The sequence below is a fragment of the Pseudomonas lactis genome, from assembly GCF_001439845.1.
GTDB classification, from domain to species: domain Bacteria; phylum Pseudomonadota; class Gammaproteobacteria; order Pseudomonadales; family Pseudomonadaceae; genus Aquipseudomonas; species Aquipseudomonas lactis.
The window spans coordinates 1-57515 of record NZ_JYLO01000017.1; the positions used below are offsets into that span (position 1 = coordinate 1).

54 protein-coding genes and 7 pseudogenes (1 of these 61 running past the window's edge) are annotated in these 57515 nt (G+C 54.1%); 35 read left to right on the forward strand and 26 right to left on the reverse strand.

Annotated elements, in window-relative coordinates; all coding sequences use genetic code 11:
• Positions 1 to 105: 105 nt before the first annotated feature.
• A complete protein-coding gene (locus tag TX24_RS25615; RefSeq protein WP_082628877.1) occupies positions 106 to 837 on the reverse strand; it encodes a DUF3987 domain-containing protein in 732 nt (243 codons plus the stop codon).
• A 28-nt stretch (positions 838 to 865) separates the two neighbouring features.
• Positions 866 to 1135: a helix-turn-helix transcriptional regulator gene (locus tag TX24_RS31370; protein WP_338059763.1), complete on the reverse strand. Its 270-nt coding sequence runs from the start codon at positions 1133 to 1135 to the stop codon at positions 866 to 868.
• A gap of 372 nt (positions 1136 to 1507) precedes the next feature.
• On the opposite strand from TX24_RS31370, the gene TX24_RS25620 reads away from it, so the two are divergent.
• Together TX24_RS25620 and TX24_RS25625 are read left to right on the forward strand one after the other, a co-directional pair.
• Positions 1508 to 1837 (forward strand): hypothetical protein, encoded by a 330-nt coding sequence (locus TX24_RS25620; RefSeq protein ID WP_057711611.1) that lies wholly within the window; start codon positions 1508 to 1510, stop codon positions 1835 to 1837.
• A gap of 71 nt (positions 1838 to 1908) precedes the next feature.
• Positions 1909 to 2876: pseudogene (locus TX24_RS25625) on the forward strand (DUF932 domain-containing protein).
• A gap of 29 nt (positions 2877 to 2905) precedes the next feature.
• On the opposite strand, the gene TX24_RS25630 reads toward TX24_RS25625, so the two are convergent.
• Positions 2906 to 3172, reverse strand: a complete 267-nt coding sequence (locus tag TX24_RS25630; RefSeq protein WP_032902013.1) for a helix-turn-helix domain-containing protein — start codon at positions 3170 to 3172, stop codon at positions 2906 to 2908.
• Between the two features lie 303 nt (positions 3173 to 3475).
• Here TX24_RS25630 and TX24_RS31980 point away from each other — a divergent pair, with 303 nt between their 5' ends.
• Positions 3476 to 4135 (forward strand): hypothetical protein, encoded by a 660-nt coding sequence (locus tag TX24_RS31980; protein ID WP_127882195.1) that lies wholly within the window; start codon positions 3476 to 3478, stop codon positions 4133 to 4135.
• 187 nt (positions 4136 to 4322) lie between these two features.
• Here the strand turns inward: TX24_RS31980 and TX24_RS31375 are convergent.
• Positions 4323 to 4505, reverse strand: a pseudogene (locus TX24_RS31375) (transposase); the annotation flags it as partial.
• A 94-nt stretch (positions 4506 to 4599) separates the two neighbouring features.
• Between TX24_RS31375 and TX24_RS25635 the strand changes: the two are divergent.
• The 11 genes from TX24_RS25635 to TX24_RS25685 all read left to right on the forward strand — a co-directional run bounded on the left by TX24_RS25635 (position 4600) and on the right by TX24_RS25685 (position 15576).
• Positions 4600 to 4896 carry an ArsR/SmtB family transcription factor gene (locus TX24_RS25635; protein ID WP_038443618.1) on the forward strand — a complete coding sequence of 99 codons (297 nt, stop codon included), beginning with the start codon at positions 4600 to 4602 and terminating at the stop codon, positions 4894 to 4896.
• Between the two features lie 55 nt (positions 4897 to 4951).
• Entirely contained in the window at positions 4952 to 5962 is a 1011-nt protein-coding gene (locus TX24_RS25640) for a zinc-dependent alcohol dehydrogenase family protein (RefSeq protein WP_032902015.1), read from the forward strand.
• Positions 5963 to 6756: 794 nt separating this feature from the next.
• Positions 6757 to 7362, forward strand: a complete 606-nt coding sequence (locus TX24_RS25645; RefSeq protein WP_032902016.1) for a TetR/AcrR family transcriptional regulator — start codon at positions 6757 to 6759, stop codon at positions 7360 to 7362.
• A 65-nt stretch (positions 7363 to 7427) separates the two neighbouring features.
• Positions 7428 to 8585, forward strand: a complete 1158-nt coding sequence (locus TX24_RS25650) for an iron-containing alcohol dehydrogenase (RefSeq protein ID WP_045061818.1) — start codon at positions 7428 to 7430, stop codon at positions 8583 to 8585.
• 81 nt (positions 8586 to 8666) lie between these two features.
• Positions 8667 to 9344, forward strand: a complete 678-nt coding sequence (locus TX24_RS25655; RefSeq protein WP_038443625.1) for a type 1 glutamine amidotransferase domain-containing protein — start codon at positions 8667 to 8669, stop codon at positions 9342 to 9344.
• Between the two features lie 10 nt (positions 9345 to 9354).
• Complete coding sequence (locus TX24_RS25660; RefSeq protein WP_010562395.1) at positions 9355 to 9648, forward strand: DUF1330 domain-containing protein; 294 nt, start codon at positions 9355 to 9357, stop codon at positions 9646 to 9648.
• A 93-nt stretch (positions 9649 to 9741) separates the two neighbouring features.
• Positions 9742 to 11133, forward strand: coding sequence for an NAD-dependent succinate-semialdehyde dehydrogenase (locus tag TX24_RS25665; protein WP_057711613.1), 1392 nt, complete (start codon positions 9742 to 9744; stop codon positions 11131 to 11133).
• A gap of 261 nt (positions 11134 to 11394) precedes the next feature.
• On the forward strand, positions 11395 to 12894 hold the full coding sequence (locus tag TX24_RS25670) for an aldehyde dehydrogenase family protein (protein WP_010562393.1): 1500 nt from the start codon (positions 11395 to 11397) through the stop codon (positions 12892 to 12894).
• A 63-nt stretch (positions 12895 to 12957) separates the two neighbouring features.
• The gene (locus TX24_RS25675; RefSeq protein WP_010562392.1) at positions 12958 to 14082 is read left to right on the forward strand and encodes an alkene reductase; all 1125 of its coding nucleotides are present in this window, start codon (positions 12958 to 12960) and stop codon (positions 14080 to 14082) included.
• 66 nt (positions 14083 to 14148) lie between these two features.
• Positions 14149 to 15132 carry an LLM class oxidoreductase gene (locus TX24_RS25680; protein ID WP_010562391.1) on the forward strand — a complete coding sequence of 328 codons (984 nt, stop codon included), beginning with the start codon at positions 14149 to 14151 and terminating at the stop codon, positions 15130 to 15132.
• 138 nt (positions 15133 to 15270) lie between these two features.
• Positions 15271 to 15576 (forward strand): ArsR/SmtB family transcription factor, encoded by a 306-nt coding sequence (locus tag TX24_RS25685; protein WP_010562390.1) that lies wholly within the window; start codon positions 15271 to 15273, stop codon positions 15574 to 15576.
• 168 nt (positions 15577 to 15744) lie between these two features.
• Here TX24_RS25685 and TX24_RS32640 read toward each other — a convergent pair whose 3' ends face one another.
• On the reverse strand, positions 15745 to 15870 hold the full coding sequence (locus TX24_RS32640; RefSeq protein WP_010562389.1) for a hypothetical protein: 126 nt from the start codon (positions 15868 to 15870) through the stop codon (positions 15745 to 15747).
• 118 nt (positions 15871 to 15988) lie between these two features.
• Between TX24_RS32640 and TX24_RS25690 the strand changes: the two genes are divergently transcribed.
• Entirely contained in the window at positions 15989 to 16588 is a 600-nt protein-coding gene (locus tag TX24_RS25690) for a nucleotidyltransferase family protein (protein ID WP_010562388.1), read from the forward strand.
• Here TX24_RS25690 and TX24_RS25695 read toward each other — a convergent pair.
• The 8 genes from TX24_RS25695 to TX24_RS25730 form a co-directional block, all read right to left on the reverse strand.
• A complete protein-coding gene (locus TX24_RS25695) occupies positions 16566 to 17534 on the reverse strand; it encodes a GTP 3',8-cyclase MoaA (protein ID WP_045057437.1) in 969 nt (322 codons plus the stop codon). The genes TX24_RS25690 and TX24_RS25695 overlap by 23 nt on opposite strands.
• Complete coding sequence (locus TX24_RS25700) at positions 17531 to 17869, reverse strand: putative quinol monooxygenase (RefSeq protein WP_038443633.1); 339 nt, start codon at positions 17867 to 17869, stop codon at positions 17531 to 17533. Before TX24_RS25700 ends, TX24_RS25695 begins: the two co-directional genes overlap by 4 nt.
• Positions 17870 to 17897: 28 nt before the next feature.
• Entirely contained in the window at positions 17898 to 19103 is a 1206-nt protein-coding gene (locus TX24_RS25705; RefSeq protein WP_038443635.1) for an XdhC family protein, read from the reverse strand.
• A 13-nt stretch (positions 19104 to 19116) separates the two neighbouring features.
• Positions 19117 to 20337 carry a cytochrome c gene (locus TX24_RS25710; protein ID WP_038443637.1) on the reverse strand — a complete coding sequence of 407 codons (1221 nt, stop codon included), beginning with the start codon at positions 20335 to 20337 and terminating at the stop codon, positions 19117 to 19119.
• A gap of 10 nt (positions 20338 to 20347) precedes the next feature.
• Positions 20348 to 22540, reverse strand: a complete 2193-nt coding sequence (locus tag TX24_RS25715) for a xanthine dehydrogenase family protein molybdopterin-binding subunit (protein WP_010562383.1) — start codon at positions 22538 to 22540, stop codon at positions 20348 to 20350.
• Position 22541: 1 nt separating this feature from the next.
• Positions 22542 to 23003, reverse strand: coding sequence for a (2Fe-2S)-binding protein (locus TX24_RS25720; RefSeq protein WP_010562382.1), 462 nt, complete (start codon positions 23001 to 23003; stop codon positions 22542 to 22544).
• A 462-nt stretch (positions 23004 to 23465) separates the two neighbouring features.
• A complete protein-coding gene (locus TX24_RS25725; RefSeq protein ID WP_010562380.1) occupies positions 23466 to 24500 on the reverse strand; it encodes an NADP-dependent oxidoreductase in 1035 nt (344 codons plus the stop codon).
• A gap of 119 nt (positions 24501 to 24619) precedes the next feature.
• Positions 24620 to 25213 (reverse strand): TetR/AcrR family transcriptional regulator, encoded by a 594-nt coding sequence (locus TX24_RS25730; protein WP_010562379.1) that lies wholly within the window; start codon positions 25211 to 25213, stop codon positions 24620 to 24622.
• Positions 25214 to 25616: 403 nt separating this feature from the next.
• Between TX24_RS25730 and TX24_RS25735 the strand changes: the two genes are divergently transcribed.
• Together TX24_RS25735 and TX24_RS32645 are read left to right on the forward strand one after the other, a co-directional pair.
• Positions 25617 to 26240 carry a glutathione S-transferase family protein gene (locus tag TX24_RS25735; RefSeq protein ID WP_169878815.1) on the forward strand — a complete coding sequence of 208 codons (624 nt, stop codon included), beginning with the start codon at positions 25617 to 25619 and terminating at the stop codon, positions 26238 to 26240.
• 439 nt (positions 26241 to 26679) lie between these two features.
• A pseudogene (locus TX24_RS32645) lies at positions 26680 to 26835 on the forward strand (IS5/IS1182 family transposase); the annotation flags it as partial.
• A gap of 222 nt (positions 26836 to 27057) precedes the next feature.
• On the opposite strand, the gene TX24_RS25740 reads toward TX24_RS32645, so the two are convergent.
• Positions 27058 to 27465: a carboxymuconolactone decarboxylase family protein gene (locus TX24_RS25740; protein ID WP_010562376.1), complete on the reverse strand. Its 408-nt coding sequence runs from the start codon at positions 27463 to 27465 to the stop codon at positions 27058 to 27060.
• Positions 27466 to 27515: 50 nt separating this feature from the next.
• On the opposite strand from TX24_RS25740, the gene TX24_RS25745 reads away from it, so the two are divergent.
• The gene (locus TX24_RS25745) at positions 27516 to 28379 is read left to right on the forward strand and encodes a TetR/AcrR family transcriptional regulator (protein WP_233098363.1); all 864 of its coding nucleotides are present in this window, start codon (positions 27516 to 27518) and stop codon (positions 28377 to 28379) included.
• A gap of 415 nt (positions 28380 to 28794) precedes the next feature.
• On the opposite strand, the gene TX24_RS25755 is transcribed toward TX24_RS25745, so the two are convergent.
• The gene (locus TX24_RS25755; RefSeq protein ID WP_127882194.1) at positions 28795 to 30435 is read right to left on the reverse strand and encodes an MFS transporter; all 1641 of its coding nucleotides are present in this window, start codon (positions 30433 to 30435) and stop codon (positions 28795 to 28797) included.
• Positions 30432 to 31484, reverse strand: coding sequence for an HlyD family secretion protein (locus TX24_RS25760; RefSeq protein ID WP_052673020.1), 1053 nt, complete (start codon positions 31482 to 31484; stop codon positions 30432 to 30434). The genes TX24_RS25755 and TX24_RS25760 overlap by 4 nt, the downstream gene beginning before the upstream one ends.
• 355 nt (positions 31485 to 31839) lie before the next feature.
• Between TX24_RS25760 and TX24_RS25765 the strand changes: the two genes are divergently transcribed.
• The 5 genes from TX24_RS25765 (at position 31840) to radC (ending at position 35902) form a co-directional block, all read left to right on the forward strand.
• Positions 31840 to 32169: a hypothetical protein gene (locus TX24_RS25765; protein ID WP_057711617.1), complete on the forward strand. Its 330-nt coding sequence runs from the start codon at positions 31840 to 31842 to the stop codon at positions 32167 to 32169.
• 72 nt (positions 32170 to 32241) lie between these two features.
• Positions 32242 to 33210, forward strand: coding sequence for a DUF932 domain-containing protein (locus tag TX24_RS25770; RefSeq protein WP_057711619.1), 969 nt, complete (start codon positions 32242 to 32244; stop codon positions 33208 to 33210).
• Positions 33211 to 33319: 109 nt separating this feature from the next.
• Positions 33320 to 34324 (forward strand): YqaJ viral recombinase family nuclease, encoded by a 1005-nt coding sequence (locus TX24_RS25775; protein ID WP_057711621.1) that lies wholly within the window; start codon positions 33320 to 33322, stop codon positions 34322 to 34324.
• Between the two features lie 106 nt (positions 34325 to 34430).
• Positions 34431 to 35357, forward strand: coding sequence for a recombination directionality factor (locus tag TX24_RS25780; RefSeq protein ID WP_057711623.1), 927 nt, complete (start codon positions 34431 to 34433; stop codon positions 35355 to 35357).
• Positions 35358 to 35404: 47 nt separating this feature from the next.
• Complete coding sequence (gene radC / locus TX24_RS25785) at positions 35405 to 35902, forward strand: RadC family protein (protein ID WP_057711626.1); 498 nt, start codon at positions 35405 to 35407, stop codon at positions 35900 to 35902.
• A gap of 74 nt (positions 35903 to 35976) precedes the next feature.
• On the opposite strand, the pseudogene TX24_RS31385 reads toward radC, so the two are convergent.
• Positions 35977 to 36177: pseudogene (locus TX24_RS31385) on the reverse strand (YagK/YfjJ domain-containing protein); the annotation flags it as partial.
• Positions 36178 to 36552: 375 nt separating this feature from the next.
• On the opposite strand from TX24_RS31385, the gene TX24_RS25795 reads away from it, so the two are divergent.
• From TX24_RS25795 to TX24_RS25825, 8 genes and pseudogenes are all read left to right on the forward strand, one after another.
• On the forward strand, positions 36553 to 38472 hold the full coding sequence (locus TX24_RS25795) for a DNA recombination protein RmuC (protein WP_057711631.1): 1920 nt from the start codon (positions 36553 to 36555) through the stop codon (positions 38470 to 38472).
• Between the two features lie 57 nt (positions 38473 to 38529).
• Positions 38530 to 38628, forward strand: a pseudogene (locus TX24_RS31985) (IS5/IS1182 family transposase); the annotation flags it as partial.
• A 421-nt stretch (positions 38629 to 39049) separates the two neighbouring features.
• Positions 39050 to 40060 (forward strand): dynamin family protein, encoded by a 1011-nt coding sequence (locus tag TX24_RS25800; protein WP_082628878.1) that lies wholly within the window; start codon positions 39050 to 39052, stop codon positions 40058 to 40060.
• A complete protein-coding gene (locus TX24_RS25805; protein WP_057711633.1) occupies positions 40057 to 42315 on the forward strand; it encodes a dynamin family protein in 2259 nt (752 codons plus the stop codon). Before TX24_RS25800 ends, TX24_RS25805 begins: the two co-directional genes overlap by 4 nt.
• Positions 42316 to 42327: 12 nt before the next feature.
• The gene (locus TX24_RS25810) at positions 42328 to 43224 is read left to right on the forward strand and encodes a hypothetical protein (protein ID WP_057711635.1); all 897 of its coding nucleotides are present in this window, start codon (positions 42328 to 42330) and stop codon (positions 43222 to 43224) included.
• A gap of 4 nt (positions 43225 to 43228) precedes the next feature.
• Positions 43229 to 46429 carry an ATP-binding protein gene (locus tag TX24_RS25815; protein WP_057711637.1) on the forward strand — a complete coding sequence of 1067 codons (3201 nt, stop codon included), beginning with the start codon at positions 43229 to 43231 and terminating at the stop codon, positions 46427 to 46429.
• The gene (locus tag TX24_RS25820) at positions 46426 to 47013 is read left to right on the forward strand and encodes an HNH/ENDO VII family nuclease (protein ID WP_057711639.1); all 588 of its coding nucleotides are present in this window, start codon (positions 46426 to 46428) and stop codon (positions 47011 to 47013) included. Before TX24_RS25815 ends, TX24_RS25820 begins: the two co-directional genes overlap by 4 nt.
• Before the next feature lie 15 nt (positions 47014 to 47028).
• The gene (locus TX24_RS25825; protein ID WP_057711641.1) at positions 47029 to 47436 is read left to right on the forward strand and encodes an SMI1/KNR4 family protein; all 408 of its coding nucleotides are present in this window, start codon (positions 47029 to 47031) and stop codon (positions 47434 to 47436) included.
• A gap of 686 nt (positions 47437 to 48122) precedes the next feature.
• Here TX24_RS25825 and TX24_RS25830 read toward each other — a convergent pair.
• Together TX24_RS25830 and TX24_RS25835 are read right to left on the reverse strand one after the other, a co-directional pair.
• A complete protein-coding gene (locus TX24_RS25830) occupies positions 48123 to 49175 on the reverse strand; it encodes an ADP-ribosylglycohydrolase family protein (protein WP_057711643.1) in 1053 nt (350 codons plus the stop codon).
• Between the two features lie 10 nt (positions 49176 to 49185).
• On the reverse strand, positions 49186 to 49443 hold the full coding sequence (locus tag TX24_RS25835) for a hypothetical protein (RefSeq protein WP_057711645.1): 258 nt from the start codon (positions 49441 to 49443) through the stop codon (positions 49186 to 49188).
• Positions 49444 to 49562: 119 nt separating this feature from the next.
• On the opposite strand from TX24_RS25835, the gene TX24_RS25840 reads away from it, so the two are divergent.
• Positions 49563 to 50438: a helix-turn-helix transcriptional regulator gene (locus TX24_RS25840; protein ID WP_057711647.1), complete on the forward strand. Its 876-nt coding sequence runs from the start codon at positions 49563 to 49565 to the stop codon at positions 50436 to 50438.
• 83 nt (positions 50439 to 50521) lie between these two features.
• Here TX24_RS25840 and TX24_RS25845 read toward each other — a convergent pair whose 3' ends face one another.
• Both TX24_RS25845 and TX24_RS25850 read right to left on the reverse strand, forming a co-directional pair.
• A complete protein-coding gene (locus TX24_RS25845; protein ID WP_057711649.1) occupies positions 50522 to 51199 on the reverse strand; it encodes a hypothetical protein in 678 nt (225 codons plus the stop codon).
• A 206-nt stretch (positions 51200 to 51405) separates the two neighbouring features.
• A pseudogene (locus TX24_RS25850) lies at positions 51406 to 51642 on the reverse strand (transporter substrate-binding domain-containing protein); the annotation flags it as partial.
• 125 nt (positions 51643 to 51767) lie between these two features.
• Between TX24_RS25850 and TX24_RS32355 the strand changes: the two are divergent.
• Positions 51768 to 53108 (forward strand): hypothetical protein, encoded by a 1341-nt coding sequence (locus TX24_RS32355; protein WP_186354437.1) that lies wholly within the window; start codon positions 51768 to 51770, stop codon positions 53106 to 53108.
• 498 nt (positions 53109 to 53606) lie between these two features.
• On the opposite strand, the gene TX24_RS25860 is transcribed toward TX24_RS32355, so the two are convergent.
• From TX24_RS25860 to TX24_RS32660, 4 genes and pseudogenes are all read right to left on the reverse strand, one after another.
• Positions 53607 to 54203, reverse strand: coding sequence for a hypothetical protein (locus tag TX24_RS25860; protein ID WP_057711653.1), 597 nt, complete (start codon positions 54201 to 54203; stop codon positions 53607 to 53609).
• Positions 54204 to 54229: 26 nt separating this feature from the next.
• Complete coding sequence (locus TX24_RS32650) at positions 54230 to 54412, reverse strand: hypothetical protein (protein WP_233445888.1); 183 nt, start codon at positions 54410 to 54412, stop codon at positions 54230 to 54232.
• 270 nt (positions 54413 to 54682) lie between these two features.
• Positions 54683 to 54796: pseudogene (locus TX24_RS33010) on the reverse strand (tetratricopeptide repeat protein); the annotation flags it as partial.
• 18 nt (positions 54797 to 54814) lie between these two features.
• A complete protein-coding gene (locus tag TX24_RS32660; RefSeq protein WP_233445887.1) occupies positions 54815 to 55117 on the reverse strand; it encodes a hypothetical protein in 303 nt (100 codons plus the stop codon).
• 105 nt (positions 55118 to 55222) lie between these two features.
• Between TX24_RS32660 and TX24_RS25870 the strand changes: the two genes are divergently transcribed.
• Both TX24_RS25870 and TX24_RS32220 read left to right on the forward strand, forming a co-directional pair.
• Positions 55223 to 56218 carry a helix-turn-helix transcriptional regulator gene (locus TX24_RS25870; RefSeq protein ID WP_057711655.1) on the forward strand — a complete coding sequence of 332 codons (996 nt, stop codon included), beginning with the start codon at positions 55223 to 55225 and terminating at the stop codon, positions 56216 to 56218.
• 71 nt (positions 56219 to 56289) lie between these two features.
• Complete coding sequence (locus TX24_RS32220; RefSeq protein ID WP_167348432.1) at positions 56290 to 56454, forward strand: hypothetical protein; 165 nt, start codon at positions 56290 to 56292, stop codon at positions 56452 to 56454.
• Between the two features lie 36 nt (positions 56455 to 56490).
• Here the strand turns inward: TX24_RS32220 and TX24_RS25875 are convergent, their stop codons facing one another.
• On the reverse strand, positions 56491 to 57515 hold the end of the coding sequence (locus tag TX24_RS25875) for a sacsin N-terminal ATP-binding-like domain-containing protein (protein ID WP_057711656.1). Its footprint extends 3232 nt past the window's final position; 1025 of the gene's 4257 nt are visible here — the last part of the coding sequence; the start codon falls outside the window, past its right edge — the gene reads right to left on this strand; it ends in the stop codon at positions 56491 to 56493.

Here is a 57515-nt window from a genome sequence, read left to right on the forward strand (position 1 = left end):
GGTGTGCGCCCAGTCAGAAACTGCGAGCCCGCTGGGCCAGTGACACTGAACCCTGAGAAAGAAACGACTATGAAACAAGCAGCTTAAAACGAAGAACAGTGACAACTACCTTGAAAAACACCGCAGCCGTGCGTCAACAAGTTTAAAGCTTTCCGCCGTCTTACGATCAATTGTGATTGAGTCACCACTCCAAATCGCATTTTGCTTTGAAAGGTCATTAAAGGCGCGCCCTTCTAAAACACCTCCACCTTCACTTGAAATCAAACCAGCCGCAGGTAAATTTTCGTACATCCCATGAAACAAAGCCTCAGAGGTTGAGTCCTCATACAAGATCTTAAATTCTTTTGGCTTAGCTGGGGCTTCTTTCTCTAAAGCCAATAGAACCTTCTCCTCTTCGTCAGCAGAAAGCCCTTTTGATGCTTTTTTCATAATCGCTTTTAATACTCCGTTACGTCGAACCATCCAGGTATCGTACTTAACTTTCCACACCGACTGACTCTCCTTCACCTCCTCGCCCTGTTTAGCCTGAAAGGCCCTAATCGGCTTCAAAAAAACATTCTCAACCGTTGACTTCCTTTCACCCGAGTCAGCAATAGCCAGAAGCATCAGCGAGGTCGGAGCGACCTGGCCATTGGGTTTACGAATATCTACAAGGCCCTGCAAGACAACAGAGATTGCAGTTAGGGCCGCATTTTGAATCAATCCCCGCGGAGCCTGAATATTAGCTTGAGCCTCATTTATTGCTGCATCCAGCAAGGGAAATTGCGACAAACTCGGATATGAATCATCTCCGAAATTAGACTTATGTGCGCTATTTCTGAAATAGTTAAAATACATAGCTCACCCAAAAATACAACAAACAACATTAAGAAACTGCAGCAGACATAACGCCCGCCATTGACCATTGATTCTGCCTAGACAGCCTCACACACTCTTCCACCCACGAATTTATTTCACTCTCAATCCAACGCACAGATGTTTTCCCGACACGTATCTGCTTTGGGAATTTCGCATCATAATGACGCGAGGCCACATTTAGCTTGTTATAAATAGTTGACCTTGAAAGACCCGTTCGCATTAAAACATCTCTCAAGCGAAGCATAACCAACGCTTCTGATTTTTCATTAAACATCATTACACCCGTTAGGACTGGACGAGGCAATCCTATAAGCAGCAACTCAAATCTCAAAGAACGTGAGCGTAACGCTTGCTAACGTTACGCCTTAGAACATGCCACTTTGAAAGCAATTCTGTCTCGCACCTCAAAATAGAATGTATCTCCCCTTAGCCAGTACTATTCCAGCTATTAATAGCAAAAATAGCTGCCCTTAACGCCAAACCTCACATTCAGATTCCGCCCACAACGTCCCTCCCTGGGATGTTGTTTTGGCAAGCCTCATTCAAAAAAATCTCAGACCTATATCACCTAGATGAACGCTCAGCGATGAGCGCGTCATTCAGCATTTCTGCGTGATACGTGGACTCAGCAAACAGAGAGGAATCATTTATGTACACCCCGTGCCCGAGCTGCAATTCAGGACGAGTGGTTACTAAAAATGTTGGTAAGCAAGCAGGTGGTTTGATTGGTGCAGCGGGCGGTGCGGCCAGTGGGGTCGCTGGAGCACTAACGGGAGCGGAGGCTGGCGCGGTGCTGGGAGTAGTCGGCGGGCCGGTGGGAATCGCTATCGGCAGCATCGCCGGGGCGATTTTGGGTGGTCTGTTCGGTGGGGTCGCAGGTGGCATTGCCGGGGCCACGCTGGGCGAGCAGATCGATGAAAAAATCCTTCTCAACTATCAGTGCCTGGCGTGTGGCTACAGCTTCAGCGTCAACCGTTAAGTCGTTGTGAACAGGCGTCGTTGGTTAATGAAACGACGCGCTTTTCCCTTCATTCGCAAGGAATCATTTCCATGGCTCATCTCGTTGAACAAATGGCTTACGTTGGTGCCACGCCCTGGCATGGTCTGGGCAGTCGCCTCTCCCCCAAACAACCGCTCGAAGTCTGGCAGCGTGAAGCGGGTATGGACTGGCAGATTCAGGAAAGCCCGGTCCATTTTAAGTCTGACGCCATCGGGCACCTGGGCTCAATTCATACCTTCCCTGAGCAGAAGGTGCTGTATCGCTCCGACACCAAGGCCCCTCTGTCGGTGGTTTCTCAGCGCTACCAGGTGGTGCAGCCACGTGAAGTGCTGGAGTTCTACCGGGATCTGACTGAAGTCTCGGGCTACGAACTGGAAACCGCTGGAGTGCTCAAAGGCGGTCGCAAGTTCTGGGCGCTGGCCCGTACTGGGCAAGGCACGACGCTCCGTGGTAACGACCAGGTAAACGGCTACCTGCTGCTTGCCACCTCCTGTGACGGCACCCTGGCCACCACAGCGACCCCGACCATGGTACAGGTGGTCTGCAATAACATGCTGACCATCGCCCTGGACGGCACCACCCGCGCGATCAAGGTGCCCCACAACACCCGCTTCGATCCGCAAGCAGTGAAAAAGCAGTTGGGTATTGCTGTCTCTCAATGGGACGAGTTCATGTACCAAATGAAAAATTTATCCGAGCGAAAGGTTCAGTGGCGTGAAGCAATGGGCTTCTTCACGAACGTACTGCGTGACACCAGCACTGATAGTCCGCTACCGCCAGTCCTTCCCAATGAACGGGCGCTACGCAAGGTGCAGAGCCTACATGAAGGTCAGGACGAGGATCGACATTAGAATCAGCTCAAGGTACCGCCTGGGGATTACTCAATGCTGTAACCAAGTATACGGATCACGAGCGACGGTCCAAGAGCAGTGAGTATCGGGTCGACTCCGCTTGGTTCGGCCAAGGAGCAGCGCTCAAGCAGAAAGCCCTCAAATCCGCACTTCTATTGGTGGCATAAAGCGGCGGGCAACCGGCTGCACGCTTATCCTAACCTTCCAATTCCTGGGATATTTGTGACAGGAGCATTTCCTTGGACATTTCCGGATCCTGGAGCAACTGGCTTTTGATAAGCACAGTTGCGGGATGAACTCCAAGATGGGCAGAAAGTTCAATTAATTTTTCTACGGAAGGGCTTTTCAAGCCTCGTTCAACATCGCTGACGTAGCTCTGGCTCGGAGCAAGCTGCTCTTGGGCAATACCATGTCTGCTCCTCAGGATTTTCACTGCCATCCCGAAGGCTTGCTTTGAGTTCATTTCTGTTGCTCGCAAAAGCAACGATGAAGCCTTCGGAAGCGCAAAAGCACTATACTCGATTGAGCATATACAGCTAAAATTCGAAAAAACCCTTACACAATTTTTTGATTGGATCGAATGCAAGCAACTAACCACGTGATTGCCATCTCGCAGAGCTAGCTCGTCCCTCTCGTCACCAAGTGGCTCAACGAGTACACACCCTACGGATCGTCAACGGTGGTTACGGCTTTCCAGAAAAAGCAGGGATACATGCATCTTGCTTTTGTTTTTTCTATGCGCTTTTAAATCTGAAAAGGGAATCACATGAAAATCGTGTACAAAATATTTGCGCTTACTTTGATGACGTCCTCTGCATACGCTGTTGATCTATATAGCCAATATTCAACTCCCGACTCTATAAGTTGCACTGGCCCGAACAACAACGTATGCACCGACACTACCCGACCTGACGACATTGTCGTCCAATATAAAGATGCCTATGGCAAAGTCACCATGCAACAAGAGCCCTCTTTTGAAATCATTACTTGTATACGCATTTTAGACAAGTGCATTGATAACGATCGAAACTATCGAGGAAAATCGATAACGGGTCGCGATGTCAAATATGTGGCGTTCAAAGATTTTTATATTTATCCGGGCGGTGACGGCAAAGATTGGGCATACAAAAATGGTACGGGACCTCTATTCGGAGGCGCTCCAGCAGGCAACGTCGTAGGAGCACCTGCGACCTCCACAGTTAAAGCAACGGCTACAGCTACCGGCACCTATGACATATGGTGCGATCCGCAAGGCAATAGCTGCGATCTAACCATAGACGGTGGTAGTGACATGGTCAACCGTGATCGACTACCGGTTTACGTACCGATGGCTTCTGATACCAGTAACTGCTCCATGGAGTTTTGCTATAACTCAAAGCAGGACGTAATTGGTTTGAACCCAGGGTACGCACTCTGGAAAAAGTAACGCCTATTCCCGCTGGCTCGCCAAGAGCCTGAGTATCAAATGTACTCACTCTGGTTGGGCCATGGCGCTGTCATCAAACAACGCGCCCTGCAGCGCTGTGCTGGAACTCGCGGCCTAGCAACACTCATTTACTCAACTATTAAAGCGCCTGGCCAGCTTCTGTTGGCCGGGCTTTTTTTTTGGTTCTTTACGGATTACCGGGAAAGACGCTCTTGATCTTCATGAAAAAGAACTCGCTGTACCGGTAGCCATACGCCATGCGCTTGATGACTTTAATTCGATTGTTTATCCCTTCCAGTTGCCCTGTATGCATCGGCCACCTAACTCGGCTCACAATCCTTCGCCAATAGCGTTTCAGTCGTTTTGCAAACTGAACTGGATGCGTTTTTTTTGACTTCAAACCCTTGCGCCGGGCAATAGATTACTTATTGAACATTTTGTAAAAATCCGTAACATTGCCCGCCATGATACTCGAACAGCTCAAAGCCCTGGGGAATGACACTCGCATGCAAATGATGGAGTGGCTCAAAGACCCACTCAGTAATTTCCCACCTCAGGATCATGGCGATCCTGCCATAGGGGTGTGCGTAACCCATTTGCAGCACAAGGCAGGGCTTTCACCTTCTACCGCGTCTGCACACTTAGCTATCTTGCAACGTGCAGGCTTCGTGCTAACCACCCGCATCGGAAAATGGACTTACTATCGACGCAACGAGGTGGCGATTGATGACTTTGCGGCTAGGCTGACCATCGATTTGTAATTTTTAACCTTTCATTTCGTTATTTCGCGTAATTAGAAAACACAAGGAAACCCCGATGAGCAACAAAACAATCTTCGTCCAACCCGGTGGCGGCTATGAAAAGGTTGTGGTTGGCAGCAGCGAAGCCCGAGCCGCAGCCCACGGCGAAATCACCGTGCGCCTGCACGCCAACTCGCTTAACTACCACGACTTCGCGGTGGTCAGCGGTATGTGGGGCCCTAGCGAAAAACGCATCCCCATGGCCGATGGTGCAGGTGAAGTCATTGCTGTCGGCCCAGATGTCACTGAATTCAAGGTGGGTGACTCGGTCGTCAGTACCTTCTTCCCGGAGTGGATCAGCGGCGCGCCACTAGTTGAAGGCTTTGTTAGCGTGCCAGGTGATGGAATTGACGGCTACGCTCGTGAGCAAGTGACTGCCCAAGCCACATCGTTCACCCTCGCGCCGACCGGATACAGCCACGCTGAAGCGTCGACGCTCACCACTGCCGGCCTTACTGCATGGCGCGCTCTGATGGCCGATGACTCACTCAAGCCGGGCGATACCGTGCTCGTTCAAGGCACTGGTGGCGTTTCAATTTTTGCCCTGCAGTTCGCTAAAATGGCCGGCGCTACCGTCATTGCTACCTCTTCAAGCGACGAAAAACTTGAACGTCTGAAAGCACTAGGCGCTGATCATGTGATCAATTATCGCAAAGATCTTAACTGGGGCGAAACTGCACGCGCTCTAACGGGGGGCCGCGGTGTTGATCACATCATAGAAGTCGGCGGCCCTGCGACGCTTGAGCAATCGATGATTGCAATTCGGGTTGCTGGTCACATCTCCGTCATCGGGATACTGAGTGGCGTAAGCGGTGCAATGAATTTTGTACCGGCATTGATCAAGCAAGTGCGCCTGCAGGGTGTGTTGGTAGGCAGCCGCAGCCAGCAGCAAGATATGGTCCGAGCCATCAACGTTAATGGTATGCGCCCGATTATTGATCGTCATTTCCCTATGAGCGAGATTGTCGAAGCGTTCAAGTATCAGGAAACCAACCAGCATTTCGGCAAAATTTGCCTGGATATCTAAGCGCGCATGAATGGCCATGATCCGTATGCCCACCTCAAAGTCGTGCCGAGGTGGCTGCCGACGCAGCGCGAGACGGATTTGCCCATTGCTGTCTGTCGCAACCGGCAGCAGTGGGTCGACTCACCCATGCTGTGCTCCGAGGCAATCAGCTAAGAAGCAGTCATTCTAAGTGCCATGAAACGATTCGATTTAGCCCCTCTAGTCAAAGCAGAATCATTAGGGCTACAACGATTTTGTCATGCAGTTATTGGGTTGAAGAATAGACAATCGTAGGCATTCTCACAGAGCCATGGTCGCTCTCTGCCGGTCATGGTCACGCAACGTGATGGTGAAATCCGATGCAAATGCTTGGTCAGGTCGAATGCAAATGGCTGGGCAAGCCCGTGCAATTACCCACCGTTCTAGCCCACAGATCCGGATAATCCGCCCAGCAGCCGTTCCGGCTCAAGCCATAGTACGGGCAGCGCGATGTTTTTCGTCAAATTTGACGCGTACAGCTCGTTGTCCAAAACTCTGGCGGGCCGCTTGGTTTACGATGGATGTCAAAACTCGTTCCCAGCCTAAGCAATGCTGTAGCAAAATCAGCTCGACTCGAGAAGAGCTGCAATTTGCTCCCCTCCGGCGAGTATCGTAGATCTTTCTTCCTAACGCGGCGGCGATCATCGGACCGACATAATGCTGCGCATCAAATGAAGTGATGGCTGGCTCACGAACTGCGATTATCAAGATTTCGTCGGAGGGCTTGCTCAAAACCCAAAGTAGACGACTGGTCTAATTGTTGGTATGGTGCGTCCATGAATACGATGACCACCACCGATGTACGGCAACACATCCTCGACACGGCTCAAAACATCATTGCCGGGCGAGGATTCACAGCTGTTGGTTTGAGCGAAATCCTTAAATCTGCGAATGTGCCAAAAGGTTCGTTCTATCATTACTTCAATTCCAAGGAAGCATTTGGCGAGGCGCTCTTGGAGAGCTATTTCAGTGACTACATGGTGCAATTGGAAACGCTATTGAACCGTCCAAGTGTATCAGCAGCACAACGCTTGCTGGCCTACTGGGCTACCTGGATTGAAACCCAATCAGCCTGTTATCCCGCCGAGGGGAAATGCTTGGCAGTGAAGCTTGCAGCGGAAGTCAGTGATCTATCGGAGCCAATGCGTATGGTGCTCCAGGATGGCATGGAAGGAGTAATTACTCGTCTCGCCAATGTGGTGAGTGACGCTGTAAACGATGGTTCTCTGCCGGGCGATACTGACACCCGCGGCTTGGCGACCATGCTGTACCAACTTTGGCTCGGAGCCAGTCTAAGGACCAAGGTCACGCGTGATCAGATGCCTTTGCAGGCGGCCTTCGAGACTACTTCTCTGTTACTCAGTCAGGTATCCGACCGATGAAATTTTCAATGTAAAAAATTTACTCAAAAAATATACGACTGGTCTATTTAATCGGAGTTAAAGCAATGTTTAATTTTGACTTCTACAACCCTACGCGAATCGTCTTCGGCAACGAAACCATCAGCCGCCTGGATGAACTGGTTCCGGCTGCGGCCCGCATCCTGCTGCTCTATGGTGGCCAGAGCGCTCGTGCAAACGGTACGCTCCGCGAAGTCCGTGACGCATTAGGCTCTCGGGAAGTGCAAGAATTCGGGGGTATAGAGCCAAACCCCAGCTATGAAACGCTAATCAAGGCTGTTGATCAGGTTCGCACCCATCGCTTGGATTTTCTCCTGGCTGTCGGTGGAGGTTCGGTCATCGATGGCACCAAGTTCGTTGCCGCTGCTGTTGGCTACGAGGGTGATGCTTGGGACATTCTGGAAACGCGGGGTGCAAGTATTCGACGAGCGCTGCCATTTGGCACCGTTCTGACCCTACCGGCAACTGGCTCGGAAATGAACAATGGAGGCGTGGTTACTCGCCGGGCGACACAAGACAAGCTGCCGTTTCGAAGCGCTTACATGTTTCCACAATTCTCGATTCTCGATCCCACCAAAACCCAAACCCTCCCCACCCGTCAACTCGCAAACGGCGTTGTCGATGCGTTCGTGCATGTCATTGAGCAGTACCTGACCTACCCAATCGATGCGCGCGTCCAAGATCGTTTTGCCGAAGGTCTTTTACAAACGCTGATCGAAATTGGCCCCCTTGTACTGAAAGAGTCCGCGGACTACAGCACGCGTGCCAACCTCATGTGGACGGCCACTTTGGCGCTCAATGGCCTGATCGGAGCGGGCGTACCACAGGACTGGTCCACCCACATGATCGGCCATGAGCTCACCGCGCTGTACGGCATCGATCACGCACGGACCCTGGCCATCGTACTTCCTGCGAACCTAGAGATTCGTCGTGAAGCCAAGCGCGCGAAGCTGCTGCAGTACGCCGAGCGGGTTTGGCAGATCAGCCAAGGGGACAAAGAACAACGGATTGACATGGCCATACAACAGACCCGGATGTTCTTCGAGAGCCTGGGCTTACCGACGCACTTATCCGCCTACAAGCTCGGCACTGACGCTATAGATGCGCTAATAAACCAGCTCGACACACACCACCTCACCGCACTCGGCGAACACAACAACGTCAGTTTAGACGTCAGCCGCCGTGTGCTTGAAGCGAGCCTATAAGCCAACCTCCAGCACTGCTTATCCACACAGGCAGCGCATTACAAAACATCCACAAGCATGCACAACTGCAAGGTATACGACATGAAGATTCTCCTCGTTCTGACTTCCCACGACCAGCTTGGTGACACTGGCGAGAAGACCGGTTTCTGGCTCGAAGAGCTGGCCGCGCCTTACTACGCCTTCATCGACGCTGGCGTGCAAGTGACCCTAGCATCGCCGAAAGGCGGTCAACCACCCATCGACCCAAAGAGCAATGAGCCCGACTTCCAGACAGACGCCACCCGTCGCTTTCAGACCGATTCAGTCGCCACTCACGCGCTGGCCAACACCGAGAAACTGAGCGACGTGATCAGTTCCGAGTTTGATGCGGTGTTCTACCCTGGCGGCCATGGCCCACTGTGGGATCTTGCGGAGAACACCTTTTCTATCTCTCTGATCGAGCAATCAATCCAATCCGGCAAACCTGTCGGAGCGGTTTGTCACGCACCAGCGGTTTTGCGCCATGTCAAGTGTGTAGATGGCAAACCTCTGGTTGCAGGCAAGACAGTAACCGGTTTCAGCAATAGCGAGGAGGCTGCGGTGGGTCTAACTCAAATCGTGCCTTTCCTGGTAGAGGATATGCTCAAGGCAAATGGTGGGCGCTATACCAAGGGTGCTGACTGGAGCGTTCATGTCGAAGTCGATGGGTTGCTCGTAACTGGCCAGAACCCAGCTTCCTCTGAAGCTACGGCTCACTCGCTGCTCAAACTGTTGGCCTGAGACTACGTCAATGTCCGCCTACGTAGTCTTCACACGTGAACACACCACAGACGAGGCTGAGTTGAAACTCTATGCCCGTAAAGCACCGGCGGCACGCCAGGGTCGGAACCTCACACCATTGGCCTTCTACGGCCAACTGGAGGTGCTCGAAGGCGGACCGATTGAGGGCGCAGTCATTCTTCAATTTCCGGACATAGCAGCAGCTCGAGAGTGGTACTCCAGCCCCGCCTACCAAGAGGCACTGCAACATCGTCTTAAAGGTGCGGTTTACAGAGTATTCCTGATTGATGGCATCAATCATTAGTAAATGCACCAAAATATTCCCGCAGTTTAGGTCCTGTCTACTTACCAGCCTCATTAACAAATCAAATTTACTTAAAATTACTGGAGAAACAGCATGGCATACGCATCCGTTAATCCCTATACAGGTGAAGTTCTAAAAAGTTTTCCAGATGCAACAGATATTCAGATTGAACAGGCTCTTGAGGCGTCTCACAACGCATTTCTTGTCTGGAAGAATTGCTCAATCGCAGAGCGTGGGGCCGTCCTTCAGCGAGCTGCCGACCTGCTGCGCGCGCGAGCAAACGACTATGCCCGGTTGCTAACACTGGAAATGGGCAAGATCACTGCCGAAGCATTAGGTGAAGTAGAAATCTCAGCAAGTATCTTTGAGTATTACGTTAAACATGCAGAAGCTTTGTTAACTCCGCAGAAGCTGCCGGTAGCCGACCCAGCCGAGGGTGAAGCAATCTTGGTCCATGAGCCGTTGGGCACTATCCTGGCCATTGAACCATGGAACTTTCCTTACTATCAAATTGCTCGCATTCTCGCACCACAGTTGGCAGCGGGTAATACCGTGCTGCTCAAACATGCTTCAAACGTACCGCAATGTGCCGAAGCTTTCGAACAACTACTGCTTGATGCTGGTCTACCTGCTGGCGCATTCAGCAACATGTACGCAACTCGCCAGCAAATCGGGACAATCCTCAACGACTCTCGAGTACACGGGGTGGCACTGACCGGTTCCGAAGGCGCAGGTGCCATCATCGCCTCCCAGGCTGGCAAGGCACTGAAGAAATCTACATTGGAACTGGGGGGGGCAGATGCCTTCATAGTTCTGCGCGACGCTGAACTGAAAAAGACCGTGAAGTGGGCTGTTGTAGGCCGTCACTGGAATGCTGGACAGGTGTGCATATCATCCAAACGCATGATTGTAGTGGAAGAAGTCTACGATGAGTTCCTGCGCCTTTATGCCGAAGGTGTAGCACAACTGAAGGCCGGCGACCCGTTCGATCCGGAAACAAATCTAGCCCCCCTGTCATCTCAAACTGCCGCCGACGAAATCCGCGCGAAGATTCGTGAAGCAGTCAACTACGGTGCTACGGCCACCGAGGTTGGGCCCAAGGTACCAAGCAAGGGTGCATTTGTTCAACCGACCATTCTGACCAACCTGACGCCTGATAACCCTGCCTACTACTGGGAGTTCTTCGGTCCAGTCTCGATGATCTTACGAGCTAAAGACGAAGAAGACGCGATAGTTATCGCCAACGACTCTCCGTTCGGGCTCGGTGGTTCGGTATTCACCGCAGACGCCCAGCATGGTGTTGAGGTTGCTAAGCGCATCGAGACAGGCATGGTGTTCGTCAATCACCCAACGTCATCGAAAGCCGACCTACCTTTCGGCGGAATCAAAAGATCTGGTTACGGTCGCGAGCTGATTGGTTTGGGAATCAAGGAATTCGTCAACCACAAGCTGATTAACGTCATGGATATCGACGCGCCGTTCTGACTTACATCTTCACCTCAATGCAAACAGGCCTCAGTGCTTTTATGCAGCAGCCCCCCCCTCTTTGATGAAGAGATCGGGGGGGGGCTGGACTACGTTGCCAAGCCTGGCGCGCAGCACAGCGCGCTCCCCGCCGATCCAGAAGCAGGCTGAAAAAGTGCGGCGATAGGAATGCCTGCGCGAATACACAACTACATATTGACATATATCAATATCTCAAATAATCTCAACCAAACCCATCGCACTTACCTCAGGAGGTAACCCATGCAAAATTCCAGTGATACCCATCCGAGCTACCTTCCCGACAACAGCTACGGCCTGTTTATCGACAACCAGTGGGTGGCGGCCGAAAATGGTGAAACCCTCGACATTATCAACCCCGCCAACGGAAAAATTCTCACCAACATCCCAAACGCCACAGCTGCCGACGTCGACCGCGCGGTGCAGGCCGCAAAACGCGCCTTCGTGACCTGGCGTACCACCTCGCCAGCGGAACGCGCCAATGCGTTGTTGAAGATCGCCGACCTGCTGGAAGCCGATGCCGATCGGTTCGCCGTTCTGGAAACCCTTGATGTAGGCAAACCCATTCGTGAAAGTCGCTCCGTCGACATCCCACTGGCGATTGATCATTTCCGCTACTTCGCCGGCGCAATCCGCAGCCAATCGGATGAGGCGGTCATGCTGGATGAGCAAACACTCAGCATCGCTCTCAGTGAACCCCTCGGCGTCGTGGGCCAAGTGATTCCGTGGAACTTCCCGCTTCTTATGGCCGCCTGGAAGATCGCTCCAGCCATCGCGGCGGGTAACACCGTAGTCATCAAACCTTCTGAGCTAACCCCGGTAACCATCCTTGAACTGGCGAAGATCTTCGCCAAGGTACTTCCGGCCGGCGTGGTCAACATCGTCACAGGCTTAGGCACCTCAGTTGGCCAGGCCCTACTGGATCATCCAGACCTGCGCAAGCTTGCCTTCACTGGCTCGACGCGTGTCGGCGAACTCGTCGCCAATGCGGCAGCGAAGAAAATCATTCCTGCCACCCTTGAACTGGGCGGCAAGTCAGCCAACATCGTTTTCCCCGATGCGAACTGGGACAAGGCCGTGGAAGGCGCAGTCCTCGCCATCCTGTGGAACCAAGGCCAAGTCTGCGAATCCGGCGCACGGCTGTTCGTTCACGAGTCCATCTACGAGCAATTCCTGGCTGAGCTCAAGCATAAGTTCGAAGCTGTGCGTGTGGGTGACCCATTGAACCCAGACACCATGATGGGCGCACAGGTCAGCAAGACCCAGATGGAACGGATCCTCGGCTACGTTGATATCGCCAAACAGGAAGGTGCCGAGGTACTGATCGGCGGCGGTCGCCTTACAGGTGCCGATTACGATGCCGGCTTCTTCATCCAGCCAACGATTCTGGTCGGTGTTCGCAACGATATGCGCGTCGCCTACGAGGAAATTTTCGGCCCTGTTCTGTGCGTCATTCCTTTCAAGGATGAAGCGGAGGTCATCGCCATGGCCAACGACTCCGAGTACGGCCTAGCGGGCGCAGTCTGGACCCAAGACATCAACCGGGCGTTACGTGTGGCACGCGCGGTGGAAACCGGACGTATGTGGGTAAATACCTACCATGAGATCCCTGCCCACGCCCCCTTTGGTGGCTATAAGAAATCTGGCCTAGGACGGGAAACTCACAAGTCAATGCTGGAAGCCTACAGCCAGAAGAAGAACATCTACGTCAGCCTCAACGAAGCACCGCTCGGGCTCTTCTGACCTCGCTGATCCATGTTTTTTTGACCTATAACATCGAATATTTTAGATATGCAGGTAAACGAAATGACACAATCAGAACTTTTTAAAACCACTCAGCTGGGCCCATACACCCTCAAGAACCGTATCGTTCTGCCGCCACTGACGCGTTCGCGCAGCTCCCAACCCGGCAATATTGCGAACGACCTAATGGCCACATATTACCGTCAGCGCAGCGGTGCTGGCTTCATGGTGACCGAGGGCACACAGATCGAACCCCGAGGACAGGGTTATGCCTGGACACCCGGCATTCATAGCCCAGAACAGATACAAGGCTGGCGTAAGGTCACCGACGCTGTTCACGCCGAAGGGGGGGTGATCTTTGCTCAACTTTGGCATGTAGGCCGCGTGTCACACACATCGCTGCAACCCGGTGGTGAAGCGCCCGTCGCGCCATCAGCCATCCGCGCGGACAACGTCAAGGTGTTCATCGAAACTGGACCCGGCACGGGTGCACTGGCCGACCCATCGACCCCACGAGCCCTGTCCACCAAGGAGGTAAAGGAACTGGTTGAGCTCTACGCCCAAGCAGCCCGAAATGCTTTGGACGCAGGTTTTGACGGGGTGGAGCTTCATTGCGCGAACGGGTACCTGGTAAACCAGTTCATTTCGGCCCATACCAACCAGCGTGATGATGAATATGGCGGTTCGCTGCAGAACCGTCTTCGCTTCCTGCGCGAAATCACCCTGGCCGTTGCTGGTGTCGTCGGCAAGGAGCGCATGGGCGTTCGCTTCGCCCCGCTGTTCGCGACCACAGACGAAGACCGCGTATACCTTGGCCTGGTCGAAGAAGATCCTCACCAAACCTACATCGAGGCAGTGAAGATCCTCGAGGAAGTGGGCATTGCCTACCTGTCGCTCGCCGAAGCCGATTGGGAAAACGCACCCGAGCTGCCTGAGACGTTCCGGGAAGATGTTCGTAAGACCTTCAGCGGCAAGATTCTCTATGCCGGCAAGTACACCGCTGAACGAGGAAATCGCGTGATAAAAGCTGGCTGGGGCGACCTGATCGCTTTTGGTCGCCCCTTCATTGCGAACCCCGACCTGCCCGCTCGTATCGCCAACAACTGGCCGCTTAACCCAGTTGATCCAAGCAGCATGTACGGCGGTACCGATAAGGGCTACACCGACTACCCGACTTACAAATCCTAAACGCTCAATGCCACGCCCCATAACTCAGGGGCGTGGCTCAGCGTTTGCTGACCGAGGAAGTTAAGCATGTACCAACCGAGCACGATCCCCTACCAAGAGCATAGGGGATTCAAACGAACCTTCAGGCAGGGTCATCTAAGCCTTGGGCTGTTCTTTCCCCTAGAGGCTTTCGAAGGTGATACACCGAGCATGCTAGATCAGGTCGCGCTGGCCAAACGTGCAGAGGCACTTGGTTTTTCGGCGCTCTGGTTTCGCGACGTCCCACTCAGGGACCCAAGCTTCGGCGATGTCGGCCAGGTTTTCGACCCTTGGGTGTATCTGGGCTACATGGCAGCCCATACAACAGAAATCGCACTAGGTACCGCCTCCATCGCCCTTACTTTGCGTAATCCCTTGCACACGGCAAAGGCCGCAGCGAGCATTGATCAGTTGAGCGGAGGTCGCTTGCTCCTGGGAGTAGCCTCTGGCGATCGTCCCGTGGAGTTTCCCGCATTCAGCATTGATCCAGAAAAGCGTGGCGAGACCTTTCAAGAAAACTTCAATGTGATACGCCAAGCCCATCGAACACACTTCGAGCCCATTCGCTGGAGTGGCGGCGAGTTAGTGGGGGCCGACCTCGTTCCCAAACCTACGACTCGGGAAATACCGCTATTCGTAACCGGACACAGCCGCCAGCCGCTCGATTGGATCGCACGTGAAAGCCATGGATGGATCAACTATCCACGTCCGCCAAAAATACAGCGACTGATCGTGGAGGATTGGCGACAGGAAATAGTTAAACAGTGTGGCACTATCTACAAGCCGTTCTTGCAATCGCTTTATATCGACCTGGACGAACACCCGTCCACGCCGCCCTCGCATATCCATCTAGGATTTCGACTAGGACGTAACCACCTTCGGGCCTTGCTGGATACACTTCAGGAAATCGGTGTAGATCACGTCATCCTGAACCTCAAGTATGGTAAACGCCCCGCAGCAGAGGTTATCGAGGAACTTGGCAAGCATATCGTCCCGCAATTCGGCGTCCAGGCTTCTGATAGTGCTGCCTGACAGAGCAACAATACTTCAGCCAGGAGCGGCCAGTCCTTGCAACAGACGGCGGGCGCAGAGGTCACGTCAATACCTTCCATTTTTCTGCGCAAACCCGGAAGATATCTAAATATCGCAAAAAACAGGTATCAAAATTCCATGACCATTGACGTCAACGAAGCACTGAAAGCATTGGCAAACCCGATGCGCCTTGCCATCCTCAATTGGCTCAAGGATCCCAGGACAATCTTTCCAGAGCAGGAGGTCGACCCAGAAACGGTAGGCGTGTGCGTCAGTATCATCCAAGAGCGCACGGGCCTCTCGCAGTCCACCACATCGCTTTATCTCGCAGCTCTGCAGCGCGCGCAATTGGTGACATCGCAGCGGATCGGCCCCTGGACCTACTACAAACGCCACGACGAAAATATCGATGCCTTTTTCAAAGCGCTGCAAGAAAAAATCTAAGGCTGAAGAAACCTTGTATTTCTGGCTGATTTCAGTGCTTGCCGATTTCAAAAACAGCAATCTGACCAAGTAACGATCAACTAACCCGTTCATTTATGAGTTTTTAGCCGCAGCGAGCATTTGGTAGCGGGCATACTCTGCATTACGCCCCCATCTCGCCTGGGGTGATCAGCAAATACCGGCCAGCCAGGACATGTGCAGGTTCGACAGATCGAACAACTTGACCTGTGGCGCGGCGTTCTTCACTACCCAGTGGAAACGCACTTTGGTTTCGCCAAACTGCCACTTAATCACTCTGAAACCGGAGCGGTATACGCAAAATACTGCACATTCCAGAGAGAAGCGCGAAGCCTCCTAGTGGTTTTTTACGGCCGGCCCTCTTCTTCAGGGGGCAGCATAGGATTTTTTCAACATGACAGAACCGCACCGCAAGCCTGAATATGTCGGCCTAGTTCTCGCCGCCGGCTCCGGGCAACGCTTCGGCAGCGACAAACGCCTTGCCCAGCTGGCAGACGGCAGCAGCCTTTTGCGCGCGACGTTGTTGCGCGCGAAAGAAGCCTTCAGCGATGTTCGAGTCGTATTAAAGGCTGAGGATGATGCACAGGCCTTGGCTATTCCGCATGACATTCATCTGGTACGTGCGGCCCACGCCAAACAGGGCATGGGCTCAAGCCTGGCCGCCGGCATCCAGAGCCTGGCAAATACGCAGGCCACTGCGGTGGCGGTGCTGCTCGGGGATATGCCGTGGATTACTCTCGCAACGCTGTTGCAGTTGCGCGCGCATGCGCACGCTGAACATATTGTTGTCGCTTACTGCGATGGCCAGTGCGGACACCCCGTGTTGTTCGGCCGGCGCTTTTGGCCGGAGTTGATGCAACTGCAAGGGGAGAATGGGGCCAAGGCTTTAATCGCCACCCATGCGCAACAGGTGATAGAAGTGACGCTTGCTGACAGGGGCATCCTGCTGGACGTCGACAAGCCGGCCGACCTTAGCCACCCACCGATTTCATAATCAGGGCACTGCCGGTAAAAGTGGCGTCTTGTTTGTCCTGCAGCGCACGACTGAGCAACCCTTTCAGTTGCGGCTGCGCCTGCTCAGTCGGCAGATCCAACAGCGCGCCCATAAAATGTCCGCGATTGGATGATAGGCATCCGTATAACCAGCCCGTAGACGACAACCGCAGACGACTGCAGCTCCGGCAAAAGGGCGCGCTTTCGTTGGCAATAATACCGAACGCCCCGCGCTCGCCCACGCTATAACGCAGCGCAGTGGCATCTAGCGCTGCCTCGGTTTGTGTGAAGACATAACACTCGCCGATAAGCTCCAGCAGCTCGCGCTGGCCGACGAACTGGGTACGAAAAGCCTCTGCATGCTGGGCCAGATGGCCCATGCGCATCAGCTCGATAAAGCGCAATTCGTAGCCCTGCTCCAGGCAGAACGCCAACATGGGCATGACCTGGTCGAGGTTGCTGCCACGCATCGGCACCATATTGATTTTGATGCTCATACCAGATCGACGCGCCAGCTCAATGCCGTTAAGCACAGTCTGCAGATCGCCGCCCTTTGCGATCTTGCGGAAGGCGCGCGGGTCAAGTGTGTCGAGGGACACATTGACCCGCTGGATGCCCGCGCTGCGCAATAACGGCAACTTGCCGGCCAGCAATTGTCCATTAGTGGTCAGGCTGATGTCCTGCAACGCTAGCGCACCGATGCCCTGCAGAAAAGGCTCCAGCCGATCACTCAGCAGCGGCTCACCGCCGGTAATGCGCAGCGCGTCGATACCGGCGACATCCCTGAGCAGTTCGACGGCGCGCAGCATCGACGCGGCCGCCAGCTCATCACGCGCGGCCACCAAGCGGCGGCCATCGGCCACACAGTAGGTGCAGGCGTAATTGCAGGCAGCCGTGAGGCTCAGGCGAAGTTTGCGGAAACGCCGACCCTGTCGATCGACGATCACCCTGCCATGTCCGTGTCGAAGCCAGTGGCTGACTCGCCATCCTCAGCCAACGCCTCCAGCACATAAACCTGACGATCGCTCAGCAGCTCGCCAAGGGCATTGGCCATGGTCGTGTAATGGGGCATCTGCCGATGAAGCGCTATCGCCTCATGGCTTGCCCAGCGCTCGACGAAGACAAACCGTCCGACCTGTTCAATGCACCGACTCAGGACGTAAGACAGGCAACCGTCTTCGGCCCGCGAGGGCTGCACGCAAGCTCGCAGAATCTGCTCGACCTGCTGCTCTTTGCCGCCTTTGGCGGTCAGTATCGCTACAACGCGTATGGTTTGATTCACGCTGATAGGTTCCTCGGTTGATCAGTCGTCAAGGCTGCACGGCGAACCGCCGATAAGCCTCTGCAGCAAAAGCGATTTCGGTTTCGGTCTCGCTAGCGATCAGCACTGGGTCGCTATCATGGATACTCGCGGACCTGAAACGCAGGCTGCCACCATTGCGACCATTGAGCACCGCCTGAATTTCCGCCAGCATCGCCATAGCCACGCTTTCCGGAGTGTCGCCGCCCAGGTCCAGGCCAATCGGATAATGCAAACACGCCAGCCCTGGCAACTCGCCCTGCTGCTCGTGGATACCGGCCAGCAGGCGCTCGGTGCGCTCACGCGGGCCCAACTGCCCTACATAACAGGGCTCACTGTGCAACACTCCCTGCAGCCAGTGCGCGTCTTGCACCAAGCTGTGAGTCATCACCGCCACCGCTGCGCCGCGTACAAGTTCACGGTAGGCGAAAGGTTGCTCAACATCGCCAACCAGCACCTGGTCAGCGTCGGGAAAACGCTCTGCTCGGGCAAAGTGTGACCGCCCATCGATGATTGTCACATGCCAGCCCAAGAGCTTGGCCATGCGCACCAGCGGCTGGGCATCATGGCCCGCACCAAACACTACCAAACGCCGCACGGGCGGCAGGTACTCCATAAGCACTTCAATCTTGCCGGTGCCATTCGGGTAAAGATATCGGGATGACTTTCCACGCACCAAGGTCTGTTGGAGATCAATCCTGATCTGCTCAGCCAGCGCCGACTGCAGCAACTCGCCCTCGGCGCTTTGTCCTGACACTAATAACAGGCGATCACCTAACCGGTGTGAACCATCAGCCGAGCTGGCGATCACCGTGGCGATGGCCGCCGGTTGCTGGGTGTCGCGAACGCCAAGCAACGCAGTAATCAACGCGCAAGGACCACTGGCAGGCAGCCGCTCGAACAATACGTGAACCTTACCGTTGCAGCCCAGCCCGAAACTAAGCGCTTCCTCACTGCCCTCATCCGCCTCGGAGGTGCTGTAGCTACGCAGTGCAGGCCCAGCTTCAGTTAACCACCAGGCTTTTCTGGCGACTTCCGCTTCCAGGCAGCCACCACTGATGGTCCCCTCGGGCCTGCCGAAGCGCGAGACTAGCATCCGCGCTCCTGGTCGCCGATACGCAGAGCCGTCGACTTTTACCACGGTCGCAAGCACCGCTTCTCGGCCAGCATTGCGCTCCGCCAGGAGTACATCCAGCAGTGGAATCAGACAAGACATGAGGCACCTCGGCTCAATGAAGGGACTCGGTACGGCGCTTAGCCACAGCTTGCTCCGATACCTGCGCACCAGTCTCGCCAAAGCGCTTCAGTACGAAGCTGCTCAGCGCAGCCAATTCCTGGTCGGAGTAAATGGTCCCGAACGACGGCATGCGTCGATCTACCCGGGTGTCGGTCGAACCATGCCCATTTAGCAGGATGCCCAGCAAATTACTGGCGGCAGGATCGTTGACCGTCTTTAGACCCCGTAGCATGGCAGTCTGACTCTGGTTTCCGGTCCCGTCCCAGCGGTGACAACTAGAACAGGCTTCGGCGAACAGTTTATTGCCAAGGGCATTGTCGCCCCCCTGCGGTGCAAGCTTAGCCTGCTGCGGACGAGCCACACCTTCGCTGCGCGCCGGTGAGTCCTTGAGATAAACGGCGATCGCGTGACGATCGGCGTCGGTCAGATGGCTCAGACTGTGCTCCACCACCTCCGCCATCGGCCCGGTGGACAACCCGAATCCTGGCGCCGCGCCGTCCTTCAAGTAACGCGCCAGCACGTCCGTGGGCCAGGCACCGACGCCATGTATCGGGTCAGAGCTGATGTTGTAAGCGTTCCAACCCTGTATCAGGTTACCGGCAAGCGAACGGTCTTTGCTGACAGCTTGGAACAGGTTCCGAGGCGAATGGCACTCACCACAGTGGCCAGGACCTTCCACTAGGTATTTGCCTCGATTCCACTCGGTAGAGTGCTGGGCCTCGGTTTCAAATTGCTTGTCGTCCAGGAACAGCATATTCCAGAAAAACATCCCCCAACGCTGATTGAACGGGAAGTTCAGCTGGTTCTCTTGAGCCACCTGCTCGATTGGCTCCAGGCTATCGAGATAGCTTTTGATGGCCAGGATGTCGTCACGCGACATCTTGCTGTAGGACGTATAAGGGAATGCTGGATAGTAGTGTTTGCCATCGCGCCCCACGCCGGTTCGCAGCGCGCTAACGAACTCATCATCAGTCCAGGCTCCGATGCCAGTTTGCTTATCTGGAGTGATATTGGGCGAAAAAAGCGAGCCGAATGGCAGCTTAAATTCGACACCACCGGTGAAGGGTTTACCACCGGGCACGGTATGGCAAGCCACGCAATTTGCAGCGCGCGCAAGATACTCGCCCCTGGCAAGTAAGTCCTCCTGCGCATACGCAAACTGCGCCACCAGGAATCCGCTAGCGAGCAATAGCCAACTTGTTATCAAATTCATGAGTAACTCCTCAAACCGGATAGTAGCCAGCACGGCTAAGTGGTAACCGACGAATGCGCGTACCGGAAGCAGCGTAGAGAGCGTTAACCAAAGCTGGACCGATCAGCGCAGTACCGGCTTCCCCGACTCCGCCCGGTGCTTCCAGGCTAGGCAGCAGGTGCACCTCAACTGCTGGCGCCTCACTTATGCGCAGCTGCCGATAGTTGTGGAAGTTGGTCTGCTGAACCTGACCGTTCTCGATAAGAATTTCGTTGAACAACGAAGCAGACAGACCGAATAATGTCCCACCTTCAACCTGCGCCAAGACCGACGTCGGGTTAGTCGCGAAGCCGCAGTCCACAACACTGATCAAGCGTTTAATGCGCAAGCCAAATTCACCCTGCATCTCAAGCTCAACGAGAGTTGCTACATAGCTGCCAAACACCGAACTTACTGCCACACCCCGACCCTGCCCAGCAGGTAAAGACTGGTACCAGTCACTCTTCTCAGCAAGTAAGCGCAGCACCGCCTGGGCACGTGGCTGGTCCGCCAACAGCTCCAAACGGTAGACCACCGGGTCGGCCTTGGCATTGTGCGCCAGCTCATCAATAAAACACTCAAGGGCATAGGTCCCCCGCAGAGGGCCGACGCCTCGCCACCAGGACACGGGCACGACACTCGGCTCCTGGCGGATATAGCGAACCTGCAAATGCGGCAGGCGGTAGATGGGTTCCACCGCGACTTCAACGGCATCGGCATCCACGCCGCTGGGAGGCAAGCTGCCGGCATAGCGGGCGAGAATCGAGGCACCAGCGATACGGTGTTCCCAGCCCAGCGGACGCCCCTGCTTATCGAGGGCGGCTTGCATACGATCGGCATAGAGCGGCCGATAGAGGTCGTGGGTCATGTCCTCCTCACGGCTCCAGACCAGCTTGATCGGGTAATCGACCTGACGCGCGATGGCCACTGCTTGGGTGATGAAGTCGAACTCCAGACGCCGGCCAAATGCCCCACCGATCAATTGATTGTGCACCTGGATTTTTTCCAAGGGCAGCCCGGTGACTTGGGCGGCCGTCTGTTGGGCGAAGACCGGCACTTGGGTGCCCACCCATAGCTCGCACGCATCTTTACGCACATGGGCCACGCAGCTCATGGGCTCAAGCGGCGAATGCGACAACAGCGCTTGCTCGTAAACGGCCTCGAACTGGCTGGAAGATCCCTGTTTGGCTTGCTCAATATCGCCTGTGCGCTTAGCGACCACGCCATCACGGCTACTTGCGGCTAGCAGCTCCTGGTCCAGTTGCTTTGATCCGATAGTAGCGTTCGACCCAAGTTCCCACTCGATCTTTAACGCTTTGATGGCCTGCTGGCAGGCCCAAAAGTTACTTGCGGTAACGGCCACGGCATTGTCCAAACGCACGATGTCGCGCACCCCTAACACCCGTCGCGCCTCAGTTTCATCAACCGAACGCAGCCGTCCGCCATACACCGGACAGGTGATGCTGGAGGCCACCAGCATCCCAGGGATTTGCAGGTCAATGGTAAAGCGCGCCTTGCCGTTGACCTTCGCGGGCGTGTCCAGGCGTTGCGCGGGAGTGCCCAACAGCTTGAACTGCTCGGGGGTTTTCAGCGGCACCGCGTCGGGCAACGGCAGCGTCGCAGCGGCCTCGACCAAATCGCCGTAGTCAGCCTGCAGGCCTTTGGGGCCAAACACCTGGCCATTCTGCGCATGACACAGGCTCGGCGCGACGCGCCATTGAAGCGCTGCCGCCTGAATCAACAGAATGCGCGCTGTAGCGCCCGCCCGACGCAGCGGCTCCCAGGTGTAACGGGTAGAGGTCGAGCCACCAGTGGCCTGAAACTGAAGCAGGGTATCGGTATACAGTGCGGAGTTCGGTGGGGCCTCCTGGATTACTACCTTATCCAAATCGACCTCAAGCTCCTCCGCCACCATCATTGCAATACCAGTTTGCGCGCCCTGACCCATTTCAATCTTCGGCGAGATCACCGTGACCACGCCATCTGGGCCCACCCGCACAAAGGCCCCGAACCCCTCAGCGGAGCGATCACCCAGCCGGCCTAAGGCAGCAGCCTCGGAGGCAGCGCTTTTGGACACCAACGGCGGTAGCCAGGTACTCAACACCAAGCCGCCGACCGCGATACCGCTGCCTTGCAAGAGACGGCGACGGGACATATCAACATTCATTTCGATTGTCTTCTTCATCTCACGCCTCCTCTACACGGCCAACACTGTGGATGGCTGTGCGAATACGGGTGTAGGTGGCGCAGCGACAAAGATTGCCTGCCATTGCAGCATCAATCGCCTGATCGTCTGGCGCGGGCTGGCTCTGCAGCAGAGCAGTGGCCGCCATGATCTGCCCTGACTGACAGTAACCGCATTGCACCACCTCATGCGCCAGCCAAGCCTGTTGAACGGCTTGACCGACAGCAGTCTCACCGATGGCTTCAATGGTGGTGATTGAGCGGCCCGTCAAAGCAGCAACAGGGGTCACGCACGAACGTATCGGCTGACCATCAAGATGCACGGTGCAAACGCCACACTGAGCAATACCACAGCCGTATTTTGTCCCGGTGAGGCCAAGCACATCGCGTAAGACCCAAAGCAGAGGCATATCCTGCGGCACGTCGACTTGGTGCGACTGTCCATTGATGATTAGCGTTTGCATCTTCATTCCTCAGACTAGTATTTTTAATGCCGACAACCTTAGTTATCGCTTTAATCATGTGGGTGCGGTATGGGAAGCAGGCCAAAACAGCCTCATACGTTCACGAATTAATCCGCCTTAAACGGGCAACCAACCACCCGGCCAGCGGAAAGGAGACAAGCTGGGTGATTGGTACCAATACCAGCACCTCCACCAATACCATTACTGGGAAACTCAAATCACGGGTCAGCGGGGCTAATATACTCAGCACCAACAAAAGCGTTGGGTAAAGCCCCAAGCAGCCAACCAGTACACGCCAGAACGCGGCGTTTATTTGATGCGAGCGCTTACTGCGTGCGTGCATAATCCCCCCACAGGCATTACTTGTACTTAGTGGCCTGGATCTTTTTAAATAAAAAAGCCCTACCAGCAAGGAGCTTGAGCTGGCAGAGCAAAAAACACTGTCATTCCAACAACAGGCAATCAGTCTTCACTTACCCGAACCACTAGCTTGCCAAAATTACGCCCCTCTAGCAGGCCGATAAAGGCCTTAGGCGCCTCCTCTAGACCACTCACCAATTCTTCACGATACTTAATCCGGCCCTGCGCAAACCAGCTTGACATATCGTTAAAGAATTCGTCGTAGCGGTGCGCGTAATCATCAAAAATAATGAAGCCTTGGACTTTAATACGCTTACGCAGAATAGCCCCCATCAAGGCAGGCGAGCGATCTGGCCCGTCGGGTAAAGCGGTATCGTTGTAGTGCGCAATAATTCCGCAGACCGGCACTCGGGCCTTGGCATTGAGCAGCGGCAGCACAGCATCGAAGACTTTTCCACCGACATTCTCGAAGTAAATGTCGATACCCGACGGGCAGGCCTTGGCCAGTTGCTCGGCGAAGTCCGGCGCTCGATGATCGAGGCAGGCGTCGAAACCTAGCACCTCGACAGCATGCCGGCACTTTTCCGCCCCTCCGGCCACACCGACCACGTGACAGCCCTTGATCTTGCCGATTTGCCCGACAGTCGCACCGACCGGCCCGGTAGCAGCCGCCACCACCAGCGTTTCACCCGCCTGCGGCCGACCAATATCCAGTAAGCCCATGTATGCGGTGAAGCCTGGCATTCCAAATATGCCCAATGCATAAGACGGCTGCGCTGGCGAATCGCCCAAAGGGGTCAGGTCGCTGCCATCAGACAGCGCATAGTCCTGCCAACCACTAAAAGACAGCACCCAGTCATTCACTTTATAGGCATGATGCTTTGAGGCAACCACACGACATACAGTGCCCCCCACCATTACTCCGCCCACTTCGACAGGAGGGGCATAGGACGGCGCATCACTCATGCGACCACGCATGTAAGGGTCTAGCGATAGATAGATAGTACGCAGAAGTACCTGCCCCTCTGCGGGTTCAGGAATTGGACCTTGTTCAATAAGAAAATTCGCTTCGACAGGCGCACCATGTGGACGCGATGCCAGAACAACGCTTCGATTGATTTGCTTTGATTGAGACATCTTCACACTCCTTGGATGGCGGGGAAAAACAACCGCATCAACGGAAAAATTAGACCAGTCTGCTATTTTTCACATAAAAAAGCCACCCTACCGAGGCGGGAGGGTGGGCGATCTCGTAATCACGCCTCCTCAGGGACCAGCATCATCAGAGTAGTAGCCATGGCATTTTCTAGCGACCGACTGTTACGGTGCAGCTTGCTCAGCAGGCTTGCACCAAGCCAAAGCTGGTATAGCGCCAAGGCCGTTCGGTAAGCATCACCTTGCGGCAAAGAACCGTCTAGTTGACCCTGCTCAAGACAGCCAGAAATACGTTCAATTATCTGATCTGTTCCGTCACGGAGAGTGAGGCGCATAACCTCCGAAAGATCTGCAACCTCAGCGCTCAGTTTAACTACAAGACACTTTTGCTCATCGCAGGGCTTACAATAGCTTTCAAGCCATTTCTGCCAATATCCCATAAGCCGCTCACGGGCTGTATTGCCGGTAGCGGCAAATCGTTCATCCATGTTCGCCAGATAATTGCGAAAGTAATCCTCGAGCAAGCACTGCCCGTACTGCTCCTTGGATTTGAAGTAATGATAGAACGAACCTTTTGGCACACTTGCGGCTTGCAGAATCTCGTTAAGCCCAACACCCGTGAACCCCTTAACCACCATCATTCGGTGACCCGTATCGAGCAAATGTTGGCGCGTATCATCGTAACGTGGTTTCATCAGTGCAAGCTACCATAAAATAGACCAGTCGTCTATGTGAGATTTTTGCTCCAGAGATTGTAGCAATTGTTGATGGCCGCCGCAGGTCTAAACACCAACCCACGCTCGGCATCCTCATAGCGCCGCAGTACACGCAAAGAACCAATCCTAAGCCTCCCAAAGCTCCTTGGATTTCTGTGGGCGCACTCCTCTCTCGCTAGAAGACAAGCATCGAGATGCAGATCTCAAAGGACTCGGAGCGGACCGTAAGTGCTATCGGAGCATTCAGCCCACCAGAATAGTAGACTGGTCGCATATTGACAGATACAATTTCTTGCCTACTCGTTGCGAGTCCGCAAATTAACTATCGATAGCCTCAGACAATGCACATTTCCCTTACCGAGATCACTCAGAAGGCGTAAAAATGATGATAAAACTTCACCACCTCAATGACTCAAGGTCGTTTCGTATTCTGTGGCTGCTGGAAGAAATAGGCCAACCATATGAAATTATTCGGTATCAGCGTGATAAAAAAACACATCTAGCCCCCGAGACACTGAGGGGCATTCACCCCCTAGGCAAATCTCCAGTTATCGAGCTTGATGGAAAAATAATTGCGGAGTCAGGCGCGATCGCAGAAATCCTGATAAAAAAATTCGCACCTCATTTAGCACCAACAGAAAGCTCTGCAGAATACCTTGACTACTTACAATGGATCCATTTCTCAGAAAGCTCGGCAATGCTTCCGTTCTTACTGAAAATATTTAATGAGTTTGAAACACAATCTGGAACCGAACTAAAATTCCTTAACAACTACGCCGAAGCTGAATTCAATAAAGTTTTTTCCTATCTAAACAACCACTTGAATAACAAAAAGTTTTTAATCGAGGAGAGACTCACAGGAGCAGACTTCATGCTGGGATTTGTGGTGAAAGGCGCGCTCAACCTGCTCAAATCCAAGAGCGAATTTCCACATATTGAAACCTACATTAAAAACCTTGAAAACCAGAAAAGTTACAAGCTAGCGCTGGATATAGACGCGAAGTGAGTTTAGCTTTTTAACAAATAGCTGTGGCAGACTCTCAAACTGCCATGGCTCTCACCATCATGAAGCTAAGACCACCAAAGCTGACATCCTTCAAGTGACGGAACACTGGAGTGATGATCAACCTGCTTAAAAGCTTGTCAGTAACCAGGCTTAAAAATTTACTCAGCTAACGATGAATACGGCTGTTACGTCAGAGCCAGACCGGGCGTCGCTTCGCAGCTACACAATAGCAAGCACAGGCTTACATGTTGGAGCTTATTGAAAAATGACCCAAGAAAGATTTATGTTTTTGTGTCCCAGTGGCAGTGGATAAGCTTGGCAGTAGTATCCCGATTGAAGTCGCATCGACACCCACTGCAGGTAGGCATGCGATTCAGAGCGACGTATATAACGAGCCTACAGAAGCGAGCGGTAAAGTAATTTTGAATAAGTTCTAACACCCTTTCCAATGATCAATAGCCAGTTCAGTTTTGTGAAAACACGCTTCCCTAGCCTGGCAAAGGACACGGCACATCTGGCGACGCGATTTGCAATGTCGAATCTGTGGATGGCATTCCGACATTTAGCGAGCGATACAGGAGAGGTGTGCCTGTAATATAGGGAATAGCCACCGCGAGGTTCTCACGGCGGCTAATAAAGATAGGAATGAGTGAGTGATCTGAGCGTTTTGGATCAAATCGGCACTTTCAAAATTGAAGGCAGCCGAATTTTACAAAAAAATATGACTACCTCAGACCACCCCTAGCCGGGCCTTCCAAACATCGCAGAGCCTTGTTTTATTCTCGAGCTCCCTACTAAAAAAGCAACAGATAACACTTTAAGCATCGAGCACTGCAAATACTTCTCCAGCAGACTGAATCGCCGCTAGTGCAGCAGGAACTCCGGCAGCTATACCTATTTGGATAATTGTGTCAATAATTTCCTGACGCGAAACACCGGCACGCAAGGCTGAGCCAATTCGCAGTTTCAGAATGGGAGCAGCAGTTGCTCCTAGCGCAACACATCCAGCTACCATAATGAGTTCTCTGGTACGCAGATCTAACGAACTCTGCCCATAGACATCGGCAAATTCCCACTCCATAACAAATCGGCCTATAGCAGGAGCAAGGTCCTTTAGCCCGTCCAAGAATTCACTAGAACGCAGCCCAGTGATCTCCTCAAACGCCGCCTGGCCAGCAAGGAAACGCTGATCGTTGACTGATACAGTTTCGGGGGCTTTAGCCATTACAGAAATCCTCCTAATTGATTTGAAATGCGCTTCAGTTTGTCCGCAACGTGAATAATTACCGGATGGTAATTATAGGGCAAAAAATCAACCGATCAATAGTTATTTACCAATCAGTAATTAGCGAGCGTGGTGCGACATTTCACTGCAAAGCGTCCCACCTTGTTTACCAAGCGATTGTCTATCGTTATGCTGAAAGCATGATCAGATCACCACAATCGAAACGCAAATGTGCCCCCGCCGAGACGATCGACGACTCCTCGAGGCCAACGCCAAACAAACGCAAACGCATGCCCCCCCAAGAGCGTGAGAGGGAGATTATTGAAGAGGCGGTACGCTTTTTCGCCGAGGTCGGATTCGAAGGTACCCTACGCGAGTTAGCCGAACGCCTTGGAATCACACACCAGAACCTGTTTCGTTATTTCGCAACGAAAGAGGCGTTGATAGATAGAGTGTACCAAGAGGTCTACCTTAGCCGCTGGCAACCTGAATGGGAGGCAATGCTAAAGCAGCCTGGAAAGACCTTGGAAGCGCGATTAATCGACTTTTACAAGGCATATTTGCCTGCGATCTTTCGATATGACTGGGTTAGGATTTTTATTTTTGCAGGACTCAAGGGCGTCGGCATCAGTCAACGTTATCTTTCCCTAATCCAGACCAAAGTGATCGAACCAGTGGCGATGGAATTACGTGAGCTTTCCTGCGAAAAGCCACCCGGTGAGACCTTATCGTCGGCTGAGCTTGAAGTTGCATGGGGATTACACGGTGAATTATTTTATCTTGCCCAACGTCGCTGGGTATATGACATGACAGTTCCGGAAGATCTGGATCGTTTTATCGAAATATCTATCATTCGCTTCCTGCATGGAGCACCTGCTGCCATGCAGGCATTGACGCGCGACGGAGCTAACTAAAAGTTGCGACGCCAGCTCACACGATTAAATCGTCCCGCTCACGCGCACCGCCAATCACTCCGACGGCTCCTATAACAGTACCGTCGCGAAGCAACTGTATTCGCCAAGAATATATCGCAACTGCCCCCCCCTCCCCGTTCGAACTATTTATAGCGAAGAGTGGTCCGCCTGACTGAATATATCGAGCCATATCTAAAGGGCTAATACCGAACTCACCAATCCGGATATGCGCGATTAAATCCTCTCGAGCGTCCTCCACCGCAATCCTCATCGGCTGATTGATTCGCTCAGTCTTAAATTGCGCCGCCGCAATAGACTAAAGGGCATTATTCAGACTCAACATCAATGAAGTCCTTTGAGTATGGATACCATTAAATATCATACACTCTGGCGAGAGTGCTAATAAGCACGGTACTCAAGCGTGGCGGACATTAGAACTGGGATGTCCCGATCCGTAGGGCATCATAAATGCCGCCAACACTGCACCTATTAATGTAACCACAGCGATCGCTGCCAAGGTATCGGCATGCGCCAAAATCTGAGATTGAAGCCGCACATTACTAGCTAGTAGATGCAATGCCTGTTCCGTCGCCTGATCACTGCCGCTGGACCGCATACTGACTGCCGAGATAAGGGCATCCAGCCTCGCTGAAACAGCGGCCGAGGATGTGCTCACATGATCCATAAGTACATTAGATCGGGTTTGCTCACGTACTCGATCCAAAGTGCTAACCCAAGCCAAACCCGCCGTACCGCAGATACTGCGCATAACATTGAATGCCATAGCAGCATGCAATCCCTCGCGCGGCAAAAGATCACCAACATACAAATACAGTAGTGGCAACAAGATCAGGGGCAGCCCTAAGCCCTGCAATATCTGCCCAATGCGCAACTCATCGCCCTCCCATGAGCCGTCGATGTTCAAGCTGTCATGCAGAGCACCCGTGGCGACCAATACGCCCCCCAATACAAGTAAACGACGGGGACCTCCCAACCATTTCCTATCCAAGCACACTACCGCGCCCGCAAAACTAATCAATTGCGGCCAGCCTGCATCCCACAGCACCGCTCCCAATTCGCGCGGATGATAGCTGTGTATCTGTATAAGGAATTGGGGAATCACATAGCTGCAACCTGTCACAGCGACACTGAAAGGCAAAATTCCCAAAATGCCCAGTACTATATTGCGTCTCGACAGCAGTTCTACATTAAGCAGGCGATCATGCCTCACTCTGACCACGTGATATATAAATCCGCATATGGCAACCGTACCGGCGAATAGCAACACTCTAATTGGGGTTGCCTGTAACCAATCAAGCCGATTACCCTGATCGAAAGCACAGGCGAGCATGCCAAGCCCGCCAACGAACAGGAGCATTCCAAACCGATCCATATGAAGCAAAGGCCGCAAACGCAGTCTTTCGCGCGGCAGACCATAGAAACCCGCGATCAATGCGAATATGCCAGGCAGAAGGTTTGCGAGAAACAGTGCGCGCCATCCCCAGTGGTCGAGCAGCCAGCCTGTGATTGCAGCGGCCAACTGCGGGGCCAGAGTCGAGGCGGAGATATACAGTGCCAAAGCAAGAGCACGATGCCTAGCCGGTAGAGTTCGCAATAGCGCAACTATCGCCATCGGTAATAGGACCCCGCCGGCCATACCCTGTGCAAAGCGAACGATGATCTGAGCAGCATAAGGAGGGCTGAACGCCATTAATACCGAGGTAGCCATAAAGAGCAACGTTGCCCCTAACAACACCCGTCGAAGTGATAACGCAGTTGCCAACCAGCAGCCAATCACCACGCCGACTACATCTCCAGCGGCATAAGCTGAAGAAAGCAAAGTACCTTCGTCAACCCCCAGGCCTAAACCACCCCGTACATCGGCAAATCCCAGCACAACGTATCGGGCACCGAGCACGGTCATCCAGGCTGCAGCAATAGCGGCCACGCAGGCCGAAAAACGCCGACGATCCCATCGAATCAAAGATCCGGGAAAAAGTCGCGACTTCAGCCGACTATTCACTTCTGATACGGCAAGGCCTAAAGAGTCACTCACACCCGCCCTCGCAGCCAGCCGGTTAACCAATCAATAAAATTTCCTGAACTCAGTCCGGTTGATGTGTGAATGGTCGTAGTAACGGACATACCCGGGAGCAGAGAGGACTGCGAATCCTGACTCGGGTCAAGTGTGATCTTCACCGGAAAACGCTGAACTACCTTAGTGAAATTACCTGTCGCATTGTCGGCTGGAAGCAAAGCAAACTGCGCCCCGCTGGCAGGCTGAAGACTGTCAACCTTACCTTCGAATGCTCGGCCAGGCAGACTGTCAACCAAAATAGTAACGCGCTGTCCTGGGCGTATATGCGTTATCTCGCTTTCCCTAAAATTTGCGACCACCCAAACATGTGGCAGCGGAACTACATCGGCGATCAGCGTTCCGGTGCGCACATACATACCAGGACGCACATGACGCTCGCCAATGACGCCATCAACCGGAGACGTGATACGTGTCCAGCCAAGATCTATATTGCGCAGATTCAGACTCGACTGTGCAGCCTGAAGATTGGCTCTCGCCTTGTTTATACTCGCATTGCTCATTTTCTCCCGCTGTTGCGCCGCCATCCACTCGGCGCGCCTCTGGGCAAGATTAGCGCTCAAACGCTTAACGTCTGCATCAATACCATCAACCTGCTGGCGAGACACAGATCCACTTGGCAGTAAAGCATGATAGCGACTGTGATCAGCAACTGCGCGATCCAACTCAGCGTGTAAAGCCCGTAAGGATGCCGCAGCCGCTTCTACTTGAATCTGTTGATATTGCTTTTGGCTGAGAGATTCGACCAGCGCGGCAGCGGCTAAATCAGACTTAGCCTGAGCTTCGGCGACCTTTTCTCGATAATCAGCATCCTGCACTAATGCCAACAAATCGCCAGAACGCACTCTCTGATTGTCGCGGATCGGCACATCCACGAGATATCCTTCAACGTGTGATACTAGCGGGGTCAGATCGGCCCGGACGTAGGCATCATCAGTAGTCACACTGTCCCTGTACGGAATCGGGTACCAGACTGCCACCGCAGAAGCGAACAGCACGGACGATGCCATAGCGAAGCGCCTTGACATTCGCACTCTGGTTGTAACAAGCGGCCAACCCACTATTAACGCCCATCTACTTTTTATTCTGCGACGAGATCTGCACGTCGCATCCCCACTTTTTGCCGCAGATTGTCGGAGCATCTACAACCACCATTAATTACCATTTGGTAATTATAGGTCTTGAGATCGGCAAGTCAACCCGAGTTCAGTTACCGCAAGCACCAGCTGTTACCGATCGAAATCACATCCGAAAATATTTCAGATCTATATCACCTACGTGAACGCCCCACGGTATCGACTGCTGTCGGGGATTTGGCGTGCTCACTTTTGGCTCAGCACGCTCATCACTGGAGAGGATCTGCGTATGTATAACCCGTGCCCAAGCTGTAACTCTGGACGCGTCGTCACGAAAAATATCGGTAAACAAACGGGTGGATTAATTGGTGCGGCAGGCGGTGTGGCCAGCGGTGCCGCCGGCGCCCTTTCAGGCGCAGAAGCCGGCGCGGTGCTGGGAGTAGTCGGCGGGCCGGTGGGAATCGCTATCGGCAGCGTCGCCGGGGCGCTGCTGGGCGGTCTGTTTGGCGGAGTGGCTGGCGGGATCGCGGGGGCCACGCTGGGCGAGCAGATCGATGAGAAAGTCCTTCACAACTATCAATGCCTGGCGTGCGGTTACAGCTTCAGCGTCAACCGTTAAGTCGTTGTGAACAGGCGTCGCTTGTCACTGACAACGACGCTCTTCTGCATTCATTCGCAAGGAATCATTCCCATGGCTCATCTCGTTGAACAAATGGCTTACGTTGGCGCCACTCCTTGGCATGGTCTGGGCAGTCGCCTTTCCCCGAAACAACCGCTCGAAGTCTGGCAGCGTGAAGCGGGTATGGACTGGAAGATCCAAGACAGCCCCGTTCATTTCAAATCCGAGAGCATCGGTGCACTGGGTTCAATTCACACCTTCCCAGAACAGAAGGTGCTGTATCGCTCCGACACCAAGGCCCCGTTGTCGGTGGTCTCCAACCGCTACCAGGTTGTGCAACCCCGTGAAGTACTGGAGTTCTACAGGGATCTCACTGAAGTTTCCGGCTACGAGCTGGAAACCGCTGGAGTGCTCAAAGGCGGTCGCAAGTTCTGGGCTCTGGCCCGTACTGGGCAAGGCACGGCGCTGAAGGGCAACGACGAGGTGAATGGCTACCTGCTGCTTGCCACCTCCTGTGACGGCACCTTGGCCACCACCGCCACTCCGACCACCGTGCGGGTAGTCTGCAACAACACGTTGACCATTGCCCTGGCAGGTACGACAAAGGCGATCAAGGTGCCGCACAACACCCGCTTTGATCCCAATGCAGTGAAAAAGCAGCTGGGTATCGCCGTCTCACAGTGGGACGAGTTCATGTACCGAATGAAAAATCTGGCTGAACGCAAGGTGCAGTGGCATGAAGCGATGGGCTTTTTCATGAACGTGCTGTGTGACGCAACCCCCCATAGCAAACTGCCCGAAGTCCTGCCGAACGAGCGCGCGCTGCGCAAGGTTCAAAGCCTGTACGAAGGCGGCGGTCGCGGCGCCACGCTGGAATCGGCCCAAGGAACTGCGTGGGGCTTGCTCAATGCTGTGACCGAGTATGTCGATCACGAACGCAGGGCTCGTAGTAACGAATACCGCATGGACTCTGCCTGGTTCGGTCAAGGTGCACAGATCAAGCAACGGGCGCTGGAGGCTGCGCTACAACTTGCAGCTTAGCCCCTGTATTCGCTGTCTTCATCAACCTCACCCCCTTCTCATTCTTCTCACTCCTTAAAACGCCTGGTAAGCCTCGTGCTGGTCGGGCGTTATGCCTCAGGAAATGATCATGAGCACTCAATCGCTGCAAAAATTCAGTACTAAACCCCGTCCGGCGTTGCGCCTGGTGGGTACCCAACAACTGCCGCGTGAGGACTGGCTGGCCGTGCGCAAGCTAGGTATCGGCAGCTCGGATGCGGCCGCTGCCGTCGGGCTTAACCCGTACAAGTCCCAGCTGGAGCTGTGGATGGAGAAAACCGGGCGTGATGAATCACTGCCCAAGCTCGATCCGCAAGACGAGGAAAGCCCGGCTTACTGGGGCAACATTTTGGAGCCTATCGTGGCTGCGCATTACACCAAGCGTAGCGGTCACCGGGTGCGACGGATCAATGCCGTGCTGCAACACCCGGCTCCGCAGTTGAACTGGATGCTGGCCAATATCGACCGTGAGGTGATCGGCGCATCAGAAGTGCAGATTCTCGAATGCAAAACCGCCGGCATAAACGGCGCACGCCTCTGGAAGGAGGGTGTGCCCGAGTATGTGCAGTTGCAAGTCATGCACCAGCTCGCCGTCACCGGCAAGCAGGCCGCTGATGTGGCGGTACTGCTCGGTGGTCAGCACCTGGAAATCCATCGCATTGAACGCGATGAACCACTGATTGCTCGGCTGATCGACCTGGAGCGGTTGTTCTGGGATTACGTCGTCAGTGATACCCCGCCGCCGGCAGACGGATCTGCCTCGGCGGAGCAGGCGTTGCGCTGCCTTTATCCGCAGGACAGTGGGCAAAGCCTGGACTTCAGCCATGACACGCGGCTCTGTACGACCTTTACCGAACTACAGCGCGTGCGAGAATCGATTGCTCTGCAGGAGAAGCAGGAAGCTCAGCTCAAGCAAACGTTGCAACAGGCTATGGGCGATGCCAGTCGGGCGATCTTCGCAACTGGCTACATCACTTGGAAGAAAGCCAAAGACAGCGTGGCCCTGGATATCCCCCGTCTGCTGAAAGAAAAGCCCCATCTGCAAGTGCGCTACTCGACCACCAAAACCGGCAGTCGACGTTTTCTGCTGGCCTGAACGTTTGTTCGCTCCTCCCTTATTCCCATGCCCTTTCTCTCCAACGCCCCCCTGGCCGTTTGCGCGGTCTCGGTGGCGTTTTTATTTCAGATACAGGAGAACTCTCATGCTCAAAGGTTTAGCCATCACCCCCCCGATTTTGGGCCGCATTTCCATCGGCAAGGTCGTCGAAAAGAACGGCAAGCGTCTGCCGGAAAAGGACGATCAATTCACCCTCACCTCCCAAGTACAGAGCCGCGAGGGCTGGTTACTGCATCCACTCAACGAGGAGCTGCGCAATGGCCAGGACGGCAAGCTGCGCAGCATTCCGATCCGGCTGCTGTTCAACGAGCCCGACCTCAACTTTCGGGCTGACTACAGCCTGTTCGACCGCACTACAGGACGACTACTGTGCGTCGGTAATGGCGAGACCTGCAAGCGCTTGACCAAGGACGGCATCCAGTCGTTGCCCTGCCCTTCACCGGATAGCTGTTCACTGGCTCAAGGCAATGCCTGCAAGCCTTACGGCCGGCTGAACGTGGTGATTGGCGATGACGATCCGCTGGGCAGCTTTGTTTTCCGTACCACGGGCTACAACAGCATCCGTACCCTGGCGGCACGCCTACATTACCTACAAGCCATTTCCGGAGACCGTCTCTCCTGTCTGCCGCTGGAGTTGCGTCTTCGCGGCAAGTCCACCCGCCAAAGCCACGGCACGCCGATTTTCTACGTGGACATCACGGTGCGCAGTGGGCTGAGCCTAGAAGACGCCTTGCTGGAAGCCAAGCAACTGGAGGAAACCCGGCAAGCCGCAGGCTTTGATCAGACCGCCTTGGATCACGCGGCACGACAGGGCTTTAGCAACGGAGCCTTTGAAGACAGCGATGAGGACACCGGGGCCATCGTCGAGGAGTTCTTCCCCACAGCAGAAGATCAGACCAGCAAGGCAGAAGCCGCTCCCAAACCAGCGCCCACTGCCAAAACCTCACTGGTACAAAAGCTGGAATCCAAATCCCTCCAAAGCGGCAGTGACCACTCTGCTCGCGCCCACTGATCACACTTCCAACCTGACCCAATGTCTTCCAATTCAAGAGAACCCCCATGAAATATCACAAGCTCAAAGCAGGTGAGACGACCGGCACCTATGTCATGGAATCACCGGTCACCGAGGCCGACATCCTACAGATGGCTCAACAACTGGCAATGAGTCGTCTGTCTAAAGGCCGGGCACTGACTGAGCCCAAGCAGCTCTTCAGCCACCTGCAAACACTGCTGCAGTACCACGAGTACGAAGTCTTTGCTTTGCTACTGCTCGACACCAAGCACCGGGTAATAGGCTTCAGGGAGCTATTCCGAGGCACGTTGGATGGGGCGTGCGTGTACCCACGGGAAGTGGTCAAGATCGCTCTAGAGCACAACGCCGCGGCCGTAATTATGGTTCACAATCATCCCTCCGACGATCCGGAGCCAAGTCAAGCTGATCGCACGCTCACCGCCACCCTCAAGAACGCTTTGAACATGGTCGGTATCCGGATATTGGATCATGTCGTGGTGGGCCATGAAGGCTGCGTGTCGTTGGCTGAACGAGGTTACCTGTAGCCCTTATGGTCACACCGTCCGATAGACTGCTCTTGGCTGATGCCAGGGCGGTCATCGGCACGGTACCCAATCACTTATTTTTTGTCGTAATTCAGCGTTTGACTTCGGCTGCAGCCAAAGCCATGGCTGCCATCCACAAAGACCTTAGTAGCCGACTTGCAGAGATAACTTGTTCGGTGGAAGAGGACTGCCTGTCCAGCCAGGTCGTCACGACGCAGGTGATAGAACAGGTTGATGGGGATCTCGACCAAACCGCTGACGGCCTCTACAGATACCCATGGCCAAAGCGACGCGATAAGCGTTGTTGCCGTCCTTTCGTGAGCTTCATGCTCGCCCCAGGGAGGCATGGCAGTTGTCCCGGTAGAGTTGGTAAAGGCGGGTGATGTTGCTTGTATGGGCTGCAGCTGGGATAAACAGGAGCGATGCTCCACCAAGACATCCAGCTTAAGTTACAGGCTGCATGTCCGGTGCAGAAACACTGTATTCCTAAACAGGTAAAGAAACCGCCCGGATCATTAGGCTAACTGAAGTCCCGTGGGGAATTTCAGTAGCGTTTCGCATTAGATCAAGCTCGATTTGTTGACAGTTCTCAGCAGACGCGCAACGTGCCATCATTTTGCAATCCAATCCAGCGATAAAAGGATGTACCGATGGCACAGCAGTACCTCAACCCTGCCCTGATCGGGCTCCTCAGCTTACTGTTTCTGGGCATCGGCTTCTGGATCAATAGCCGTATCGCAGCAGGCAAGCTGGCCCAACAGTTTTCCGAGCTGCAAGCCAGTCATCAGGCTGAACACCAGCAATTGCTGAACGATGTCGCGCTTGCGCGGCAACGCGAGCAGCAAATGCTCCATGAGCAATCGGAACATCAACATGAGCTGAAATTGGCCGTTGAGGCATTGGCTAACCATCGAGAAATCGAAAAGCAGCTCAGCATTCAGCTCAGCGAGTTCAAGACTTCGCTGGAAGCTGAGAAGCAACGTACGCTCGATAAGGTGCAGCAACTCGCAGAGGCCGCCACCCTCACTGAAAAACACAGTACGGAAACGAACCAACTCCGGTTGCAGCTCGGCGAATTAAAACAGGAGCTTGGGCAAGGCCAGGAGCAGACACGGCAGTTGGATGAGCTGAAACAGGCGCTGACGCAGCTGCAAGCGCGTTTTGAAGCAGCTCAACTACAACTGCAAAAACAAGGTGAGCATCTAGGGCAAAGCGCGGAACAAGCGCATCAGCTCCTGGAGGTAAAAACCGCCAACAAGGACCTCCAAAGTCGCCTCGACAATACCCAGGAAGAATTTAAAAAGCAGCGCGAACAGTTGGGACAGGCAGCAGAACAAAAGGACCAACTGGACACGCTACGCAACACATTGGCCCAACGAGACAAAGAACTAGGCACTACGCGAGAGGAGCTCAGCCTTGCGAAGCAGAGTCTTGCCGAAATAAATATGCGCCACCAGCGCGACCAGCACTCAGCTGCAGAGAAACTGCAGTTATTGGAAGATAACAAGGTTCAACTCAAGCAGGAGTTTCAGAACCTTGCCAATCATATTTTCGACAGTAAACAGCAGAGCTTCTCTGAGCAAAGCCGCCAAGGGCTGGACACTCTACTAAAACCGTTCAAGGACCAGCTCGAGTCATTCCGTCAGCGGGTGGATCAGGTTCACTCCGATACCGTGCAGGGCCAAAGCTCGATGAAAAGCGAGCTGGTCAAGCTGATGGAATTAAACGTCCAGATCACAACCGAAGCGTCAAACCTTACCAAAGCGCTCAAGGGTGACAAAAAACTTCAAGGCACCTGGGGCGAGCAAAAGGTAGAGATGCTGCTTGAGCAGGCAGGGCTGCGCAAAGGGTTCGAGTACCACCGCGAGGCGAACTTCAAGGACGACGATGCAGGAAACAATCGACCAGACTTCGTGGTCAATTTGCCCGAAGGCAAACACATCATCATCGATAGCAAGATGTCGCTAGTGGCCTACACGGAGTACGTTTCCGCCGAAACCGACGAAGATCGCACCAAAGCCCTGTCCGCACACGTTCTGGCTTTGAAGAACCACATCAACGGATTGTCCGATAAGAAATATACAGACCTTAACGGCATCAACTCTCCTGACTTTGTGTTTTTATTCATGCCGGTTGAGCCCGCATATTTGGTCGCGGCCGAGCACAGTCCGGGGGTATTCCAGGCTGCATATGAAAAACGTATTGCGATAATCACCGCCACCACACTGCTGCCGGTTCTGAGGGTCGTATCGAATCTGTGGAGCATCCAGCGTCAAAACAGCAGCACGCTGCAACTCGCAACGATGGCAAGCAAGGTTTACGACAAGTTGCGCATCTTCGTGGATAAAATGGACAAGCTCGGTAATCAGATCGCTACGGTGCAGAAAAGCTACTCCGACAGCGTCAATACTCTGAAAGGGGATCACGGAAGCCTGGCCAAGACCGTGGACAAGTTCGTCGCTTTGGGCGTCACGGTCTCCAAGCGTCTACCAGCATCAGCTGTGGGAAACGATGAAGAGATGGAAAGCGACTTAGCAATACTTCCGGTGGAAAGCGCGGCCAATACCTAACGTAAACAGTGAGCGGCACCCTTGCCGCTCACTTTGCCTCAACTGACCTAGAGCACTCGTTCGGTGATCCTGAGAAAGCGCAACTCGATCAAGGGCAATGCCGATCTGGACACAGGTCTCTACCGTTACCGAGACTTGGTCCAGAACACCTTTAGCGGAGTGCTGGCTTAAATCCGCGGGTCGGCAACGCCCCATCGGGGCCATTCATTGATTGCGTTAAAGATTATTGGATTCAGGCCGATAGATGGCTTAACCGGCGCTCTCCCAAGACAGCCAAGCATTTGTACAAGGATGACTCGCTTGACCTCAGCCAAGACCCATAACGCCATTCATATGTGACATGGATCTCAGGCGTGGATCGATGTGATCAACAAGAAGCTGGAGAGAATGCGCGGGCTCTACAGAAGTTGCCCCTGCGACCTGTTCTGTCGCGCACCTGTGAGAACGTCACCATCCAAGCAAACAACGCGTGACATTTTAACCAGGGGCGATAGCGCTGCCGCCGCCCCTATAGCACTCATGGATTACGACTAGCCAGACGCGTTCCGACGCGACGGGCGATAGGGATAATAAGTTTATGAAGCAAACAGCGCCCAAAAAAGCGCAGGCAACCACAGCTAGGCCACGAAGGCCTTTGACCACGGACACCTTCGACGTATTGGTGCTGGCGACTATGAGCGCCGGCAAAACGTCCTTCATCAACGCCTTGATCGGGCAAGAGCTTCTACACACGGCCAATGAAGCCACCACTGCCTGCATGACCAGCGTCGAACATCGTCAGGGTACGAAGTATTTTAGCGGCGCATGTTATTCGTACTCCGATATTGAGTTAGCACGTCAGCCAAAAACTTCGGCGGAGCTTGTTCGTAACTGGAATGCCAATGCCGAGGTTAAGCGCATCACGCTGGCTGGCAGCTTTAAAATCGTGCCACGTCCGGCACCTGGGCTGGTGCTGCATGACACGCCCGGACCGAATAACAGTCAGGACGACGGGCATGCTCAATTGATGCTTGAGGCGGTACGTACGGTCTCCTTCAAAGCATTGTGCTATGTGCTCAATGCCAGCCAGCTGGGAACGCAGGATGACAGGGCCTTCCTGGAGCAACTTCGCGATGAACTAGCCAGCAAGCCTGGCCACCCGATTTACTTCATTCTCAATAAAGTCGATTTGCTCGACCCAGAAAGGGGCGAAGACATCACCACCTATGTCAGCAGCGTGTACAGCTATCTGACGGCCATAGGTTTCGAGCATCCGATGATCATACCGACCATGGCCAGTACCGCCCTCTATGCCCGCAAGGCATTGAAGGCAGAGACATTGACCCGCACGCAGCGCTCGAAACTTCGGCAAGCCCTAGATGATCTCGGCGATAACAAACGCGCCCTGCTTCACGCCACTGTAGTACCCGACTTTATCAAGAAGCGGGTCTTCAAAACGCTGGCCAGCCTCGAACGGCAGCATCAGGCCAAGCCATCTGACGAGCAGGCCTGCGAGAAAAATGAATTACAACAACTGGTTGCCATCAGCGGCCTTAAAACAGTTGAAATCCTTATAAAACATCAACGGCAATCGGTTGAAAACCCATGAACGCTATCGAAATCAAGCACAACCCATTCACCGTCGACACTGCTTTTCTGATCAACGGGCAAGCCCCCGCAGATGGTTGCAAGCTTTCGAGCTACAAGGAATCGCGACTGCAGGTCTGGGTCGAGAAGCTGTTCGACGAGTTGAACAACCTGTTCAATGGTGACAACAACTACCACATCACCTTCAAGGGCGTAGAGTCGGACTATCTGGATATCGTCGAGGCTGCGGAGGTGGCCATCGCTAAAGGCATGCAGGTCGAGCTGACCTGGATTGAAACGGTACCTACTGAAACTCGCCTGAAACAGATTCGCGAGCTGATGCAAGAGGCTCAGGAACATCCGAAATTTGAGCACTTCATTAACGAAAACGAAGAGGTGCGCAAGTCCTTCAACGAAGCGTTCAACCGCGATTTTGACGTCTATGTCGTGGCCACGATGTCTTCAGGAAAATCGACGCTGATCAACGCCATGCTCGGCCGCGACCTCTTGCCAGCGGCGAACGAGGCCACGACGGCGACCATTGCCCGGATTACTGACAACGATTCGATGACGGGGCGTTTTACAGCTAAGCGATTCAACCGTAGCGGTGACAAGGTAGGCCAGGATGATAATGTCACCCTGGAAACGCTCAAGGAATGGAACCTACTGACTGATACTCAGGTAATTGATATCGAAGGCAATATTGAAGCGATTCAGGAACGTGAAAGCGTGCGCCTGGTATTGACCGATACCCCCGGCCCCAACAACAGCCAGGATGAAGAACACCAGCGTACCACCATGGGCTTCATCTCGGACTCCAAGCGCAACCCGCTGATCCTCTATGTGCTCAACGCCAGCCAACTAGGCACAAATGACGACCGTAACCTTTTGAGCCTGGTCGCCGATACCATGCGCAAGGGGGGCAAACAGAGCAAGGACCGCTTCATCTTCGTGATCAACAAGATGGATGTGTTCGATCCTGAGAACGGCGAAGACCTGCCCTCGGTTTTGGCCCGCGTCAACCAGTACCTCACCAGCAATGATATCCATAACCCACAGATCTATCCGGTATCCGCTAACCTCACGCGCTTGATTCGCAAACCAAGCGACGAGCACACCCGCAAGGAGCGTGGTGAATACAAAGCGATGGCCGACATGTTCAGCGAAGAGCCGAGCATGAACCTGCTCCAGTACATGCCGATTAGCTCGAGGGTCAAACGTAACCTTCGAGAGAGAAAACACTCAGAGTTGCTGCTGAGTAGCGGCCTCCCGGCAGTTGAGGCGATGATCGATGAGTACATCGACAAGTACAACTTCCCGCATCGTTTGAAGCGCGCTTATGACGCCATGACCAAGGCAATCGAGGTGGGGCTCAACGAGGCCGAGTTGATCGAGCAGTTGGATCAGGATGAGCGCTTTCTCCGTCATATCAATGAAGAGATTCAGGCACTTCAGCAACGGCAGGAGCAAGGTTTCGACACGGCAGCTTACAAGGATAAAATCGCGCGGGAAGGTAAAGATCTGCCCGCGGCCACTGAGCGTGAGCTGTCTGAACTCGAGGGCGTGATCCAACCCGTTTTGAGAAAGCTAGCGGAGCGCTTCACTAGCAGTAGCGTGACGGTAAGTATTGCCGAAACACGCATCCAAGAGGCCGAAGAGCAGCTTCAGTTCCAACACAGGAAACTGATCAACGCTTATGAGGCTGTTTTCAGCTCCAGCCAGGAAATCATTCGCCAGGACCTGCACCAGGAGTACCAGCGCTACATCGCCGACCTGTTTAATGATACCCAACACCTGCAGTTGCCTATCCTGGAAGGCATCAAAAAAACGGTCGGGGATATTTCGTTCAACCTCAACGTGAAAAACAACGAAATCCAGGAGCGAGAGATCGTCATCAGCTCCCGCGAGGTCAGTGCCAGCAAGTGGTACAAACCCTTCTCCTGGGGCTCGACCAAGACCGTCCATGAGTATGGGACTGAAACCTTCGTAGATCTCGAGGCCTTGTGGAAAGAGCGAGTCACCCGCGTTGAAGCAGAGTTTGAACGCTTAGTGGACAGCGCCCGAAATGAAATTGAGGTCGGTAAAAATCGCCTGATCGACCAATTCCTGGCATTCATGAACAGGGAGTTCGATACAAAATTCAGTGAGCTGTTGATTTCACTGAGTGAAAAGACGAGCGACCGCAACGCCCGTGAACGGGCAATTGCAGAGGCAAAGGAACTGCATAGCTGGATCGAAGCCTTCAAGTCCAAACTCGACAATACTTTGGCCGTTTAACCTGGAGCTCATATGACAACCTCAACCGCAACGCTCTCCAAAGCCCGAAAAGGCTTTCTAGCGTCACTCGATGACACCCAACTCAGCACTGAACTTTTGCTGGATGTGCTTACACAGGCACAAGCTCAGACCCCTGAACTGGTTGTCAGCTACGAGGCAGGTGAAGCAAAGAGCCCCATAGACAACGATCCAGTCAGTTGGACCAGCTCTTACTACAGCCGTCACAAAATTCTTGCTGAGCACAACTTTTCCCGCGAGCGCCTGGAACACTTGATCCGTGTTCGCGATCACTTCCGCAAACAGAGCATCAAAGGCTTCGTTCCGTCTTCCGAGCGGACGAGTGCCACAGTTGAGAATTCCCGGACTGCGTCGATGCATTACACACCCTCTGCAAACCTCAAGAAGTTCGTCGACGAAGGTGACTTGCTAACGATCCGCACCGCACTGCGGATGGAGTTGAACGACAATCGTCTTTCAAGCGAAGAGCTCCGTGCAGCGCTGTCATGGGTCAAAACCAAAGTACCCGGCCTTTGCGAAAGCTACTCTGAGAAAGCCTTCGCCCGTGCAATGGACCCGGATCGCAACCATTGGACTTCGGAGTACTACGACGGTCAGGTTGTCTACCTGAAGGCCAACTTCGCCGAAGAACGCTACTTGCATCAGATCGACGTACGCTCGTTACTGCGTGAACGGGGCGTAGAAGGCTTCGTTGCGATTGCGCCAAAACCGAAGACCGCCTCAAGCCAAGCCTCGCCAGCAACATTACAACAACAGCATCATTCCTCGCAGTCGCAACGCTCCCCCCTCTCCTCTTCCAGCTCGGAGCTCAACCCTGTGTTCAAAACAGCGTTGATGATCGGTGGCACCATCGCCGCACTGGTGGTCTTTCTGATTGCGCTGGTGAAGTGACCCCATGAATACGACTACCCTCAGTCCACTGGCCATCCGAGAAATCCAGCAAAGCGCTGCCTTGACACTGGAGGCCGGACGGGCACTGATCAATCGCAGCTACCTGTCGGAACTGGATCGATACCCGGTTCACTCCTCCACCGAGGCGGGCGTACTATTCAACCGGGCGAGCGACATGCGGATCTTCCGTGTCGAACGTATCGTCCAGGACAACAAGCAGTCGGTGCTCGAAAGCACGACCGCGGCCTACACCGCACTGGGGGCCGCCGGGTATTCGGTATTCCTCTTCCTGCGCTCCGATGGCCGCGAAACGGACCTGTATATCGGTACCCGTGGCGAATCTGGAAAAATGCTCGGGCAAAACTCCGGCGAACTGCTACGCGAGACCTTCAAGGGGCACTTCTCGGGCAGTGCCTTGCACGCCCTAAATGTCCAGGACGCCAATTCGCTACTTGATACACTGCAGGCGGAAAAGGACAACCCCGCTGCCAGTATCACCGCAGTGACGGGCGTGCCGGCGCTGTCCACCGAAAACCGCGAGCATTTCATGCAGGGGCTTGAGCGCTTTATCGATGCGGCTGAGCAGCGCGTCTATCAAGCGGTGATTCTGGCCGAGCCGGTGTCTTCGCAGAACCTAGACCTGATCCGTGCCGGTTACGAGCAGGTCGCAACTCAGCTCTCGCCACTGCTCAAGCAGCAACTGTCGTTCGGTGAGCAGGAAAGTGACAGTGTCGGGCTCAGCATCAGCCAAGGCCTGAGCGATTCACTGGGGCACAGCCTAGGCCTGACGGAAACCAAGGGTACGTCGGAAACTATTGGTACCTCGACCACTGAAACGACTGGAACCAGCGAGTCGTTCAGTGCGCAGACCACGCTCGGCAAATTGGCATCCTTTGGCGGCAAGATGGTCGGTTCATTGTTCAATGAGCAACGGACCACAGGCACCACACAATCCACCGCCCAAGGCCGCAGCGAAACCCACGGCACGTCCTGGAGCGAGTCTGCATCCAGGACCACCTCGACAACCCAGACCAACAGCACAACCGACAGCCGCTCGCTCAACAAGACCACCGGCGCCAACCGCCAGATCTCGATCGAGATGACCGACAAGACCATCGAGCAACTGTTGAGCAAAATCGATCACCACCTGCTACGCATCGACGAAGCCAAGACCTACGGCGGCTGGAACTCGGCCGCTTACTTCATCGGCGACAGCAAGGCATCGTCCGAGTCACTGGCAAGCATCTTTCTCGGCCTCGTTCGCGGCAGCAAGTCCAGCCACGAAGACTTCGCCCTGACCACCTGGACCTCAAACCACAAGTCAGCGGTGCTGAGCTGGCTCTCAACCTTCAGCCATCCGCAGCTCAAGCCTGGCTTCTCGACGCGGGTGCCGATCAGCTATGTTACCCCTGCCACGCTGATCTCCAGCAAAGAAATGGCCATTCAAATGAGCCTGCCACGGCGCTCAACCTCGACGGTGTCAGTGGTCGAGACCCAGGCTTTCGGGCGCAAGGTGCAGCGCCTGGATGGCAACGCCACACTGTCTTGCAAGGACAGGACGCTGACCCTGGGCAACATCCGTCACCTCTGGGAAAACCTGCCACAGACGATTGAACTGAGCCTGGATCAGCTGTCCAGCCACGTCTTCGTCAGCGGTTCGACCGGTGCCGGCAAAAGCAACACGCTATACGAAATGCTCAACCAGGTCAGTGCCGCGGGCGTACCGTTCCTGGTCATCGAACCGGCCAAGGGCGAGTACAAGCACGTCTTCGGACAGCGCTCGGATGTCAGTGTGTTCGGCACCCACCCGGCCCACAGCGACCTGCTCAGGATCAACCCCTTCCGCTTCCCGAGTGCAATCCATGTGCTGGAGCATGTGGATCGGCTGGTGGAGATATTCAACGTGTGCTGGCCGATGTATGCGGCCATGCCTGCGGTGCTCAAAGAAGCGATCCTGCAGGCGTACCAAGCCTGTGGCTGGGACCTGGAGCTGTCCAGCAACCGCTACAGCGATAGCTTGTTCCCGACCTTCACCGATCTGCTCAGCACACTGGAAACAGTCATCGAAGCATCGGCCTACTCCCAGGAACTCAAGGGCAACTACATAGGTTCGCTGTCTACGCGGATCAAATCCCTCACCAACGGCTTGAATGGCCAGATCTTCGCTGCGAATGAAATCGACAGCAGCGTTCTGTTCGACAGCAATGTGATCATCGATCTTAGCCGCATAGGCTCGTCCGAAACCAAAGCCCTGATCATGGGCATCCTGATCATGCGCCTGAGTGAACACCGCATGGCGTTTGGCGGAATGAATCAACCGCTGCGTCACGTCACCGTACTTGAAGAAGCACACAACATTCTCAAACGCAGCCCTTCCGAAGGGGGGGGCGAAGGCTCGAGCATGGTCGGCAAGTCGGTTGAAATGCTGACCAATGCGATTGCCGAAATGCGCACCTATGGTGAAGGTTTCATCATCGCTGACCAGTCGCCGCATGCGGTCGATATCGCAGCGATCCGCAATACCAACACCAAAATCATCATGCGCCTGCCCGATGAGATGGACCGACGCCTGATCGGCAAATCCGTGGCCCTGCGTGATGATCAGCTCGAAGAGATCGCGAAGCTGCCCAAGGGCGTTGCCATCGTCTACCAGAACGACTGGCTGGAGCCGGTGCTGTGCCAGGTCAGGAAGTTCGCCGGTCGAGAAACAACCTACATCTACCGCCCCGCAGCAAATGCCAATATCAACAGTAGCCACTTCAATCAACAGTTGCTCAGCTTACTGCTGGCACAGCGTATTAACACGCCGGTTGAAGTAGAGGTGGCACTGCTGGAAAACGGCTTGTGCAACCTGCCGTTGCTTGCCCGGTGCAAAATTGCCTTGCTCCAAGCGCTCGACGAGTACAAGGAAGATCAACAGCTGACACTGTGGAAACCGGAAGCCTTCGCTTACACCTCGCAATTGGTGGTCGACTTTCTCGGCTGCCGCAAGCTGGTGCAGCAGGCGATTCAGTCGGCGACCGATTATGGCCACCTGAGTGATCTGCTTGACCAATTGCTGAAGGGTTGTGTTGCCGGCCTTGGTCAGGAATTGGCCCTAGCCGCCCAACAATGCCTGATGAAAGACTTCAGTTTGCAGCATGACAGCCACCTCGAGATCTATTCCATGTGGCGCACCCGCCGTAAAACAGAGAGTGTCCTGTGAAATTTGAAAACTTCTCCGCCGAAAAAATCGAGGTTCCATCGAAGCTGGCGTTGATTGCCCGGGAAATGCCCGACAAATGTCTGAACGTCGCTGAACTCGACAAGCCAATGGCGCTCACCCAGGAAAATCGCCTGGAGTTGCCCGAGGTCTCTGCCGAAACACGCGAACGCCTAGAGCACCTGGGTTTTCCAGAAGAGGTGCTCGATGTAATCGGCAGTGAGGCCGAAGCTCGTATCTACGAGGATGCCAACCTGGAACCGGCGCAGGTCAATGGCAAGGATGCGCTGATTCGCACGGATATCGATTACGACCAGAAAGACCTGTTCGGCAACACCAACCTGGAACGGATGCAGATGGGCAAGGCGCCGCTGGATGCGAACGGCAAACCGATCGAACTCCACCATATTGGTCAGAAGCAGGATTCTCCGCTCGCCGAACTGACCAGCAGCGAACATCGTGGCAATGGCAATGACAATGTGCTGCACAACAAGCAGAAAGAGTCGGAAATCAATCGAGAAGATTTCGACAAAGAACGAAAAGACTACTGGAAGGCGCGAGCTGAACAGATCGAAAACCAGCAGTGAGTACGAGCCCCTCTTATGAAAAAACTAAAAGATTTGGTTGACCGTTATCAGGCTAATACCCGCCCTGCGGACTCGGCCAGCATCACTGCGCTCCAGGAACAGCTTGGTTTTGCTCTTTCTGCCGAGTACACGTCGTTCCTGTCAACATTCGGGGTGATTGTCTTTGAGGCCTATGAAACCTATGGTCTTGGTGTTCCGAATGACTATTACCTGCATGTCCTGAACAGTTTTACAGATCTTTCGCGCGATCCAAGCTACCCGAAAAATGCTGTACCGCTGATCGAAACCGGGGACGGCCAGTACTATCTATACGACAACAAGGCCCAAAAGGTTCTGCTATGGTCTACTCCCAATGGCGGTGTGATCCGGGTATTGGACGTTGACCTTGATCAATTTTTGATCAGTCATATCTTTGCTGAATAGCAACGTGTGCGGTATTGGTGTTCAAGTGATACTCAAGACCGCACTACCTAGGCGAACAGGAAAAACCTACCGCGGAGGCTGTCAGCTTCGTTTGAAGAACTAACTGAGTGCAGTCGCTACTGCACTCAGCTCCTGCAACCGCCGGGCAATCAACATCCAGAAAAACCGTAATTGTTTCACCTTCATCCGGGATCCGGAATAGAACGCCGATATCTTCAATTACATACGGACCGTCTCTATATCCGCGTATGCCACCAATATCAACGCACACAGCTTCCAAGAACCCTACGCCAACTTGAACAATGGCCCCTCCCAAAGCTCGTTACATTTACCCGTTCCCGGCAGAAGGCGACAGACGCGTCCAGCGACAGACAAGTCTGGGCAATAAACAGCCCAGCCCAATGGCATGTAGACATGATGTCTACATGCCCAGCGCTTGTAATGCCTTTACCGGCTCGACAAAAATTCGACCAGTGTTCTCTCCAACAACCCTGGAGGTCGGGTAGTCAGCGAGGTGCTCTGGCACTGGGGACATCGATCAAACCGATATCCTGGCCGCAGCACGTCACTTTGCGGTGCCACTGTTTTCCTCCACCCGCAACTAATGCAGACATAGGTAAGAAGTCTAGGCCTCATGGGCATGGTAGTTCTCCAAATGCTGATACGCACTCAATGACTTAACTCACTCAGTCCCCGGGATAGGCCCGCTCGATCTGTTCATCGAGCTCCCCGCCATGTCCACAATAATCACTAGGTACACGTTCAATATCCTCGGCAATCTGCTCGATCACTTCGCGCAGCTCCAATTGCCCGTACCATCGAGCAGGAATCGCCGCAGCACCATACTGAACTCCCAACAGGTGCCCGGCGATCAACCCGGTGCCGTCACTGTCGCCACCGTGATTCACCGCAGTGATCACGCCCTCCTCGAACGAGCGCGCGGCCAGGGCGCACCACAACCCAATAGCCAACGCCTCTTCGGCGACCCAACCGCCGCCGAATTCGCCTATGCGTTGCGGGGTGGGTTGGTAGCCCTCGTAAAAGAAGAACAGCACGCGCTCGATTAGACTACGTGTTTCTTCCATACCGGGCATTTGTCCGTAATTGGCCAAGCTTTGAGTAACTGCGTGCTCCAGACTGTCTTGCCGATCGACAATGCGCTGGAGAATATCGGCGAACAGTCCGGCCGCCAGGTAGCCCGTGGGGTGCCCGTGGGTCAGGCGTCCTGACTGAGCAGCGTAGTCAAAGGCGTTGGCAAAGAACGCACAGGGCGCGACACGCATCACGGCGCCACAGTCTTTACTGTTGTTCTCGGCAACAGCACCTAGCCGTAGACTGGCCTTGAGTGCACTGATGCAGGTAGTGCCAGGAGCGCGACGAGACCAGAGCGCCAGTTGCTCGACCAACCACCCATCCCGGCTGATAGGCATCGCCGTAGGGTAATCCTGGGTCATCAGCCAGCGCAGCAACGCATGATGGATAATGCTCGGAACGTGGCAAATCCCCCGCGAACTGCCGCGAACATAAGCCCGCAGCAAGCCTTCTGCGGTGAAAAGCATCATCTGCGTGTCGTCGGTGATGGCGCCGGTGATACCGAAAGCAGGGGCAAAATCAACGATACCTTGTGGACCGAATTTAGCTTCGATTGCAGGCCATTCGAGGAACTCCACCGGGGCGCCCAACGCATCGCCGACGGCACCGCCCAACAGACAGCCTTTGATCCGTTCAAGTCTGTTCATGTCCTTTCCCTTATCCCTCTGCCGGGATCAATTCCTGCAAAATCACCAGCTTTCTTTGCAACTGCTCTATGTGCTCTTTCTCAGCTCGCAGCGCCGAACGCAGTTCCCGATTTTCCATTTCCCAAATCCGCGCCCAGCGCACGTCCTTTTGGAAGCCAAGAGCCATTTGCCAGAGTTCACGCAACCTCAGGCACTGCAGCAGAAGCACCAGCAGGATTGCCCCCATCATCACCAATGCAGCCGTCGAAACTGCTTCCGACATACTCATGCCCACTTCCTTCCGTGAGTTCGATTCATCTCGAAGACAAACACAAGATATGTAGTGATTAGTGACAGGTCTAGAATGTAGACTTATACAGGTAAAGTATTCGCGCACATGGAGAGGTTATGAAACGCAAGCAGTCCATCGAACAAGTCCGCTGGGACCTGGCACTTCGCTATCGTTTGATAGAAACCGTTGCCTGGTGGGAAGGCCGCCTGACCACGGGGCACTTGATGCAGAGCTTCGGCATCAGCCGACAGCAGGCATCCAAAGACATCAACACCTACATCAACGAGCATGCGTCTAAAAACCTTACATATGACAAAAAAATAAAGGGCTATGTGCCCAGCAAGGCATTCAAGCCGCTGTTCATTGACGACAGTGCCAGCGCCTATTTGCACCTGCTGTATCAAAACAATGCGCGCGCGCCGCACATTGAGGGCCTGGCCCTCGCATATGCCCACACCAAGGTGCTGGAAGTGCCGGATCGCTCGATCAAGGCGGAGATCCTTCGGCCGTTGCTCAAGGCTTGCCGCGACCACCTGCGCCTGGATATTGACTACGTTTCGCTGAATAGCCCAGACCCCGAGGGCCGCACGATCGCGCCGCATACCCTGGTGTACACCGGCATGCGCTGGCACGTTCGCGCCTACTGTGAGAAAAATCGTGAATACCGCGATTTTGTTCTGAGTCGACTACGTGGTGTGCCCGACGTGCGGGATGATGAAACCGAAAATGGCATCGATGGAGATGATGTCTGGAACACCGAGGTGGCGGTGATCATCAAGCCCGACGAGCGCCTGACGCTGGCGCAGAAGGCGATCATCCAGACTGATTTCGGTATGGTGGATGGGCAGCTAGAGATTCCCAGTCGCCAAGCGTTAGTCAAGTATGTGTTGCAGCGGTATCAGATCGATCCCAAGAATCTAGACCCAAAACCAGAGGCACAACAGATAGTGGCGGGGAACCTGAAGGAGTTGAAACCCTGGTTGTATGACTGAGGGAGTCAGGCACACATCTCCATTCCAGGCAGCGCGTTCCCTGAACTTACGCATTGCAGCGTAACACTCAGGGGCCGAGCGCGTCAGAAGTCGTCGTAAATCGAGTGGGCCTGGGCGAGGTCGTTCTTGATTAGCTGGAAAAACCCACGCTCCACATCCGCCACCCGGTATCTCCCATCGTAGTAAGTCGAACTGATGCAACGACACTCAGAGCGCCAAAGATCGTACACCTGCTCGTTGGCTTGGGTAATTGGAATGCTTGTCGGATATAGGGTCAGTCGATCTAAAGCCCGGCTGATTGGCCGGGCTTGTTTCTTCAACTTACAGATCTGCAAATCCAGCACGCAATACTCCTGGGGGTTCAGGAACATCAGAATCTTGGACACGAAAGAGATATTTGAGTAGCTGGGAAACCCGAGTCGCTTGAGCGCAGCCAACGAGGGGGTACCTGTGCTAACCAGGCCATTGAACGAGGCGTAAGGAGCAAACGAGCCAATCAGTGAGTTAAATTTTGCGAATCGGCTATCTCTGTAGCCGGCCGTCGCGTTTCCCCAATAAATGATGTTGCCCAGGCCTTGCTCGATATCGGTAGGCACCGTCGACCGCAGTTGAGTCTGAATGATCGACTCCAGTTGCTGAATACTGCTCGCGACCTGAGGGTTCTGCTGTTTCGGCAATGCGTGATCGTAGTAGTCCAAAGGGAAGCTATAGGTATGGATGGAGTGCTGCAGGGCCTCTATCTGGGTCCGGTTTAACGGCATAGGTTGTTCCTTTAAGGGTCAACAGAGGGCAGCGCCAGTTGCGCCAACGGTGTTACCGATGAGAGACGTATCGACACGAAGTCATGTTTCTTGAGTTTGCTGCATTGGATGAATGAGGATGCTTACTTGAACTCGCTTTAGGTTCCGGCTGTCGCAGCCGGTCCACGCTCGGGAATCACATCAAGCCTTTCCGTCACACTCATCTACGAAAGAATGCCGTCAAACTTCCTCGCTTTCAGCCCCGGGATGACGCTGCCCCTAGGACTTTCCATCCATACGCATTTGACCTTGAGCTGGACACAGATGGCGCTGCCGATATCGATGTCGAGCCCCACTAGATTACCGTCGAGAGCCTTCGACTCGAACGGCGAACTGGGATTGACACCGAAGCGAATGACAGTCCATTCCTTTGCATAGATTGGGGCCAAACTCAGGCAGCTCAGCGAATAACCGGAGCAATCGAAAGGTCAGCGCCTTTTCACTCATAGGAAAATTGTCACGACAGGAATTGTCGCAAGCTTAGCGATAATGGAACCTCACCGCAAAAAACCGATCACAGGGGCCTCTCATGACGCGCAATGACTACCTTATTAATCCGACCGTAAAAGATTTCATCGAGTGGCTCAGCGGCAACCTGGACAACGCCACGATTCGTCATCAGTACCTGAATCGACAGAGTAAAACCTTGTGGTATTGCGACAGCCTTGCCGACGCTTACTCGGCATACCAATGGCAACATCCTGCAATCAAGCGCCTGCAGGTTCCGGCAGGTAAAACCGCAGTGAGCAACGATGTAGCTCTCAGCGCCCTAAAGGCCGACCTACAGAAGGCGTTGGCACTCGCCCCAGCGGTCAACGATGGAGCGTGCTGCCAAGCTGCTATCGACGTGATGATATGGGGCGGTGTACAGAGCAATAACGTTACCTGGCTCAATATGAACTTGCGCGGCCTGGCAGCTACCCTATCAGCCACCCGTGACGCCATCGACGCTGGCGTAACCGACGTCCCCATCCTTCAGGCCAAAGACCTCCGATTCAACGCTGGCATGACCAAGGTCTACTCGCTGGTCTGCAAGGACTTTATCATTTATGACAGCCGTGTCGCAGCAGCGCTTGGCTGGGGCGTAGTGATGTACTGCAAAGCTCGACAACTGAAGACTGTGCCGGAAACCTTGACTTTCCCATGGGCACCAGCGAAGGAAACCGGTAAGCATTTCGTGAAATCCCGAAACCCATCCGAAGGAACGCTTCGTTTCCCCCGCCTGAAAGCTGGTTCCCACCATGCGGAATGGAACATGAAAGCAAGCTGGATTCTCAGCAGTGTAGTTGCCCATCCAAACGCTGCTGCGAGCGCATTCCTAGCCAATGACGGAACCAACGTTGATCCACTCCGCCGCCTGGAGGCCGCTTTATTTATGATCGGGTATGATCTTTGGAATTACCCAGAGGAAGACCAAGGATCAACTCAACAGTTCGAGCAGGATCTCTCATGGATCGATTGCTGCACACCAACTCGCTGCAAGCCCTTCCGCTACAAGCTCACCGATGAAGGTTTCAGCGTTGAAGGAGGTCCGTACTTCCCTATCGGGGTCGTAAACAAAACCTTGGGCAACCTCCAGAAAACGTTCGGCATCCAGCCTTTCCCGTTAGCCAACAAGGCCGATAACGTACGCAACGGTGATAGCGCCGAAGGGATCGGAACCGCATACCACCATGCTACAAACGGACGTGGCAACATCCCCGACACCAGCAAGCTGGCGGCGATTCTCGAAAATCTTGGGGTATTCACTGTAAATCACAGCACCAAACTATGGGCGCTGAACGCTGACCTGTTAGCTACGAACGTCGACGGGCAGCCCGACATCGCGCCGGTCATTCTGCGTACGATGGATGAGGATACGATTAGCTGACATTAGTCCATGGGCCAAACGAACATCTTCTCGGTGATAATTGTCGGCGGGCATCTGAGCCGACAGTCTAAAGGGAGATCGGCCTCGCGTTTTGACCGGCCGCTTTGGGTCCAGGCTGTGTGAAAACCTCAAAGTTGGGTTGGTTTAAGGGGTACTTTGCTCCTCCACTTCCAACTAGTAGATCGTCGCATATGCCCGATTACAGGAGGTCGATTTTTGAGTGAGTCGACCTTCGCTGGGGTTTTCGCACAGCCTAGGTCGATTGCTACAGGTCGTAAATGGCTGGAATCAGCCAAAGCCACCCCTTGGCCTCATACCAGCAACTGAGATTAATCGCGACTACCCCGATTCCGATAACCTCTGCGAAAATACACTTATTCCAACTGCCCTCATATTACGAGGAACGGGCACATTCCGGCGCGCCGTGTTAAGCATCTATATATGTTAAGCGGCGCTCCAGATCAGCCAATGATTGTTCTCGGTAAAGCGCGATACTCACTATATCGGCTCTAGGCGGTAGCTAGCAGATTTGTCGATTAACTCAAAAAATAACTCGCCCTCACCTTTTCTGGGCACAGAAGATGCCGCCCAGAACGTTGCATGGGTCCGCGCCAGCTCGCAGAGTTCATGTACTACACCACTCTCAAGGCGTAGGTTTTCCAACTCATCGCGCTTCAGACCCGGGAGGAACAATAAGGCGATATCGCGTTTTTGGTTAACGGAAATTTCGGTTAACTCCTTGCTGTGACGGCTGAGCCACTGGGTAATCAGACGAATATCGGCGTGGTGCCTGGCATCAACCACTTCAAGCTGTGCCAGCTTTATCGCTGAAGGTGCCACTATTAACTGACACGCAACGTATCGATCACTCCCTACCAAGGCTGCGCTGGCATTCAGCAAAGCCAATTCCGGTGTGGGGCTGGCATATGTTGAATGGCGTCGGGATGGGTAATGTTCAGGCCGTAACCATTCCCACAGGTTATCGACCACATACGGGACATTACTGGGAATCCTAGCTGACATCTGGCGTTTGATTCCCTCTGCTGATGCCGCCAATTTGCTTTCAGGTATTGCCCGAAAAAGGTCTGCGCTCATGCGTTGCTCCTTATGTTCATCTATCTTCAAAGTTTCTTCGAGACAGCAAAAAAATGAGGTCGACGACTATCGACGCCCATGTCCAGTGCCCACTGGCTGCCAAGCCGAATAGCATGATCACGCCAGAAGTCAAACATGAGTCCATCCGGGTCTGGCGGTGCCAGCAGGGTCGAGTTATAGAGATAGGCCAAATGCTCGGCCGCCATCATGTGTCCCTTCATTGCCGCCCATTGCAGCCAGTAGATTCCGAGTGCCCGTTCATGAGTGAGTGAGTGGTTATCCAGCACCAAGCAACCCAAGAGGAAGCAGGCATCAAGATCATCGCCGTCAGCTGCCCATATGTACCACTGCACAGCTTTGTGATGATCAGCCGTCCAGTCGTCGGTACTTTCGCAATACAGACTACCCAGCACGCGCGCGGCGCACAGAACACCGCCCTCGTACGCCTGTTCGTAGTAGCTGATAGCCAGATCCCGATCAACCGGTACACCCTTGCCATAGAAGGCTTGCTCGCCGAGATTGAAAGCCGCCTCTGCGGAACCAAGAATGAAGGCTAACTTGAAAAGCTGTCGGGCCAGAGCAGGCTCAAACAGTACTCGACTGCCATTGAGCTATAGCCAGCCCAGGTCATTCAAAGCATTAGGGTCTGAAGCCATCGCATCACCACGCAGAGATTCATAGTGGACTCGTAACCTGCCAGGTTCGACCATGCCGCGAAGCGGATTGGCGGCCTTGATTTGATAGTAAGTCGCCAGGCAAAAATCGTTGGCTTGGCTGATCTCCAAAATTCGTAGTGAAGGAATACCGATGCCGGCATAAAGGGCCAGCACGTCGTTCGGCTCGAAAAACCGGATGCCATTGACCATGGGCAATATGCCCTCCAATAGATTGAACACCTGGGAGTCTTTAGTCATGCTCATGTCCTGATCGGCGAACTTATTGGCCCGACCATTCTCCAGACAGGCGCGACAACCTGTGTCGCATAGCAATCCACATAATTGAAAGGCAGGGATATCGCAGTGGAACAACTCTTTCGTCAGGAAGTGCTGCTAGGTTTGCTACCCCGCATGGAAAGCGCCATCGACACAAAAACCATCCATGAACGCCTCGAAAATCAAGGAATATCTGTCGACCTACGCACCCTACAACGCCATCTACGCGAGTTGGAGAAACGCTTCCCTCATGTAAAAAGTAAACCTAAATCACCTAAAGCCAAAGCTAGGATCTGGTGGGCAGACAGATCACTTTCTCGCCTAAGCCTGCTACCGACCGATGCGATGAACCTAGTGATGATCATGGACCACGCCAGTCGGTTTGGTATGGCGGCCCAAGTCACCAATCTTTCGGCACTGCATGAATATGCCCGGTCTTTGATGCGTGAAGCCCGGCCGTCTCAGGACTGGTCTAAGAAAGTCATCAGCAATACCCGCTTCATCACTTTAAGGCCGGGTAAAGTAGACCCTCAAGTGCTCGAAACCCTTCAAAAGGCGCTACTTGATGACTACGCTATTGAAGCTCAATACCTCAAGCGCGGCGCACGCGAAGCTAAGTCCTATCGTCTTCTACCGCTTGGATTGTCCTATCAAGATTCCAACATTTACCTCTCCTGCGTATTTGCGAATCAAATAGACACCCGGCCGGTGGCCTTGCCACTACATCGGTTCATTTCAGTCACAACAATTCCAGAAACAATAGCGGCCCCTGAAAACTACGATATCAACTCGGTTAGCGCACAGCGAAGCCTGATCAGCCTTGCGTCGGATGAGCCGGTACCGCTACGTCTGCTTTTAAGCCAAGAGATGTACGAGCGACTAGCGGAAAACCCACTCACAGCAGATCAACAACTGCTCGATGAAAATGGCTGCCGAACGATGGTAGGCAGCACCCACCTAAGCCAAGGACTAGAGCTTTGGCTTCTCAGCCAAGGTGACAATCTTGAAGTGGTCGAGCCGTCTATCCTGCGCGAGAAAATGGCAGCCACCGCACAAAAAATGGCGGCGCTTTATTTGAAATAATTAGAATACGACATAGCGTGTCGCACGTTGCGTAAAGACTCTTCTCCTACCAAATCCAAGGAGTCTTGACGATGAAAACCTACAAAGCCTTCATGCAACGTGTCACGCCTAACGCAGGTCCAGCGGCCAACTTCACCATTACTGTGCAAGCCATCACCTCGGCCATGGCCAAGATAACGGCCGAAGCACAGTACCCTGGCTACAAATGTCCCAACGCACCGACCCAGGTGCGTTGAGTAAACCAACACACGGGGTCGTGGGCTGGCTCAGTGTCATTCCTTGAGCACAAACATCCATTCACCTGGACGTAATCCATCGTTCGCGAGTGTTTGCAACGCGTCGCTGTGCTTGTCAAAGGTATCCATCACCTCGGTGACATCCCGTGATTTTCCATCACTTGAGACCAGCCAAAGTCGCCAACCGAGGTCTCGCTGGCGATATTCCAGCGCGCGCCGTCTTTCGTTGTCAGACACGAAGAACCTGCCGCTCTTCAATTGAGCGACTCGTTTGACCTCGACCTGCAGAAAGCGCCTGTCACGTGGAACCAGCACATCGAATCCGGCGTTACCGACGTATTCGGCGACGTGAAGCAAGCTGCGCATTTGCTCTTCGCGGGTTATCAGTGTCGAGCGCCGCTGCCCCTCATCCCCAAGAAACGCCAGAGGCGCGGCCAATGCCTGGTGAAAGCCTTCCGGGTCCTCTTTGAGCCAACGCATGGCTTCAGGTACGCAAAGGTCCAGAACGGCCTCCTCGGCCCGTAACCCACCTGTCGCCTTGCGTCGGGCATCACGAATGAAATGATCCTCATCCTGAGGAGCATCGCGGGCAATCATACTGACGCGCGTTGCACTGAACGATTTCAAGCCCAACTTATCAAGAGCTTCGGGCAGCGCACTTAGGACCAACTTCCCGCTCGCAAATGCCAGAGCATCCGTTGAGGGCGCCTGGTCTTGCGGCTCAATATCCAACCGACGATGCAAGATTACCTGGGGATCGAAATCCATCATTTTCAGCTGTGCGCTCTCGTCGGCATGCTCAACCCTGACTTCCTTCTGCAACCCTTCCAGCAACGTTTCAATCCAGCGTTCACGAGGAGTCGCTTCAATCGCAGCTGCCAGAGCAGGCAAGGTGTCGGCCAGCGCCAACGCCGATGCATGCGTGCCTGCGAAGTCGACAAGCGGACGAAGCTTGCTGATCCCGGCCAATGCCTCTGTCACCTCATCTTCTGCGACATTCCGGGCATTCAAAAAAATCTCCGGTCTGATCACCATACCTGGAAATGGCTCGCAGCTCAGGC

Excerpts from the sequence above, each read along its gene's own strand:
- TX24_RS25615 (WP_082628877.1), bottom strand. The coding sequence starts at position 837 with ATGTATTTTAACTATTTCAGAAATAGCGCACATAAGTCTAATTTCGGA.
- TX24_RS31370 (WP_338059763.1), bottom strand. The coding sequence starts at position 1,135 with ATGATGTTTAATGAAAAATCAGAAGCGTTGGTTATGCTTCGCTTGAGA.
- TX24_RS25620 (WP_057711611.1), top strand. The coding sequence starts at position 1,508 with ATGTACACCCCGTGCCCGAGCTGCAATTCAGGACGAGTGGTTACTAAA.
- TX24_RS25630 (WP_032902013.1), bottom strand. The coding sequence starts at position 3,172 with ATGAACTCAAAGCAAGCCTTCGGGATGGCAGTGAAAATCCTGAGGAGC.
- TX24_RS31980 (WP_127882195.1), top strand. The coding sequence starts at position 3,476 with ATGAAAATCGTGTACAAAATATTTGCGCTTACTTTGATGACGTCCTCT.
- TX24_RS25635 (WP_038443618.1), top strand. The coding sequence starts at position 4,600 with ATGATACTCGAACAGCTCAAAGCCCTGGGGAATGACACTCGCATGCAA.
- TX24_RS25640 (WP_032902015.1), top strand. The coding sequence starts at position 4,952 with ATGAGCAACAAAACAATCTTCGTCCAACCCGGTGGCGGCTATGAAAAG.
- TX24_RS25645 (WP_032902016.1), top strand. The coding sequence starts at position 6,757 with ATGAATACGATGACCACCACCGATGTACGGCAACACATCCTCGACACG.
- TX24_RS25650 (WP_045061818.1), top strand. The coding sequence starts at position 7,428 with ATGTTTAATTTTGACTTCTACAACCCTACGCGAATCGTCTTCGGCAAC.
- TX24_RS25655 (WP_038443625.1), top strand. The coding sequence starts at position 8,667 with ATGAAGATTCTCCTCGTTCTGACTTCCCACGACCAGCTTGGTGACACT.
- TX24_RS25660 (WP_010562395.1), top strand. The coding sequence starts at position 9,355 with ATGTCCGCCTACGTAGTCTTCACACGTGAACACACCACAGACGAGGCT.
- TX24_RS25665 (WP_057711613.1), top strand. The coding sequence starts at position 9,742 with ATGGCATACGCATCCGTTAATCCCTATACAGGTGAAGTTCTAAAAAGT.
- TX24_RS25670 (WP_010562393.1), top strand. The coding sequence starts at position 11,395 with ATGCAAAATTCCAGTGATACCCATCCGAGCTACCTTCCCGACAACAGC.
- TX24_RS25675 (WP_010562392.1), top strand. The coding sequence starts at position 12,958 with ATGACACAATCAGAACTTTTTAAAACCACTCAGCTGGGCCCATACACC.
- TX24_RS25680 (WP_010562391.1), top strand. The coding sequence starts at position 14,149 with ATGTACCAACCGAGCACGATCCCCTACCAAGAGCATAGGGGATTCAAA.
- TX24_RS25685 (WP_010562390.1), top strand. The coding sequence starts at position 15,271 with ATGACCATTGACGTCAACGAAGCACTGAAAGCATTGGCAAACCCGATG.
- TX24_RS25690 (WP_010562388.1), top strand. The coding sequence starts at position 15,989 with ATGACAGAACCGCACCGCAAGCCTGAATATGTCGGCCTAGTTCTCGCC.
- TX24_RS25705 (WP_038443635.1), bottom strand. The coding sequence starts at position 19,103 with ATGTCTTGTCTGATTCCACTGCTGGATGTACTCCTGGCGGAGCGCAAT.
- TX24_RS25710 (WP_038443637.1), bottom strand. The coding sequence starts at position 20,337 with ATGAATTTGATAACAAGTTGGCTATTGCTCGCTAGCGGATTCCTGGTG.
- TX24_RS25715 (WP_010562383.1), bottom strand. The coding sequence starts at position 22,540 with ATGAAGAAGACAATCGAAATGAATGTTGATATGTCCCGTCGCCGTCTC.
- TX24_RS25720 (WP_010562382.1), bottom strand. The coding sequence starts at position 23,003 with ATGCAAACGCTAATCATCAATGGACAGTCGCACCAAGTCGACGTGCCG.
- TX24_RS25725 (WP_010562380.1), bottom strand. The coding sequence starts at position 24,500 with ATGTCTCAATCAAAGCAAATCAATCGAAGCGTTGTTCTGGCATCGCGT.
- TX24_RS25730 (WP_010562379.1), bottom strand. The coding sequence starts at position 25,213 with ATGAAACCACGTTACGATGATACGCGCCAACATTTGCTCGATACGGGT.
- TX24_RS25735 (WP_169878815.1), top strand. The coding sequence starts at position 25,617 with ATGATGATAAAACTTCACCACCTCAATGACTCAAGGTCGTTTCGTATT.
- TX24_RS25740 (WP_010562376.1), bottom strand. The coding sequence starts at position 27,465 with ATGGCTAAAGCCCCCGAAACTGTATCAGTCAACGATCAGCGTTTCCTT.
- TX24_RS25760 (WP_052673020.1), bottom strand. The coding sequence starts at position 31,484 with ATGGCATCGTCCGTGCTGTTCGCTTCTGCGGTGGCAGTCTGGTACCCG.
- TX24_RS25765 (WP_057711617.1), top strand. The coding sequence starts at position 31,840 with ATGTATAACCCGTGCCCAAGCTGTAACTCTGGACGCGTCGTCACGAAA.
- TX24_RS25770 (WP_057711619.1), top strand. The coding sequence starts at position 32,242 with ATGGCTCATCTCGTTGAACAAATGGCTTACGTTGGCGCCACTCCTTGG.
- TX24_RS25775 (WP_057711621.1), top strand. The coding sequence starts at position 33,320 with ATGAGCACTCAATCGCTGCAAAAATTCAGTACTAAACCCCGTCCGGCG.
- TX24_RS25780 (WP_057711623.1), top strand. The coding sequence starts at position 34,431 with ATGCTCAAAGGTTTAGCCATCACCCCCCCGATTTTGGGCCGCATTTCC.
- radC (WP_057711626.1), top strand. The coding sequence starts at position 35,405 with ATGAAATATCACAAGCTCAAAGCAGGTGAGACGACCGGCACCTATGTC.
- TX24_RS25795 (WP_057711631.1), top strand. The coding sequence starts at position 36,553 with ATGGCACAGCAGTACCTCAACCCTGCCCTGATCGGGCTCCTCAGCTTA.
- TX24_RS25800 (WP_082628878.1), top strand. The coding sequence starts at position 39,050 with ATGAAGCAAACAGCGCCCAAAAAAGCGCAGGCAACCACAGCTAGGCCA.
- TX24_RS25805 (WP_057711633.1), top strand. The coding sequence starts at position 40,057 with ATGAACGCTATCGAAATCAAGCACAACCCATTCACCGTCGACACTGCT.
- TX24_RS25810 (WP_057711635.1), top strand. The coding sequence starts at position 42,328 with ATGACAACCTCAACCGCAACGCTCTCCAAAGCCCGAAAAGGCTTTCTA.
- TX24_RS25815 (WP_057711637.1), top strand. The coding sequence starts at position 43,229 with ATGAATACGACTACCCTCAGTCCACTGGCCATCCGAGAAATCCAGCAA.
- TX24_RS25825 (WP_057711641.1), top strand. The coding sequence starts at position 47,029 with ATGAAAAAACTAAAAGATTTGGTTGACCGTTATCAGGCTAATACCCGC.
- TX24_RS25830 (WP_057711643.1), bottom strand. The coding sequence starts at position 49,175 with ATGAACAGACTTGAACGGATCAAAGGCTGTCTGTTGGGCGGTGCCGTC.
- TX24_RS25835 (WP_057711645.1), bottom strand. The coding sequence starts at position 49,443 with ATGAGTATGTCGGAAGCAGTTTCGACGGCTGCATTGGTGATGATGGGG.
- TX24_RS25840 (WP_057711647.1), top strand. The coding sequence starts at position 49,563 with ATGAAACGCAAGCAGTCCATCGAACAAGTCCGCTGGGACCTGGCACTT.
- TX24_RS25845 (WP_057711649.1), bottom strand. The coding sequence starts at position 51,199 with ATGCCGTTAAACCGGACCCAGATAGAGGCCCTGCAGCACTCCATCCAT.
- TX24_RS32355 (WP_186354437.1), top strand. The coding sequence starts at position 51,768 with ATGACGCGCAATGACTACCTTATTAATCCGACCGTAAAAGATTTCATC.
- TX24_RS25860 (WP_057711653.1), bottom strand. The coding sequence starts at position 54,203 with ATGAGCGCAGACCTTTTTCGGGCAATACCTGAAAGCAAATTGGCGGCA.
- TX24_RS32650 (WP_233445888.1), bottom strand. The coding sequence starts at position 54,412 with ATGATGGCGGCCGAGCATTTGGCCTATCTCTATAACTCGACCCTGCTG.
- TX24_RS32660 (WP_233445887.1), bottom strand. The coding sequence starts at position 55,117 with ATGACTAAAGACTCCCAGGTGTTCAATCTATTGGAGGGCATATTGCCC.
- TX24_RS32220 (WP_167348432.1), top strand. The coding sequence starts at position 56,290 with ATGAAAACCTACAAAGCCTTCATGCAACGTGTCACGCCTAACGCAGGT.